The 57671-nt window shown below is 44.2% G+C and carries 52 protein-coding genes and 1 pseudogene (1 of these 53 running past the window's edge); 27 read left to right on the forward strand and 26 right to left on the reverse strand.

Going from position 1 to position 57671, the window contains the following annotated elements:
- Nucleotides 1-127: 127 nt before the first annotated feature.
- On the forward strand, nucleotides 128-265 hold the full coding sequence (locus NBH15_RS29395) for a helix-turn-helix domain-containing protein (protein WP_350472286.1): 138 nt from the start codon (nucleotides 128-130) through the stop codon (nucleotides 263-265).
- Nucleotides 266-329: 64 nt separating this feature from the next.
- Here the strand turns inward: NBH15_RS29395 and NBH15_RS19270 are convergent, their stop codons facing one another.
- From NBH15_RS19270 to NBH15_RS19330, 13 genes are all read right to left on the reverse strand, one after another.
- Complete coding sequence (locus NBH15_RS19270; protein ID WP_250823330.1) at nucleotides 330-860, reverse strand: DUF1097 domain-containing protein; 531 nt, start codon at nucleotides 858-860, stop codon at nucleotides 330-332.
- Between the two features lie 261 nt (nucleotides 861-1121).
- Nucleotides 1122-2660, reverse strand: coding sequence for a ribonuclease Y (rny, locus tag NBH15_RS19275; protein WP_007659029.1), 1539 nt, complete (start codon nucleotides 2658-2660; stop codon nucleotides 1122-1124).
- A gap of 105 nt (nucleotides 2661-2765) precedes the next feature.
- Entirely contained in the window at nucleotides 2766-3062 is a 297-nt protein-coding gene (locus NBH15_RS19280) for a cell division protein ZapA (RefSeq protein WP_007659031.1), read from the reverse strand.
- Nucleotides 3063-3067: 5 nt separating this feature from the next.
- Entirely contained in the window at nucleotides 3068-3361 is a 294-nt protein-coding gene (locus tag NBH15_RS19285) for a coiled-coil domain-containing protein (RefSeq protein ID WP_007659032.1), read from the reverse strand.
- A gap of 148 nt (nucleotides 3362-3509) precedes the next feature.
- Nucleotides 3510-3710: a winged helix-turn-helix domain-containing protein gene (locus tag NBH15_RS19290; RefSeq protein WP_007659033.1), complete on the reverse strand. Its 201-nt coding sequence runs from the start codon at nucleotides 3708-3710 to the stop codon at nucleotides 3510-3512.
- A 129-nt stretch (nucleotides 3711-3839) separates the two neighbouring features.
- Nucleotides 3840-4529: a B3/B4 domain-containing protein gene (locus NBH15_RS19295; RefSeq protein WP_046145087.1), complete on the reverse strand. Its 690-nt coding sequence runs from the start codon at nucleotides 4527-4529 to the stop codon at nucleotides 3840-3842.
- Between the two features lie 6 nt (nucleotides 4530-4535).
- Nucleotides 4536-5360, reverse strand: coding sequence for a peptidoglycan editing factor PgeF (pgeF, locus tag NBH15_RS19300; RefSeq protein WP_046145088.1), 825 nt, complete (start codon nucleotides 5358-5360; stop codon nucleotides 4536-4538).
- A complete protein-coding gene (gene obgE / locus NBH15_RS19305) occupies nucleotides 5305-6462 on the reverse strand; it encodes a GTPase ObgE (protein ID WP_007659037.1) in 1158 nt (385 codons plus the stop codon). The genes pgeF and obgE overlap by 56 nt, the downstream gene beginning before the upstream one ends.
- An 80-nt stretch (nucleotides 6463-6542) precedes the next feature.
- On the reverse strand, nucleotides 6543-7112 hold the full coding sequence (locus tag NBH15_RS19310) for an adenylate kinase (RefSeq protein WP_007659038.1): 570 nt from the start codon (nucleotides 7110-7112) through the stop codon (nucleotides 6543-6545).
- Nucleotides 7113-7176: 64 nt separating this feature from the next.
- Nucleotides 7177-7719, reverse strand: coding sequence for a hypoxanthine phosphoribosyltransferase (gene hpt, locus NBH15_RS19315; RefSeq protein WP_046145089.1), 543 nt, complete (start codon nucleotides 7717-7719; stop codon nucleotides 7177-7179).
- 60 nt (nucleotides 7720-7779) lie between these two features.
- On the reverse strand, nucleotides 7780-8454 hold the full coding sequence (locus NBH15_RS19320) for an ABC transporter ATP-binding protein (RefSeq protein ID WP_007659043.1): 675 nt from the start codon (nucleotides 8452-8454) through the stop codon (nucleotides 7780-7782).
- Nucleotides 8455-8473: 19 nt separating this feature from the next.
- Entirely contained in the window at nucleotides 8474-10882 is a 2409-nt protein-coding gene (locus NBH15_RS19325) for an FtsX-like permease family protein (RefSeq protein WP_250823331.1), read from the reverse strand.
- A gap of 22 nt (nucleotides 10883-10904) precedes the next feature.
- Nucleotides 10905-13292, reverse strand: a complete 2388-nt coding sequence (locus NBH15_RS19330; protein WP_250823332.1) for an ABC transporter permease — start codon at nucleotides 13290-13292, stop codon at nucleotides 10905-10907.
- Nucleotides 13293-13818: 526 nt separating this feature from the next.
- Here NBH15_RS19330 and NBH15_RS19335 point away from each other — a divergent pair.
- From NBH15_RS19335 to bioD, 14 genes are all read left to right on the forward strand, one after another.
- Complete coding sequence (locus tag NBH15_RS19335) at nucleotides 13819-15186, forward strand: sigma-54-dependent transcriptional regulator (protein ID WP_128133526.1); 1368 nt, start codon at nucleotides 13819-13821, stop codon at nucleotides 15184-15186.
- Complete coding sequence (locus NBH15_RS19340) at nucleotides 15183-16505, forward strand: sensor histidine kinase (RefSeq protein ID WP_128133527.1); 1323 nt, start codon at nucleotides 15183-15185, stop codon at nucleotides 16503-16505. The genes NBH15_RS19335 and NBH15_RS19340 overlap by 4 nt, the downstream gene beginning before the upstream one ends.
- A 100-nt stretch (nucleotides 16506-16605) precedes the next feature.
- Nucleotides 16606-18117 carry a bifunctional ADP-dependent NAD(P)H-hydrate dehydratase/NAD(P)H-hydrate epimerase gene (locus NBH15_RS19345; protein WP_007659048.1) on the forward strand — a complete coding sequence of 504 codons (1512 nt, stop codon included), beginning with the start codon at nucleotides 16606-16608 and terminating at the stop codon, nucleotides 18115-18117.
- Between the two features lie 434 nt (nucleotides 18118-18551).
- Nucleotides 18552-20153 carry a tetratricopeptide repeat protein gene (locus NBH15_RS19350; RefSeq protein ID WP_262922517.1) on the forward strand — a complete coding sequence of 534 codons (1602 nt, stop codon included), beginning with the start codon at nucleotides 18552-18554 and terminating at the stop codon, nucleotides 20151-20153.
- Nucleotides 20154-20269: 116 nt separating this feature from the next.
- Nucleotides 20270-20635 carry a DUF3244 domain-containing protein gene (locus tag NBH15_RS19355; protein ID WP_128133529.1) on the forward strand — a complete coding sequence of 122 codons (366 nt, stop codon included), beginning with the start codon at nucleotides 20270-20272 and terminating at the stop codon, nucleotides 20633-20635.
- Between the two features lie 270 nt (nucleotides 20636-20905).
- Nucleotides 20906-21973: a DUF4831 family protein gene (locus NBH15_RS19360; protein WP_128133530.1), complete on the forward strand. Its 1068-nt coding sequence runs from the start codon at nucleotides 20906-20908 to the stop codon at nucleotides 21971-21973.
- A 19-nt stretch (nucleotides 21974-21992) separates the two neighbouring features.
- A complete protein-coding gene (locus NBH15_RS19365) occupies nucleotides 21993-23654 on the forward strand; it encodes a peptide MFS transporter (RefSeq protein ID WP_128133531.1) in 1662 nt (553 codons plus the stop codon).
- 13 nt (nucleotides 23655-23667) lie between these two features.
- Nucleotides 23668-24072: a hypothetical protein gene (locus NBH15_RS19370; RefSeq protein ID WP_128133532.1), complete on the forward strand. Its 405-nt coding sequence runs from the start codon at nucleotides 23668-23670 to the stop codon at nucleotides 24070-24072.
- Nucleotides 24073-24084: 12 nt separating this feature from the next.
- Nucleotides 24085-25065: a biotin synthase BioB gene (gene bioB / locus NBH15_RS19375; protein WP_128133533.1), complete on the forward strand. Its 981-nt coding sequence runs from the start codon at nucleotides 24085-24087 to the stop codon at nucleotides 25063-25065.
- A 13-nt stretch (nucleotides 25066-25078) separates the two neighbouring features.
- Complete coding sequence (bioA, locus tag NBH15_RS19380; RefSeq protein WP_128133534.1) at nucleotides 25079-26356, forward strand: adenosylmethionine--8-amino-7-oxononanoate transaminase; 1278 nt, start codon at nucleotides 25079-25081, stop codon at nucleotides 26354-26356.
- Between the two features lie 185 nt (nucleotides 26357-26541).
- Nucleotides 26542-27681, forward strand: coding sequence for an 8-amino-7-oxononanoate synthase (locus NBH15_RS19385; RefSeq protein WP_128133535.1), 1140 nt, complete (start codon nucleotides 26542-26544; stop codon nucleotides 27679-27681).
- The gene (locus NBH15_RS19390; protein WP_128133536.1) at nucleotides 27678-28337 is read left to right on the forward strand and encodes a DUF452 family protein; all 660 of its coding nucleotides are present in this window, start codon (nucleotides 27678-27680) and stop codon (nucleotides 28335-28337) included. Before NBH15_RS19385 ends, NBH15_RS19390 begins: the two co-directional genes overlap by 4 nt.
- Nucleotides 28313-29074: a malonyl-ACP O-methyltransferase BioC gene (gene bioC, locus NBH15_RS19395; RefSeq protein WP_128133537.1), complete on the forward strand. Its 762-nt coding sequence runs from the start codon at nucleotides 28313-28315 to the stop codon at nucleotides 29072-29074. Before NBH15_RS19390 ends, bioC begins: the two co-directional genes overlap by 25 nt.
- A 3-nt stretch (nucleotides 29075-29077) precedes the next feature.
- Nucleotides 29078-29767: a dethiobiotin synthase gene (gene bioD / locus NBH15_RS19400; RefSeq protein WP_128133538.1), complete on the forward strand. Its 690-nt coding sequence runs from the start codon at nucleotides 29078-29080 to the stop codon at nucleotides 29765-29767.
- 50 nt (nucleotides 29768-29817) lie between these two features.
- On the opposite strand, the gene NBH15_RS19405 is transcribed toward bioD, so the two are convergent.
- The 6 genes from NBH15_RS19405 to NBH15_RS19430 form a co-directional block, all read right to left on the reverse strand.
- Entirely contained in the window at nucleotides 29818-30213 is a 396-nt protein-coding gene (locus NBH15_RS19405) for a YkvA family protein (protein ID WP_244050881.1), read from the reverse strand.
- A 66-nt stretch (nucleotides 30214-30279) separates the two neighbouring features.
- Entirely contained in the window at nucleotides 30280-31452 is a 1173-nt protein-coding gene (gene araJ, locus NBH15_RS19410; protein ID WP_128133540.1) for an MFS transporter AraJ, read from the reverse strand.
- 67 nt (nucleotides 31453-31519) lie between these two features.
- On the reverse strand, nucleotides 31520-32407 hold the full coding sequence (locus NBH15_RS19415; protein ID WP_128133541.1) for an outer membrane beta-barrel protein: 888 nt from the start codon (nucleotides 32405-32407) through the stop codon (nucleotides 31520-31522).
- A 20-nt stretch (nucleotides 32408-32427) separates the two neighbouring features.
- Entirely contained in the window at nucleotides 32428-32901 is a 474-nt protein-coding gene (locus tag NBH15_RS19420; protein ID WP_244050880.1) for a DUF6108 family protein, read from the reverse strand.
- A 12-nt stretch (nucleotides 32902-32913) separates the two neighbouring features.
- Complete coding sequence (locus NBH15_RS19425; protein ID WP_128133542.1) at nucleotides 32914-33441, reverse strand: PG0215 family putative anti-sigma factor; 528 nt, start codon at nucleotides 33439-33441, stop codon at nucleotides 32914-32916.
- The gene (locus NBH15_RS19430; protein WP_007659067.1) at nucleotides 33438-33947 is read right to left on the reverse strand and encodes a GFO_1088 family ECF-type sigma factor; all 510 of its coding nucleotides are present in this window, start codon (nucleotides 33945-33947) and stop codon (nucleotides 33438-33440) included. The genes NBH15_RS19425 and NBH15_RS19430 overlap by 4 nt, the downstream gene beginning before the upstream one ends.
- 97 nt (nucleotides 33948-34044) lie before the next feature.
- On the opposite strand from NBH15_RS19430, the gene NBH15_RS19435 reads away from it, so the two are divergent.
- The 5 genes from NBH15_RS19435 to NBH15_RS19455 all read left to right on the forward strand — a co-directional run bounded on the left by NBH15_RS19435 (nucleotide 34045) and on the right by NBH15_RS19455 (nucleotide 37948).
- Nucleotides 34045-34725 (forward strand): response regulator transcription factor, encoded by a 681-nt coding sequence (locus tag NBH15_RS19435; protein WP_128133543.1) that lies wholly within the window; start codon nucleotides 34045-34047, stop codon nucleotides 34723-34725.
- Between the two features lie 4 nt (nucleotides 34726-34729).
- Nucleotides 34730-35998: a sensor histidine kinase gene (locus NBH15_RS19440; RefSeq protein WP_250823333.1), complete on the forward strand. Its 1269-nt coding sequence runs from the start codon at nucleotides 34730-34732 to the stop codon at nucleotides 35996-35998.
- A 66-nt stretch (nucleotides 35999-36064) separates the two neighbouring features.
- A complete protein-coding gene (locus NBH15_RS19445; RefSeq protein ID WP_128133545.1) occupies nucleotides 36065-36505 on the forward strand; it encodes a PepSY-like domain-containing protein in 441 nt (146 codons plus the stop codon).
- A gap of 24 nt (nucleotides 36506-36529) precedes the next feature.
- Nucleotides 36530-37375, forward strand: a complete 846-nt coding sequence (locus NBH15_RS19450; protein WP_128133546.1) for a PepSY-like domain-containing protein — start codon at nucleotides 36530-36532, stop codon at nucleotides 37373-37375.
- Nucleotides 37376-37498: 123 nt separating this feature from the next.
- The gene (locus NBH15_RS19455) at nucleotides 37499-37948 is read left to right on the forward strand and encodes a PepSY-like domain-containing protein (RefSeq protein WP_128133547.1); all 450 of its coding nucleotides are present in this window, start codon (nucleotides 37499-37501) and stop codon (nucleotides 37946-37948) included.
- Between the two features lie 76 nt (nucleotides 37949-38024).
- On the opposite strand, the gene NBH15_RS19460 is transcribed toward NBH15_RS19455, so the two are convergent.
- The 3 genes from NBH15_RS19460 to truA are packed head-to-tail and all read right to left on the reverse strand — an operon-like array spanning nucleotide 38025 to nucleotide 40322.
- Nucleotides 38025-38657 (reverse strand): DUF3256 family protein, encoded by a 633-nt coding sequence (locus tag NBH15_RS19460; RefSeq protein ID WP_128133548.1) that lies wholly within the window; start codon nucleotides 38655-38657, stop codon nucleotides 38025-38027.
- Between the two features lie 10 nt (nucleotides 38658-38667).
- A complete protein-coding gene (locus NBH15_RS19465; RefSeq protein ID WP_046145102.1) occupies nucleotides 38668-39564 on the reverse strand; it encodes a DMT family transporter in 897 nt (298 codons plus the stop codon).
- 5 nt (nucleotides 39565-39569) lie between these two features.
- Complete coding sequence (truA, locus tag NBH15_RS19470; protein WP_244050879.1) at nucleotides 39570-40322, reverse strand: tRNA pseudouridine(38-40) synthase TruA; 753 nt, start codon at nucleotides 40320-40322, stop codon at nucleotides 39570-39572.
- 122 nt (nucleotides 40323-40444) lie between these two features.
- Between truA and NBH15_RS19475 the strand changes: the two genes are divergently transcribed.
- The 3 genes from NBH15_RS19475 (at nucleotide 40445) to NBH15_RS19485 (ending at nucleotide 45623) form a co-directional block, all read left to right on the forward strand.
- A complete protein-coding gene (locus NBH15_RS19475) occupies nucleotides 40445-42043 on the forward strand; it encodes an aspartate:alanine exchanger family transporter (protein ID WP_128133549.1) in 1599 nt (532 codons plus the stop codon).
- Between the two features lie 116 nt (nucleotides 42044-42159).
- A complete protein-coding gene (locus tag NBH15_RS19480) occupies nucleotides 42160-44277 on the forward strand; it encodes an AAA family ATPase (protein WP_250823336.1) in 2118 nt (705 codons plus the stop codon).
- Nucleotides 44278-44951: 674 nt separating this feature from the next.
- The gene (locus tag NBH15_RS19485) at nucleotides 44952-45623 is read left to right on the forward strand and encodes a YczE/YyaS/YitT family protein (RefSeq protein WP_007659087.1); all 672 of its coding nucleotides are present in this window, start codon (nucleotides 44952-44954) and stop codon (nucleotides 45621-45623) included.
- Nucleotides 45624-45673: 50 nt separating this feature from the next.
- On the opposite strand, the gene NBH15_RS19490 is transcribed toward NBH15_RS19485, so the two are convergent.
- Nucleotides 45674-46294, reverse strand: coding sequence for a DUF4923 family protein (locus NBH15_RS19490; protein ID WP_250823334.1), 621 nt, complete (start codon nucleotides 46292-46294; stop codon nucleotides 45674-45676).
- 114 nt (nucleotides 46295-46408) lie between these two features.
- On the opposite strand from NBH15_RS19490, the gene NBH15_RS19495 reads away from it, so the two are divergent.
- Together NBH15_RS19495 and NBH15_RS19500 are read left to right on the forward strand one after the other, a co-directional pair.
- The gene (locus NBH15_RS19495; RefSeq protein ID WP_250823335.1) at nucleotides 46409-48412 is read left to right on the forward strand and encodes a hypothetical protein; all 2004 of its coding nucleotides are present in this window, start codon (nucleotides 46409-46411) and stop codon (nucleotides 48410-48412) included.
- 11 nt (nucleotides 48413-48423) lie between these two features.
- Nucleotides 48424-49826: pseudogene (locus tag NBH15_RS19500) on the forward strand (MFS transporter).
- A gap of 498 nt (nucleotides 49827-50324) precedes the next feature.
- Here the strand turns inward: NBH15_RS19500 and NBH15_RS19505 are convergent.
- The gene (locus tag NBH15_RS19505) at nucleotides 50325-51548 is read right to left on the reverse strand and encodes a FecR family protein (protein ID WP_128133553.1); all 1224 of its coding nucleotides are present in this window, start codon (nucleotides 51546-51548) and stop codon (nucleotides 50325-50327) included.
- Nucleotides 51549-51629: 81 nt separating this feature from the next.
- On the opposite strand from NBH15_RS19505, the gene NBH15_RS19510 reads away from it, so the two are divergent.
- Complete coding sequence (locus tag NBH15_RS19510; RefSeq protein ID WP_443146949.1) at nucleotides 51630-54803, forward strand: TonB-dependent receptor; 3174 nt, start codon at nucleotides 51630-51632, stop codon at nucleotides 54801-54803.
- A gap of 29 nt (nucleotides 54804-54832) precedes the next feature.
- On the forward strand, nucleotides 54833-56791 hold the full coding sequence (locus NBH15_RS19515) for a RagB/SusD family nutrient uptake outer membrane protein (RefSeq protein ID WP_128133554.1): 1959 nt from the start codon (nucleotides 54833-54835) through the stop codon (nucleotides 56789-56791).
- Between the two features lie 80 nt (nucleotides 56792-56871).
- Here the strand turns inward: NBH15_RS19515 and NBH15_RS19520 are convergent, their stop codons facing one another.
- Together NBH15_RS19520 and NBH15_RS19525 are read right to left on the reverse strand one after the other, a co-directional pair.
- Nucleotides 56872-57414, reverse strand: coding sequence for an RNA polymerase sigma factor (locus NBH15_RS19520; protein ID WP_128133555.1), 543 nt, complete (start codon nucleotides 57412-57414; stop codon nucleotides 56872-56874).
- A gap of 161 nt (nucleotides 57415-57575) precedes the next feature.
- Nucleotides 57576-57671, reverse strand: the 3' portion of a protein-coding gene (locus tag NBH15_RS19525) for a class II fructose-bisphosphate aldolase (protein ID WP_044214855.1). 903 nt of this gene lie beyond the right edge of the window; only the last 96 of its 999 coding nucleotides appear in the window; its start codon lies beyond the right edge, outside the window; the stop codon is at nucleotides 57576-57578.

Consider the following 57671-nt stretch of genomic DNA (forward strand, 5'->3'; position numbering starts at 1 on the left):
GTCACCTTAATTGACCTCAAAGGTATGATTTCAAATCGTCGCGCCTAAAAAGTAGTATCTAATAGACTATATTTCAATTATTTCAAAGAACTATTTATCCACTTTTACGGGACAGTAATGAACCCAAATGTTAACTAATACTGATTTGACGATATTAGCAATATCTGAGCAAACTGGTTTTAACAGCCAACGCTATTTCAGTACAGCTTTTAAAGCTGTTGTTGGTTGCACACCTTCACAATACAGAGATAGTCATAAAACATGATAAAATCACGCCGTATATAAAAAAGTTCACTTCCCCACGTGAAGAGTGAACTTTTTTATTTCAACTATTTTTTCTCATCTTCGCTTACTTTCTTTTCATAAGCGCTACGCAGGCAGATAGTGATATAACCGAATAACAGACCGATCGTACAATAAATCATCTCCATCAGAGCTGCCGTAGCAAAAGTGGCATTCGGCACATAATTCATAAAGGCAAAGAAAGCACCCGCACCAATAAACAACGCCGGTACTAAAGACATCCATTCGCTCCGCTCACAGAAAATAGCACAGAAAGCAATCACTCCTACCGCCACAGGCACGGCAAAGAATCCCAGAGCAGGCGTCATCGCACCGCCTAGAACCATAATAACAATGGAGGCAGCAATACCGATCGCATAAGCAATAAAGGCTTTTATCCCTCCCCTCACCGTACAACCGGCCAGGAAGTAAACCGCCCAAGACTGAAAAGAGATCCAACTAAAACCGACATTTCCTTCGGGAGGCACAGAGGTGTACAATAACTGGTCCAATGCCTGTATCAGGCATGCTAAAACACCAATAATCACGGGAATCAAAACAAACTTTTTTAGTGTCATTGTGGTAAAAGATTTAAATGAGTAATTAGATATAGAATATAGTGATTTTCGTACCTCTCGCGGCAAATATATTAATTTAACTGATAAAACACAATGCTAAAAGACAGACAACAACTTGTTATTGTGCAAAATAGACTATTCACACCATCCTGATATATATTCCCGACAGTCTAATAATTAACAGTTTCAGCCAACAAAAAATGGCCGATCTCTTCAGACCGGCCACCTTAAATTTTAGTTTCAAATATATCCTAAAGGAGTTTATTTCGCATAACTTACAGCACGGGTTTCGCGGATAACCGTGATTTTTACCTGCCCCGGATAAGTCATTTCGTCCTGTATCTTCTTTGCGATTTCGTTTGACAGGTTTTCCGTATCCTTGTCGTCGATCTTATCTGCCCCAACAATAACGCGAAGTTCGCGACCTGCCTGGATAGCATAAGTCTTCACAACACCCGGATAAGAAAGGGCCAATTGTTCCAGATCATTCAAACGTTTGATATAAGCCTCAACGATTTCACGACGGGCACCCGGACGGGCTCCGGAAATAGCGTCACAAACCTGAACGATCGGTGCCAGCAATGTCTGCATCTCAACCTCATCGTGGTGGGCACCGACTGCATTGCAAATATCCGGTTTTTCCTTATATTTCTCGCAAAGCTTCATACCCAGGATTGCGTGCGGCAATTCCGGTTCATCATCAGGCACCTTACCAATATCATGTAACAAACCTGCACGTTTTGCTTTCTTCGGGTTCAATCCTAATTCAGAAGCCATCACGGCACAAAGGTTAGCCGTTTCACGGGCATGTTGCAACAGGTTCTGACCATAAGAAGAACGATATTTCATCTTACCGATCATACGGATCAGTTCGGGATGCAGTCCATGAACACCCAGGTCGATCACCGTACGTTTACCGGTTTCAACCACTTCGTCTTCCACCTGTTTTTTAACTTTCGTCACCACCTCTTCGATACGGGCCGGATGGATACGTCCGTCCTGTACCAACTGGTGCAATGCCAAACGGGCAATCTCACGGCGAACCGGGTCAAAGCCGGAAAGAACGATTGCTTCGGGGGTATCGTCGACAACGATCTCAATACCAGTAGCTGCTTCCAAGGCACGGATGTTACGGCCTTCACGTCCGATGATACGTCCTTTGATCTCATCCGATTCGATATGGAATACGGTAATGGAGTTTTCGATCGCCGTTTCAGTCGCTACACGCTGGATAGACTGGATAACGATCTTCTTTGCTTCTTTATTAGCCGTCATCTTCGCTTCTTCCATGATCTCATTGATATAAGAAGTTGCTTCCGATTTGGCTTCGTCTTTCAACGATTCGATCAGGCGTTCTTTCGCCTCATCGGCAGAAAGTCCGGAAAGGGCTTCCAGCTGCTCGATCTCCCGTTGATGAAGTTTTTCCAGATCCTGTTTTCTTCTATCTACCAATTCCAATTGAGTAGCCAGATTTTCTTTCACCGCATCAATCTCGCAGTTTTTACGCTGCAAATCTTCCTGACGCTGGTTGAGTGTCAGTTCACGTTGTTTCAACTTACCTTCGGCCGACTGGATCTTTGCGTTCCTTGCCGATACTTGTTTTTCCAGATCCGCTTTCAGATGAAGGAATTTTTCCTTTACTTCCAGCAATTTGTTTTTCTTGATCACTTCCGCTTCCTTCTCGGCTTCCCTCAGTACGGAATCGTACCTCGACTTCAGAAGAAAACGCATGCTCAACCACGTCAACAACCCTCCTATCAGGAGAGCTACAATTGATGATATGATTATATACACTGTCATTTTACTTATAATTTAAATTCATATATATATAAAACAAAAAAAGCACTACAATACACGGCAACCGTGCAGAGCAGTGCGGAAACTCTTCTTACAATTATATTATAATTACTTATCCTTCAAATACTGTTCCAACTCACCCGTGAGTTCCTGTATCTTATCTGTAATAGGACTTGTATCGTTTTTATCTTCCAATTGCAAATTAGTCATAGACAATTGAAAAGCAACCATGGCTAACAAATCTTTTACATCCACATCGGACTGAGCAAAATTTTGCCGATACTGATTGATCTTATTACGTATCTGCTTGGCGGCATCCCGCGCCAACTGCTCGTCTTTCCGATCAATCCAAAGACCGTAACTCTTTTCGGCTATATCTAAATGTATAAGAAATTTATCGTCCATCGCTTCTATTCGTTTAATAGTGCAATGCACTTGTCTACTTCCCGCACTAACTTCGATAAACGCATCCTTGCACTTTTCATTTCCCCTTCATTTACGGAAACGACTCTTGCTGTCAGCAGTTTATCGCATTTGGTATTCAACTCTTCAATCGTTTTTATTGCCTGCTTCAGTTCTGCTTCCTTATGGTTCAAAACAGTTGTGAGCTCGTCGATCTTATGGTTTTGCTTATTACATAATTCCATTAAATCACGAACTCTAACCTCAAATACAGCCAACAATCTCTTTTGATCTTCGGTCATTTCACACCAAATTCTAGACAAAAGTAAAATTTAGAATTGAATTAAACAACAAGGCGGTCTGTTTTTTTAAACAGAAAACATCCAAACACACAAAAGGCCGTCCAAATAATATCCGAACAGCCCTCCTAACCTAGTATCGGTTACGCGATTAGATCAACGCAACAAATAATTCACCTTCAATCTCTTCGAAAGACAACTTTCCTTCTTTTGCTAACCAACCAAATGCAGCATACATGTCTTTTTCTGCTTTGATCTTAGTTGCTTTCTTTACTGCCTTAACACTCATTTTTCCGCCTTCGTTTAAAACTGTCCAAACAAGGCCGGCGTTTGTACCAATCAATTCGATCATTTTCTTTTTCGTTTTGTTAATTCGTTAACGGGGGCAAATTTATAGATTAATCGATTAAAACAAAAGGAAATAGATGTTTTTTAGCATAAAAACGGGTGTTTTTGAGGTTTCTAAACATAATTAACGCGTTTATAACATAATTTTCACTCTACTTTCAGGCGTAATCAACTCCATTTCCAAATTAGTTGTTGATACATATCGGGTTAATAGGGACACCCCATAGGTCAACGCCTCTTGCAGGCCATCTTTTCCGGAGTATCCGTTTATAATCATTAACAGCTTTCCCGTATTCATGTCGATCTTGGTTCGTTCTTCATCGCTGGTCGGAGTACCAACGCCTCCCTGATTATCGCGATAGACCGGGAGGCCGGCTATATTCAGTTCGCCACGGCCTATTCCATGATAAATCTCGCCTTCCCGACCGACACCCAGCACCAGATCTCCGTCAATCTTACCGGCATCGAACCCGCCGATAGAATAACCGCTCTGAATAGATAGGAGATTGATTATATCGACCAATGTATCTATTTTATATAAGGGTAATTCTCGGAGGATACGCCGGCGAAGCGCTTCCGCCGAAGGACGGTAACGGTTCGGATCTTTCCCCAGACGCTTATAAGCCTGCCTGGTTGCCTGGATAGGAGGAAATTTGTTTATATCTTCCAGTTTGCAGGTTGTGCGGATATGGGTTTCCACTTCTGTTATTTCTTTCCACAATTGTTCGTCCGAAACGGTGTTTACCACGTCGCATTCCACAACGGCGACATGCAGGTCCGGGCAAGCCTTCGCTATTTCTTCCGAGATAGAAACATGTATCATATAGTATTACTCTTTAATCATTATACCGGACAGGATACGTCCGCTTTTTATTCCCACCCGGCGGGCGGAGAAAAAATCTTCATGATGCTGATAGGTGCAGATTCCAGAAACTTCAATACGCTCCGGCAATAATCCGGATTGCAGCAACTGGATACGGTTTGCCTCCCAGAGGTCGATATGGGCTTTACCGGTCTGAGCGTTTCGTTCCATGATACGATTCATATCCACACGAGTCTCCCTGAAAGCATCGACCACCTCCTCGCCCACCTCGAAAGCCTCCTTACTGATCGACGGGGCGATACCCGCCATCATCAGGGCAGGATCACAGGAATAACGGTCCGCCATACAACGGATGGTTTTAGCAACGATCTGCTTTACCGTTCCCCGCCATCCGGCATGGATAGCCGCCACCACTTTCTTATCCGGCGCATAGACCAGAACCGGGACACAGTCTGCCGTAGAGACAGCGATGCAGATTCCCGGTATATCCGTCACCAGTGCATCTTTTCCGTACATCTCCTGCTGTTGGGCATCAATACAACTTATTTCCGCTTCATGCACCTGACAAGGCGCAAAAATCCTTTCGGGAGAAATTCCCATTGCATCCGAAAGAAGCTGACGGTTCATCCGGACGGAAGCCGGATCGTCACCGCTGAACTCTCCCGGATTCATCGTCGCATAATTACCCTGGCTCACTCCTCCGTGACGAGTCGTTATAAAATGAGAAATGTTGCATTCTCCGCTTAATCCGGAGAATTGCAACATTTCTACTGTATTACTTTTCAGTTTCTTCATCTTCGTCGTCCCACTCGTATTCTTCATACTCTTCATCCGGATCGTCATCGTCGACAGGAAAGACGAAATCATCGTCATCATCATCCAGCGGTATCGAACTGACATCGATGTTCTGGTGGACGATGTTCTCGACTTCGTGGAAGGTTTCCTTATTCAGTTCCTTCCACAACAGGTCTTTCAACTCCGTAATACCCTGCTGGGTAATGGAAGAGATAAACACATGCGGAATGCCTTCGGGTAAATCCTCCGACAGGGCTTCGATCAGCTCGTCATCCAGCATATCACTCTTGGTGATTGCCAGCACACGGCTTTTACCCAACAATTCGGGATTGTATTTTACCAGTTCGTTATGAAGGATCTCGTATTCCTTTTTAATATCGTCGGTATCCGCCGGAATCATAAACAGAAGCAGCGAGTTTCGTTCGATATGGCGAAGGAAACGGAGTCCGAGACCTTTCCCTTCACTGGCTCCTTCAATAATACCGGGAATATCGGCCATCACGAATGAACGATGGTCACGATAACTTACGATACCCAAGTTCGGCTCCAGTGTCGTGAACGGATAGTTCGCAATCTTCGGCTTAGCCGCCGATACGACAGAAAGCAAAGTCGACTTTCCGGCATTCGGAAAACCTACCAACCCCACATCAGCCAGCAACTTCAATTGCAGGATGACTTTGCGTTCCTGAGCCGGTTCGCCCGGTTGAGCATAACGGGGAGCCTGGTTGGTAGATGTCTTGAAATGCCAGTTGCCTTGTCCGCCACGACCACCTTTCAGCAGCATAACTTCCTGTCCGTCTTCGGTCACGTCGCAGATATATTCGCCGGTTTCGGCATCATATACTACAGTTCCGCACGGCACTTCGATCACCCGGTCTTCACCGTCTTTCCCGAAACTGCGCTTGGCACTACCGCCTTCGCCGTTCGTTGCCATGATATGACGTTCGAACTTCAGATGCAGGAGGGTCCAGTAATTCCGATTGCCACGAAGATACACATGGCCTCCTCGCCCTCCGTCGCCTCCGTCGGGGCCTCCTTTCGGAATATATTTCTCACGACGAAAGTGAGAAGACCCTCTTCCGCCCTTTCCTGAGCGGCAATAGATCTTTACGTAATCTACAAAGTTTGATTCAGCCATAAAAAATAATTATTTAATGTGATAATATGCCAATGTGCCAATGAAGAAACCCTTATTGACATATCGGCACATTGTTTAATTTACAAATTATTGATCGCTTCTTTGATACGATCGAAGATTTCTTCGACTGTACCCATTCCGTGGATACCGACGTGTTTGCCTTCTCCCACATAGTAATCTGCCAAAGGTGCTGTCTGTTTGTGATAAACATCCAGTCTCGATTTGATTGTTTCGAGGTTATCGTCCGAACGTCCCGATACTTTGCCGCGTTCCAGCAGACGAGAAATCAGTTCTTCTTCTTCAACCTGCAGGTTCAGCATCACTGAAACATCCGTACCGCGTTTATTCAGCATTTCTTTCAATGCTTTTGCCTGCGGGATAGTACGGGGGAAACCATCGAAGATAACACCTTTTGAACTGGCTTTGCTGTCCAATACTTTGGCAAGCATATCAACGATCAGTTCATCCGGTACAAGCTGACCTTTTTCAATATAATCCTTAGCGATCTTACCAAGTTCGGTTTCACCTTTCATTTCAGCACGCAATACATCACCAGTTGAAATGTGATCCAAACCATACTCTTTAATGATCAACTCACTCTGTGTTCCTTTTCCTGAACCCGGAGCTCCAAAAATAACAACGTTCAACATAATATTGTTCCTTATTTATAAATGTATTTTTCAGTTATCAAACTCACCTGTAAGCTGTCATCTGTCAACTATTAACTGTCACCTTGTAAATATCCCGGTAGGCACGCCCCATTTCATCATAATCCAGCCCGTAACCGACAATAAAGTCGCTTGGTATCTGCAAACCGACATAGTCAGGCTTCAGATCGCATTTCAAGGAATCGGGTTTGAAGAGCATGGTTGCCAGCTTGACATCCGCCGCACCGTCATTTCTCAGCTTATCCATAACAAACTGCATGGTGTAACCGGTATCGATAATGTCTTCCAGCAGGATCAGGGTACGTCCTTTCACATCGGCCTGCACCGGCATAATCTCACGAACAACTCCGGTGCTATTGAGGCCACGATAAGAAGAATAGCGGGCAAACGTAATTTCGTAGTAGGTGTCCATCTGCCGCATCAGTTCTGCGGTAAACATGAACGCCCCGTTCAATATGCCTACGAACAGAGGGTTAGTATCTCCTACATCTGCCTTAATCTGTTTAGCCATCTTCGCAATGGCATCCTTGATCTCCTTCTCCGGGATAAACAGTTCAAATTCTTTATCTTTTAATCGGATCTTGTCCATATACCGTTTATTTTTCGAGGGAGCAAAGGTACAATATTTTCAGTGAAGCACAAAAAGATTTTACTTCCTGCTTTCAGTCAGGATATTTCCGTCCATCATGCGGATTAAACGTCCTGCCATCCGGGCATTTTCTTCCGAGTGTGTCACCATGACGACAGTTGAACCTTCCTTGTTGAGTTCGAGAAGCAGATTCATGACTTCGTTTCCGTTCACCGAATCCAGGTTTCCGGTCGGTTCGTCCGCCAGGATGATCTTGGGATTCGTTACAATAGCACGGGCAATAGCCACGCGCTGTTGCTGTCCGCCGGAAAGCTGCTGCGGATAATGCTCCGTGCGATGGGCAATCTGCATCCGGTCGAGTGCGGCATTTACCCTCGCAACCCGTTCCTTTACCGGGACTCCGGCATATAAAAGAGGCAATTCCACATTCTCAAAGACCGTCAGTTCGTCTATCAGGTTAAAACTCTGAAAGACAAATCCCAGATTACCGTTCCGCAAGTCTGTCCGGTTATTCTCCGTATAACGTGAAACTTCTTCTTCCAGAAACCACAACTCGCCGGAAGTCGGATTATCCAGCAACCCCAACAGGTTCAGCAATGTTGATTTACCGCAACCCGAAGGCCCCATTACTGCAACGAACTCTCCCTGGTTTATTTCCAGATTAATACCGTTCAAGGCTGTAGTCTCAACACTCTCCGTACGAAATACTTTCGTTAAATTTACTGCTTTTATCATGATGCTTATTTTATTATTCTTATTCATATCTCAACGACTCCACCGGATTCCGGGAAGCTGCCCGCCAGGTCTGTGCTACAACTGTCAGGAAGGTTATCAGCAGGATAATCAGTCCCGCCAGCGGAAACAGCCACCAACTGATAGGAGTCTGATAGGCAAAATTACTCAGCCAGCGAACCATCAGAAGATAACCGACCGGACAGGCTATCACAAAGGCGATTCCCACCCAAATCATATATTCCCGGCAAAACATACGGACAATGCGGTCGGAATGCGCACCGTTCACTTTCCGGATACCTATTTCCTTCGTCCGCTGTGCGGTAGCCAGGGCAACCAGTCCCAGTACGCCCATCATGGCGACAACGATTGCCAGGACGGTAAAGATCAGAAACATCCGGCTCAACTGCTGTTCATGGGCATAATTCAGGTTCAACGCATCGGAAAAGAAACGGTAGGAAAATACATTGTCCGGGCGCATCTCTTCATATTTCTCTTTCAGGAACTTCAATGTCCCCGCCTTATTCTCGGGTGATATCTTTATATACATTGTATTCAATAATTGACGGGAATAATAGATGTAAGCCGGTTTGACCTCCTCACGCAACGACTGGAAATGAAAATCCTTCACCACACCGACAATCCGCGCAGTCTCCCCGAACCATCCTTTATTCTGAACGACCATGCCTACCGGGTCTTTCACCTGCATCATCTTCCAGGCGGTTTCATTAATGACTACCGGCGACTCCTTCTGATAAGTGCCATCCATATAGGCATTCTTGTCGGCACCGAAAGATTCGCCTTTCAGCAAGGTCACTCCCAATGTCTTCATAAAATTGCCGTCCCCCACAACACCGACCATTTTCAGCGAATCGACCTGTCCGTTTTCACCCATCCAACTGAAAACGGCTTCTTCCGTCTTATGTCCCCGAAGGTAATTCGACAAGTCCACGCCTCCCGCCACATTCCCGACATTCGGATTTTTCATTACTTCCTGCCTGTAATCGTCTATTCCCTGGTTGCCGTAGTAGGCCATCAGTTCGAATACATCACAATCCACGACGACCATATCTTCCTTATCCAGTCCGAGGTCTGCATTTTGCAGGTAATGAAGCTGACGGAAGACTACCGAAGTAGAAAAAAGCATCGTAATGGCAATGACAAACTGCACACACACCAAGCCTTTGATAAGCGTCCCTTTCCGGCCGGTTGCCTTTCCACCTTTAAAGGCCAGCAAAGGGTTGAACGACGACATATAGAAAGCAGGGAACGCCCCCGCCAGACTCCCGACTCCTATTATACCGAACAGGGTAAATAACATAGTCTGCCAGTTAAACAACAAAACAATATCTTTCCCGACAAACCGGTTGAAGAAAGGCAACAACAATTCCGTCAGTGCCAACGCCAGGACCAGCGAAAGGAAAGCCTGGACCAAGCTCTCGGACAGGAATTGCGTAATCAACATCTTACGTTTCGCCCCTGTCACCTTCCGGACACCGATCTCCTTATAACGCAGTGATGCACGGGCAGTCGACAAAGTGGTAAAGTTGAATGCTCCCATAAAAATAATCAACAGGGCCAACGCCATAAACAACCAGATTTGCGACATATTTCCGTAATTATCGACCGACGGGTCTTTAAATGAGGTATGTAAATGAATATCTTTCAATGGCTGGAACTCCAACGACCTCCCGTCTTCCCGCTGATTTATCCAGGTACGGCCCATAGCCTTCCGGTCAGCTTCCGATAATACGGAGCCTTTCCTCAACTGGATATATACATTCGTTCCTTCCGCAAAATCCCAGCTCAGCGGCTCAAAATAGGCCTGTTCACCCAGCAACACTTCAAACCGGATATGGCTTTTACGGGGCACCTTCAGGACTGCCGCCACTTTATAACGGTGAACTTGCCCCAGAAACTGGCAGGTGACATCTTTGCCGACAGCCGGAGAATCTCCGAACAATTTCTTTGCCGTAGACTCCGCCAGCACGATCTGCTGCGGGTCTTTCTTCATCAGGGCCGGATCGCCCGCTATCACCGGGAAACTGAACATATCAAAGAAGGCCGTATCCACAAATGTATACTTCGCTTCGATCAGATTTGCTCCCGAATGAAGGTTCAGCATACCGAAGTTGAGCACAAAGGTTGCATTCTCCATCTGTGGGAACTCCTCCCGTAATGCTTTACTCAACGGGGCCACCGTGTAAGCTGATTCTTTCATTTCCCCACCGTCTTTCCGGTCTACGGCAATCACCCGGTAGACAGAGTCGCGGTTCCTGTGGAAATCTTCAAATGTCAACTCATCCACGATCCACAGATAGATAAGGAAAGCGGCTGTCATTCCCAGCACGAAACCCAACATATTAATAGAGGAAAACAGAAAGCTCCGTTTTATCAACCGGATGGCTACTTTTATATAATGCTTAATCATATCGTTTTTATTTATTGTTATTTTATTCATATCGTAATGATTGTACCGGGTTCCTGGATGCGGCACGCCAGGTCTGCGCTATAACGGTCGACAACGTTATCAGCAAGATAATACCGCCCGAGAGCGGGAAAAGCCACCAACTGATCGTTGTCTGATAAGCAAAGCCACTCAGCCATCTCAGCATGAACAGGTAGCCGAGTGGACAGGCGACCACAAAGGCAATGCCTACCCAAATCGCATATTCCCGGCAAAACATACGGACAATACGGTCGGAATGCGCACCGTTCACTTTCCGGACACCGATCTCCTTCGTTCGCTGTACCGTTGAAAGAGTCACCAGACCGAACACGCCCATCATCGCCACGATAATAGCCAACACGGTAAAGATCAGAAACATCTGGCTTTGTTGCCGTTCGCGGGCATAATTCTCATTCAGGACATCCGTCAGGAAACGGTAATTAAAGAGCATATCCGGCCGTGCCTCCTCATATTTCTCTTTCAGGAACTTCAGAGTCTCCGCCTGTTTCTCTGCCGAGATCCGGACATACATATAATTAAACAACTGAACCGTATAATAGAAGAATGCAGGTTTTATCTTCTCCCGCAACGGCTGGAAGTTAAAGTCTTTCACAACACCAACGACCCTGGAATTACGAATGCCGATGCCACCGCCAGTCAGCAGCATGCCGACCGGATTCTCTACTTTCAGCATCTTCCATGCCGTTTCATTGATAACGATCGGCGATTCCTGTGCATAAGAGCCATCCCAGTAATGGTCGGGATTCGCACCAAACGTTTCTCCTTTCAGCAATGTCAGCCCCAATGCAGGAATAAAGTCGCTGTCTCCGACCATTCCTACCATCTTCACCGAGTCTGTTTTCCCGTTTTCATCTTCCCACCTGAACATATTTTCTTCAAAGCTATATCCTTGCAGGTAGTTGGTTATCTTCACACCCAACGCCACACTCTTCACATACGGATTTTTAAGTATCTCCTGCTTGAAACCGTCTGCTCCCCGGCGCCAGTCCAAAACATCGACCTCAATCAGATGTTCCTTATTCAATCCCAGATCGGCATTCTGCAAATAATGGAGTTGCTTGAATATGATAGTCGTACAAATAATCATGGTTATCGCGATTACGAACTGTAGGCAGACCAGCCCTTTGACCAATCTCCCCTTCTTACCAGTCGCCTGCCCTCCCTTGAAAGCCAGCAGCGGACTGAACGACGACATATAGAATGCTGAAAAAGAACCTGCCAGGCAACCGACTCCGACAATACCGAACAGCACAAACAACAAGGTCTGCCAATTGAATTGCAAAGTAATATCCTTCTCAACAAACATATTAAAAAACGGCAACAGCAATTCCGTCAGCGCCAGCGCCAACAGCAACGAGATAAAAGCCTGCACCAGACTTTCCGACAGGAACTGTATGATCAGCTTCTTCCTTTTCGCCCCGTTCACCTTCCGGACGCCTATCTCCTTTGAACGCAAAGAAGCACGGGCAGTCGATAAAGTCATAAAATTAAATGCCCCCATAAAGATGATCAGGGCAGCCAACGCCGCAAAAAGGTAAATCTGCTGCATATTCCCGTGATTATACACATCGTTGGGTTCCTTAAATGCTGTGCGCAGATGGATATCTTTCAACGGTTGGAAGGCCAGGGGCTTTCCCCATTGCGAATGCTTCACCCAGATGTCGCGCATGGCCAGCCGGTCGGCATCCGTCAAAGAGGTTCCTTTCTTTAGTTGGATAAAAACGTGCATCCTCTCCGAGAATCCCCAAAGTTCATCTTTTATTTCGTCCCACAAATAAGAATCCCAACTTGCCAGTACCTCAAACTGTATATGACTCTTGCGGGGCACTTTCAATACCGCCGCTACCTTATAATATTTTTTATTGAATTTACAGGTGACCTCTTTTTCTATAGCCGATGTTTTACCGAACAGCTTCTTCGCAATCGCCTCTGAGAGCACGACCATCTGAGGGTCTTTCTTCAGCAGGGACGGATCGCCTGCCACAACCGGAAAACTGAATACATCAAAGAATGTCGTATCGACATATCCATAGTTAGCCTCAACACCTACATCCCCGGCGTAAATATCATATTTACCACCATACTTTATAAAAGTCGCATTCTCCACCTTCGAAAAATCCTTCCGGAACACTCCGCTAAGCGGGGTTACCGTAGAGGGAACCTGCCCCTTTGCAGACTGCTCTTCACGAATCACCCGGTAAATATAATCCCCGTTCTTATTAAAATCTTCAAATGTCAGCTCATCCACTATCCAGAGATAGATCAGGAAAGCGGCTGTCATCCCCAACACAAATCCCAGCATATTGATGGACGAAAACAAAAAGCTCCGCTTTATCTGCCGGATGGCTACTTTCACATAATGTTTAAACATGGTCATTTCTTTTATCAATTCATACTATTATTCATTTCAACTTCGCAAATACACATTTCCCCAGCCCCCTACCTGTTCATTCCCCCCTTATATTCCCAAAAGAGTTTCTTAGCGAAGAAACAACTGTTTCACCCAATAGAAACAAGTGTTTCATTATGATGAAACAATAGCTTACACCTTTGAAAAAAGATGAAACTTCCCTGTCTGAACTTGCAAAACCTACTGTTCTGTTATTGCCATAAAGCAGGCTTCCAGACATAAGGTTATTTCATTCTTTTATAAACATGCAACATTCATGCCATTCTATTAAGCAACTATTAATCAACAAATCTGATAGACGAAAACAATAACAACCGTACGATATCGTACAATTTCCTATACGATTCCGTACGGTGTTTCACCGATAGTCAACTCCGATATATAAGAAAAGCCAACTCTTTTCATTACCAATAATTGGTACATTCTTGACCGGCTATCCGGAAATTTTACCTAAGTTTGGAACTTCTAATCAATACATAAAGAACGAATGGCAGTACGACAAGGAAAAATATTAGTTATCGACGACAATGAAGACATTCTCTTTACGCTGAAAATGCTGCTCCGCCCTTTGGCTGAAAGTGTTACGACCTGCACGAACCCTAAAGAGATCAACCGGCTCGTATCGACTACCAAATACAATGTCGTCCTGCTCGATATGAATTTCACGGCAGATGCCGTCAGCGGAAAAGAAGGCTTTTACTGGCTGGAACGCATCCGCGAAATATCTCCCGAGACTGTCGTCATCCTGATCACTGCCTATTCGGATACGGAAAAGGCCGTCCGCGCCATCAAAGCGGGAGCCACCGATTTCATCCCTAAGCCCTGGCAGAACGAGAAGATGCTGGCAACCATCTCGTCGGCACTCGAACTCAGCCTGCGGCGCGGAGAAGTGCAGACGCTGAAAGAACAAAAGTCCGTCCTCACCACGACAGAGCCGGAGCTGAAAGTGATCGGCGAATCTCCCGCCATGGAAAAGATATTCAAGACGGTAGAAAAGTTGAAGAACGCGGATGCCAACATTCTTTTGCAGGGCGAGAACGGGACGGGAAAAGACCTGATCGCTTATACGCTCCATAAACAATCGTCACGCAACCAGGAGGCTTTCGTGCCTATCGACCTGGGAAGCATCCCGCACAACCTGTTTGAAAGCGAACTGTTCGGTTACGAAAAAGGGGCTTTTACGGATGCAAATAAAAGCAAGTCGGGACGTTTCGAGATCGCATCCGGCGGCACGCTCTTTCTGAACGAGATCGGAAACCTGCCGCTTATGCTCCAATCCAAACTGCTTACGGTGATCGAACAGCAGAAGATAAACCGCCTGGGATCGACCAAAGAGACTTCCATCAATGTCCGGTTGATCTGCGCAACCAATACCGACCTCCATGCCGCTGTGCAGGACGGCAGTTTCCGGCAGGACCTGCTTTACCGCATCAATACGATCGAGATTTTCATTCCTCCCTTGCGGGAAAGGGGAAACGACATCTCTCTCCTGGCGGATCATTTCCTGAAACGGTACAGCCACAAATATAAGAAAGAGATAGAAGGCTTCTCACGGGAGGCGCGCCAGCTTCTGAAACAATACAACTGGCCGGGCAACGTCCGCGAACTGCAACATGTCATTGAACGGGCCGTCATCCTTTCCGACCAGAAAAAGTTGCAGTACGACGACTTCATGCTCCGTACCCCCGTTTCGAGCTACCGCGAAAAGGAAGAAAAGTTCAATTTGGAAGAGCTGGAAAAGAAAACCATACAGGAGGCTTTGCATCATTGCTCCGGAAACCTGACACAGGCTGCCGATCTCTTAGGTATTACGCGTACATCTTTATATAGGCGACTGGAAAAATACGGCTTATGAAAAAATACTCGAAAAAAGCTATCGGGCTGATCCTTTTAATAGTAATCACCAGCCTGGTTCTTGCCTTTTTGGTGGCGGGGAAGTTTTATATCTCTGCTTTCGTCGCCGGCATGATTCTCCTGATAGAAGCCTGGTACCTGCTCCGGCAGATGGAACGGAGCGACCGGTTATTCCGGCATTTTGTCTGGTCGGTACGCTATTCCGACTTCCTTTCCTCGGGCACAACACACCAGGAACCGTCGGATGCCCTCCCGCAAGAACTGACCGAAGCGGTGGAAGAGGCTTTGCAATTCTATAAGAAACATCTTCAGCAGAAGGAAAGCCAACTGCAATATTTCCAGGCGCTGGCCAATCATATCGACCTCTCCGTCTTCGTTTATTCTCCCGAAACCGGACAGGTCGAATGGATGAACCAGGCAGCCAAAATACAAACCGGACTGAACTTTGCCGAAACGATAGACGACCTGGCAGCTTACCATCCGGAACTTCCTGCCCGGCTGCGCATCCTGCATCCCGGTGAACTGTCTATCCTGCAAGTCCGCCGCCAGGAAGATTACTCGCAACTGATCCTGTCATCCATGTCGTTCGTGGTATTGAACAAGCCGCTTACCGTCGTCAGCATGAAAAATATCCGCTCGGTACTGGAAAATAAAGAGACGGAAGCCTGGCAGAAACTCATCCGGGTTCTCACGCACGAAATCATGAATTCCATGACACCGATCGTATCCCTCTCCGAGTTATTGAAAAGCAAACAGACTTCGGCTCCTATCACGGACGAGGAACGCGAAGAGATACACCAGGCTGTCGACACCATCTTCCGGAGAAGCAGCGGCCTGGTCCGCTTCGTTGAGAACTATAGAAAAGTGACCGGCATTCCTACCCCCGTCCCCGAAATCATACCTGTCGACAGCCTACTCGACAATGTCTCCCTGTTATTCAAGGAGGAAACGGATAGCATAAAAGTCCTGCCTTCGGCATCGCATTTACAGGTCATCGCCGACAAAGCTCTGATCGAACAGATACTGATCAATCTGATAAAAAATGCGCTGGATGCGACACAAGAATGTGAGAATCCCCGGATAGAACTATCGGCAGGGATCAATGCGGAAGGAAAAAACTATATCCAGGTCAGCGATAACGGGACAGGCATTCCGGCAGACGTTCAGGAGCGCATCTTCATACCGTTCTTTACGACCAAGCCTGTCGGTTCCGGCATCGGACTCAGTATTTCCCGGCAGATCATGTATATGCACAAAGGCAGCCTGACCGTTATCTCGGAAGCCGGGAAAGGAAGCCGTTTCCTGCTTACTTTCGCCTGATTGGCGAAAATGCTTCCTTCCCTTTTTAAAAAAGGGGGAACAACATAGCAAAGTTTGTTATACATTTGTATGCTGAATAAACTTCTGATATCCTACAGTTATGATAAAGATATTTCCAACAGACAAAGTAAAAGAACTCGATCAATACACAATCCAGAACGAACCGATCAGTTCTATCGACTTAGTAGAACGCGCCTCAACGGTCTTCGTGCACGAATTTTGCCGCCGTTACTCCAAGCAAACCCGTATCATCGTATTTGCCGGACAGGGAAACAATGGTGCCGATGCACTCGCTATCGCACGGCTATTGAAAGACGAATGTTACAGGGTTGAAACTTATCTGTTCAACCCGACCGAGCATCTTTCTTTTGATTGTGAGATGAACAAACAACGGATACTCGGATTGGAGAAGGTTGAATTTACCGAAGTGGTAGCCGATTTCGTTCCTCCGGTACTGACCGACCGCGATGTCGTGATCGACGGTTTGTTCGGTTCCGGCCTGAACCGTCCGCTGACCGGTGGCTTTGCTGCAATGGTAAAATATATCAACCAGTCGGATGCAACGATCGTATCTATTGATATACCCTCCGGACTGTTCGGGGAAAATAACCAGACGAATGATCCGGATTCTATCGTAAGGGCAAGCCTGACGCTGACATTCGGATTCCCGAAACTGGCTTTCTTCTTTCCCGAAAATGCTCAGTATGTCGGTGAGTGGAAAGTGTTGGACATCGGTATTCACCCGGATATCGTCGATAACACGTCTACTCCCTATATGATGGTGACGGAAGACGATATCTCCGAAGTATTCCAGCCCCGCGATAAATTCTCCCATAAAGGGACTTTCGGTCACGCATTGCTCATTGCCGGAAGCAAAGGAAAGATGGGAGCCGCCCTGCTTGCCGCCCGCTCATGCCTGAGAAGCGGCACGGGATTACTGACCGTGCATATCCCGCAACGTGGCGAAGTCATTATGCAGGCAGCTTTTCCGGAAGCCATGATCAGCTTCGATCCGCATGCCGACTATTTCACGACCGTGCCTGAAATATCCATCTATTCCGCTATCGGTGTAGGACCTGGATTAGGACAACATCTCGAATCAGCCGCCGCCCTGGAACGTCTGTTGCAGACAACCGACAAGCCGGTCGTGCTGGATGCCGATGCATTAAACCTGATCGCTTCCAATAAAGATTTACTGAACCGTATTCCTCCGCGCAGCATCCTTACACCGCATCCGAAGGAATTCGACCGCATCGCCGGAGAAAGCAACAGCATGTTCGAGCGCCTGAAGAAAGCACAGTCTTTTGCTATCGAACATAAACTGTGTGTTGTACTTAAAGGCACTTATACGGCAACCTGCACGGCAAGCGGCAACGTATATTTCAACAGTTGTGGCAATCCGGGTATGGCGACAGCCGGCAGCGGCGATGTCCTGACCGGCATTATTCTCGGACTACTGGCTCAAGGGGCAGAACCCGAAACGGCTGCTGTTTCAGGAGTTTTCCTTCATGGCACGGCTGGCGACCTGGCAGCTGTTTACCGTTCAGAAGAAAGTATGATTGCCGGAGACATCACCGATATGCTCGGAAAAGCATTCAAGCAAATCAAATAAACAGATAAAGTTATTTTCCATTTATATAGGTGGAGGTGCGTCAAAATACACTAAATGGCACACAGATGACGCAGATTAAACAGATGAACACAGGTTATTTATTGATTTTCAATTTATTTATCTGTGCTCATCTGCCCGATCTGCGTCATCTGCGTGCTATAGTATGACATTTGAACTCTCACTTTTTTTATACAACCAGACTCTGCTTAATATTCAATACGCTTATCCACCTTCCCGAATAACTTCCAAAATATAACATTCATTATCAACTTCTGTTTCAAAAAAAAGCGATATATTCGGCCACCAAATATACGCAAATGACAAGTAAACCCCGAAATATTATTTTATACTTTCTGCTAATCTGTATCCTGTGCTTTTCTTCCTGTTCTAAGAGGAGTTCTGCCTCATCAGAACTATTGCAGGCAGAAAAATTGATGGAAACACTTCCCGACAGTGCGCTGGCCATTCTCAACAAGATACCATCACCCGAAACATTATCAAACAGGGAATATGCCTCTTATTGCCTGTTGTTTACGCAGGCTTTGGATAAAAACTATATTACAATTACTTCCGACTCATTGATAAAAAAGGCCGTCACTTATTATGAAAACCATAATGATATTGCCTCACTGGCGTTATCATATTATTATATGGGAAGAACCTATTTCGATATGCAGGATGCCTTACAAGCACAACAAGCCTATTTGAAAGCATTGGAATTAGGTGAAAGCCTGAACTCCACGGACCTGCTTATAAAAATAAACAATAGCCTCGGAACGCTTTATTCTTATCAGGATATTTACGAAACAGCGTTACCACTTTACAAAAAAACACTATCTCTTTTGGAAGGGAGTAACGACTCAACCAGAATATCTTTTGCATTACGCAATACCGCCCGTGTTTTTACTCAAACACAACAATTGGACAGTGCTATATATTATTATCGGCAAGCTATAGAAATAGCCACTCCCAAAAGTATATCATCTTTATATAATGATCTCGGAAACTTATATCTAAAAACCGGTCAATATGAAGAAGCACATGATTGTATACAAAAATCTATACAGACCTGCTTAGTTCCCAATCCACGGTATCATCTATACCTAACATATGGAGAATATCTGTTGAAAACAGCACAATACGATTCTGCTCAGTATTACCTGAAGCAAAGTTTACAGAGTCCCAACATTTATACTCAAGCTGGCAGTTTAAATTTTCTAGCCCAAATAGAAAGACAGAAGTCCGACTTGATACACTATTTTAAATACTGGGATCATTACGAACAACTGAGAGATTCAATTAGGATCAACTCTCATTATGAAAATATACGCATGGTACAAAGCATGTTCAACTACCAACACATAGCAGATGAGAAACTAAAGTATGAACAAGAGGCAGCCAGACAAATGATCATAATATATCAAATACTGATCATCACCGCCTTTCTATTTCTCACGGGTTTCTTCTTTTTCAAAAAAGAACAGAAGAAGAAGAAAAAGCTACTCGACCTAAAAGAGCAACAATACAAACAAAGCCAACAACACATAGAAGATAACAAACAACAGATTAAATATCTGGAAAACGCACTCTCCAACGGACAGGAAACGCTGAGTGATGTAAAAAAACAACTGTTCGAAACCCAAAAGCTAATGCTGGAAATGGAGAACAGACAAATCTCTTTAAAACAAAATACATTAGAGATATTAGAACATGATCTCAAAAAGTCTGCTTTATATATCAAAATACATAAGACCGAAACCGGACTTACGGAAAGCGAATGGTCAGAACTGGGTTTACTGATCGATGCGACTTACTCCGATTTCTCAAAACGTATTTTTGACTTATCTCCATATGTCTCCACAGAAGAATTACGTGTCTGTTATCTGGTCAAAATTGGCATTCCCGTTAAAAAGATCGCATCATTGATGAGATTAACAAGCTCCGGAGTCACACAATGCCGGAAAAGACTGTATAAAAAATTGACACATGAGCCTGAAAGCACCGAAAAATTCGACCAGTTTATAGCTGATTTATAATAACTTATCAATTGTCAACATTTTGTCAACAAAAATATAATCTATATTCCAATATGGGTTATACATTTGTAAGGCATTTTCAATTTTATCAACCGACAATTAAATTAATTAAGATTATGAGACAGTTCATCACAGCTTTATTTTTAGTAATATGTGGAGCATTCTGTGCTCAAAACATGTATGCAGATAATATTCCGACTAAAGGCAAATGGGGCCCCGAAGACATTAAATCTATCTTTCCGGCACGTCCTACAGCTTCAATAGAAGGACAAGATCTGACTATCGAATTTACCAGTCCGCTTAGCAACCTGACTATTCAGGTAAAAGATAATACAGGTATGGTAGTCTATGAAGAATGCGTATCAGCCTCTGGTCCACAAGTATATACTATTCCATTAAATCTTGAGAATGGTGAATATACGCTGGAATTAGTGCATAGATACGGATATCTTACCGGCTCTTTCATTATAGAAACAGAATAAGCATTAAACGCGCTAAATTTATGTTTATATACAACTCATGAGGACGATTTAACCGACCCCTCTATATCTCGATCTCCTTTTCCACTCATGAGTTGTTCTCCCTTAACCAAAACATTAACTATGATTTTTTTATCCCTCCCCAACTAAAGTACCATAATCATACTGCTCATCTACATTACAAAAGTCTAAAAGAAGGTTCTAAGGTTGGTTTCTAACAAAATATTTCATAGTTTTGTACAATCATAATTGAGATAAATAATTTGTTTAGATATGAAAAATCTGATCACAATAGCATGTCTTTTGTTTAGCATACCGCTCATGGCACAAACCAAAGTGGTAAAGAAAAACGCTGTTAAAGCGAATAATTTCGGTATTACCTACTCATTGCCAAAAACACAACTGATCGTTGATGCAGAAGTTACAAAGGTTACCTGCAAAGCCGGACCTTACTACAAGTATGCAGAAAAATACTTAGGAGTGAAAGATGCGATAACGGAAGATAAGGTATACTATGAGTTAGGAAAACTATCGTTGGTAAACAAAGGAATACCCGACCCGGACAACACTTATATCGTTGAATTTAAAAGTGGTACAGTTGCCCCTTACGCTTATCTGACGGAAGACGGCCTCCTGTGTTCCATCAATGCAGAATATACACCGGAAGAATCAGAACTTGAGACAATAAAGAAAAATGGCCAGGGACCGGCAAAAGTGACGGATGCCTCCGTCTTCTCGGAAGAGTTGCTGATGGCAGGCTCTACAGCCAGACAGGCAGAAGTTGCTGCCAAACAAATCTACCGTATCCGTGAAAGCCGTTTGAATATCCTGACCGGAGATGCAGATAATCTTCCACCCGACGGTGAAGCGATGAAGCTGGTTATCCAACAGTTAGAAGAACAGGAAAAGGCGCTGACCAACCTGTTCACCGGTATCCTTACCAAAGAAACTTCTCATTACGAAGTGAGCATTACCCCTTACGATAATCTGGAAAAAGAAGTTTTATTCCGCTTCTCCAATCTGATGGGTATCGTCGATGCAGACGACCTCGGAGGTGTCCCGGTCTATATGAATTTAAAAGCGACCGAACGTGCTCCGGTGCTTGACCCGAAAGAAGCTGAAAAGAAGGAAAAATCATTGAAAGGCATTATTTATAATGTACCCGGCAAAGCTAGTATTGAAATCAGCATGAACAAGAAAACACTATATAAAGGAGACGCACAAATTACACAATTCGGTTCACGCGAAGGGCTTGCTCCTGTTATGTTCGAAGATAAAAAAGCTCCGGTGAAAGTCTATTTCTATCCGGAGACCGGCGCCATAAAACAAATAATTCAATAATAATCTAATTTTAATTTCTATGTTTGAAGGACAACCTAAAGGTTTATACGCGTTAGCCTTAGCGAATACCGGCGAGCGTTTCGGGTATTACACGATGCTCGCAATTTTTACTTTATTCTTACAAGCTAAGTTCGGCTTCACAGCCGCCGAGACATCGACCATCTTCGGTTCTTTCTTAGCAGCAGTGTATTTTATGCCACTCATCGGAGGTATCCTTGCCGATAAATTCGGTTACGGTAAAATGGTAACAACAGGTATTGTTGTCATGTTTATCGGATATGTACTGTTATCTATTCCTACCCCTTCCTCAACCGGAAAAATATTGATGTTCGGTGCTTTAGCCCTGATCGCCTGTGGTACAGGTTTGTTCAAGGGGAATTTGCAGGTAATGGTAGGTAATCTGTATGATGCTCCTGAGTATAAAGCTAAACGCGATACTGCTTTCAGTATCTTCTATATGGCTATCAACATCGGTGCCATGTATGCACCTACGGCTGCTACACTGATCACAAATAAGATGTTGAGTAAAGCCGGATTCACTTATGTACCGCAACTACCTTCACTGGCCCATCAATTCCTGAACGGAACGATTACCGAAGAAGGGGCAACAACCCTGAGCGGCTTACAGGCAGCCCAGAACTTTGTTGGTGATACAGCAACTTTCTGTACAACTTATATTGACAAACTATCAGAGGCTTACAACTATGGTTTTGCTATTGCCTGTATCTCTCTGATCGTATCCATGTTGATCTATGTAGTGTTCCGTCCGACATTCAAGCATGCCGATTACAACTCTAAACAGGCTAAACCGGCTAATGTACAGGAAGAAGAACTGACACCGGAACAGACAAAAGCACGTATCCAGGCATTGTTGCTGGTATTTGCCGTGGTTATTTTCTTCTGGATGGCCTTCCACCAGAATGGTTTGACACTGACATTCTTTGCGCGTGACTATACTGCACAAGCCGTGACGGGATTGGATCGTTTAGGATTCAATATCGTGAACCTTACTTTCCTGCTGGTTATTGTTTATGCAGGATTCTCTTTGTTCCAGTCAAAAACAGGCAAAGCAAAAGGAATCTCAGGGCTTGTCCTTGTCATCATGCTTGGCTTACTGGGATGGAGTTACAGTTCTATGGATCCGACAGTTGGTATCCTGCCGCAGATATTCCAGCAGTTCAACCCGTTCTTTGTAATCGTGTTGACTCCGGTATCGCTGGCTGTATTCGGATATCTGGCAAAGAAAAAGAAAGAGCCGTCTGCACCGCGTAAGATCGGTATCGGTATGGTGATTGCAGCCTGCGGTTTCCTTATCATGGCGTTGGGTTCTTTAGGATTGCCTACTCCGGCAGCTGTTGAAGCAAACGGTATCTCTGCCGATGTTCTGGTTTCGCCGAACTGGCTGATATCGACTTATCTGGTATTGACTTTCGCTGAGTTATTGCTTTCACCGATGGGTATCTCCTTCGTATCGAAAGTAGCACCTCCTAAATATAAAGGTATGATGATGGGAGGATGGTTCGTAGCTACGGCTATCGGTAACTATCTGGTGGCTATCATCGGTTATCTGTGGGGCGGAATGCAGTTGTGGATGGTATGGAGCGTATTGATTGTATGCTGTCTGCTGTCGGCACTGTTCATCTTCTCTATCATGAAGCGTCTGGAAAAAGTAGCTAAATAATAAAAGCTAACAGATGAAGTTGCAGCAGACATATCTCAAACAAAAGACTTTCCGGTTCAAAAGATGGAGCCGGAAGGGGTATGCTGCATTCTTCAGTCTGGGCAGGGCTGTTACAATCGGGCAACTTTCTTCCAATGTGGCAGAAAGATTCCAGGTTAAAAACGGTTCCAATCATTCGTCTGTATTATTGACCGGACAAATCGGCCCGGAAGAAGCAAAGAAAGAGACTGAACTTTTGCAGGAGCAACCGTGTGCGGAAGCTATATCGTGGCTTTCACAGATGTTACTTCTTCTATTCTCTTTACAGACGGTAAAACAGACATCGGCAGCGGGTTCGTTCGCCTACATTATTATATGTATATATCCTAAAGCGGGAAGTTTCAGTTATGCTGAGACTTTCCGCTTTTCTATTTCATAAAAGACAACCAATATGATTGAAACACTTAAACAGATTGTTATTGAAGGGGGAATCATCAATGAGGAACAGGCCGTCGCCTTATCCCAATCTCCCGATAAAGAGGCTTTATATAAGGCCGCCCATCAGATCACACGTCACTTCATGGGAGATAAATTCGATACCTGCTCCATCATCAATGCCAAAAGTGGGAATTGCAGCGAGAACTGTAAATGGTGTGCACAGTCCGGACATTATAACACAGTCGTCGCCCTGTATCCCTTACTACCGGCCGAAGAATGTGTTCATCAGGCACTACACAATCGCCAACAGGGAATCGAACGTTTCGGATTGGTTACCAGCGGCAAACGTCTATCGGACGGAGAGATCAGGAAGTTGACAGAAACCGTCCGCTATATCAAACAAGCAAGCGACATCAAATGCTGTGCTTCCCTTGGTCTTTTGAATAAAGAACAGTTAAAAGAGCTGCGTGAAAGCGGTGTCGAAAACTATCATTGCAATATCGAAACTGCTCCCTCCCACTTCCGTACCCTATGTACTACTCATACAATCGAGCAGAAACTCGAAACAATCCGTATGGCACGCGAAGAAGGTTTCCGCATCTGTTCCGGCGGTATCATCGGCATGGGGGAAACAATGGAACAACGTATAGAGATGGCCCTGTTACTCCAAAAAGAGCAAGTACATTCCATCCCTTTAAACCTGTTACAACCGATACCGGGAACTCCGCTTGCCGGTACTCCCCAATTATCGGAAGAAGAGTTTCTTACGACTATTGCTCTATTCCGTTTTATCAATCCGGAGGCTTACCTCCGTTTCTCGGGAGGACGTTCACTGTTGAGTAAAGAGACACAACGGAAAGCCTTATATATAGGTATAAACGCAGCTATTATCGGCGACCTGCTGACAACCATCGGCAGTCGGGTAGAGGAAGACAAAATACTCTTTACCGAGGCCGGCTATTCATTAACAGAAGAAACCGACTGGGTCGGATAACACATACAGATTTATGACAACAGAAGAATTACTGCAATACGACAGGGAGCATGTATGGCATCCCTATACCTCGACAATCGACCCGCTTCCTGTCTATCCGGTAGCCGGTGCAGAAGGAGTGAATATCATTCTGGCAGACGGCAGACGCCTGGTAGACGGAATGTCGTCCTGGTGGGCAGCCGTTCACGGATATAATCATCCGGTCCTGAACGCTGCCGCTAAAAAGCAATTGGATAAGATGAGTCATATCATGTTCGGTGGTATTACACATGAACCGGCCGTCGAGCTGGCCCAAAAACTACTGGCAATCCTTCCTCCGGAGATGGAAAAGATATTCTTTGCCGACAGCGGTTCGGTAGCCGTCGAGGTAGCGATGAAGATGGCTATCCAATACTGGCAATCCGAAGGGAAAACCGGGAAGCATGCATTTGCCACAATCCGCAGCGGATACCATGGAGACACCTGGCATGCGATGTCTGTCTGCGACCCTGTCACAGGCATGCACGGGATATTTGCCGGCAGCCTTCCCGTTCAATACTTTATTCCTCAACCTTCCGTAAAGTTCAATGAAGAATGGAACGAAGATGCCATGGCTCCATTAAAAGATTTGCTGGAACAACATGCCGATGATATCGCCGCCCTGATACTGGAACCTATCGTACAGGGAGCCGGAGGAATGTATTTCTACTCACCGACTTTTCTGATTCGTGCCAAAGAGTTATGCGAACAATACAATGTATTGCTGATCTTTGATGAAATAGCGACCGGATTCGGCCGTACCGGAAAACTCTTTGCCTGGGAACATGCAGGTGTCGTACCGGATATCATGTGTATCGGCAAAGCCCTGACCGGAGGATATCTGACACTCTCGGCCACGCTGACTACGACACGGGTGGCTACTACCATCTGCTCCGGTAAGGCCGGTTGCTTTATGCATGGCCCGACCTTTATGGGAAACCCGCTGGCCTGTGCTATCGCCTCCGCTTCCGTCTCCCTGCTTCTGGAAAGCGGATGGAAAGAGAAGGTCAGCGCCATCGAAGCACAACTTCGTAAAGAACTGGCGCCGGCAGAATCTTTTGAGAATGTAAAGGAAGTACGGGTACTCGGAGCCATCGGAGTGATTGAAATGAAAGAACCGGTCAATATGGCAATCCTGCAACGTCGCTTTGTGGAGGCTGGCATTTGGGTCCGCCCATTCGGCAGGTTGGTTTATTTGATGCCGCCGTTTATTATCCGACCGGAAGAGCTTACGGTTCTAACTTCGGGGGTATTGAAGTGTATTAAAGAATAAGTAATGAAGTAATTTTAGAAAAAGGTGAGCTATCCCGTTCCCGTGCTTGACACGGGATCGCAAAGGCACAGACCGTTTCCTATAATATCTTTTGATACCTCCAGTTCTCTTGCGGCCCCGTGTCAAACACGGGGACAGGATAGTTCACTTTTGATAAAAACTGAAACATTCATTTTCAATAAACAATGAAAGATTACACTCTGATATTAAAACAATTAAATGAAGCGGGGAACCTGCGTAGCTTGCCGGATATCGTTCATACCGGCAACCGGATAGAAAGAGACGGGCAGGTCATGCTTAACCTCTCTTCCAACGATTACCTGGGATTGGCGTCCCGCACTGATTTAAGGGAGGCTTTCTTTGAAGAATGGAAGGAAAAAGATTATCCTCTCTCCTCCTCCTCCTCCCGCCTGCTGACCGGGAATTTTACGGTATATACGGAATTGGAACAGTTGATGGCCGAACGTTTCAACCGGGAAGCTGCTTTGCTTTTCAACAGCGGTTATCATGCCAATACCGGAATACTGCCGGCTTTGGCCAATAAGCAAACCCTCATCCTTGCCGACAAACTGGTACATGCCAGCATCATCGACGGGATACTGCTCAGTGGCGCCCCTTTCCAACGATACCGCCATAATGATTACAATCAGTTGGAAACATTATTAAAAAAGAATGCCAATCAGTACGAACAGTTATTTATCGTAACAGAAAGTATCTTTAGCATGGATGGCGACGTTGCGGACCTCCGCCGCCTGGTAGAACTGAAGAAAAGTTATCCGAATGTCTGCCTCTATGTCGACGAAGCTCATGCAATCGGTGTCCGCGGCAAAAACGGTCTCGGAATAGCCGAAGAACAGGATTGCATCCGCGATATAGACCTGCTGGTCGGTACTTTTGGTAAAGCACTTGCTTCTATGGGTGCTTATGTAGTTTGTAGCCGGACCATCCGGGAATATTTGGTCAACTGCATGCGTCCACTGATATTCAGTACCGCCCTGCCTCCTGCACAGATAGCCTGGACACGTTTCATCTTCGAACGACTTCTGGAATTTTCCTCCCTGCGTGAAGAACTCACCCTGACAAGCCATCTGCTTTCCGATGCCCTCGAAGGCAAAGGAGGAGAAATCAGCGAAAGCCATATCATCCCTTATATAATCGGAGAAAATAACAATTGTATCAGCAAAGCCGAAGAGTTACAATGCAAAGGCTTCTATTGTCTCCCCGTCCGTCCGCCCACGGTTCCGAAAGGAACGGCACGGATACGCTTCTCATTGACAGCGGATATAACCACTGCGCAACTCACCCAACTGATAAAAGAAATATGAAAATAGAAAAACAAATCAATAGCTCCTATTCCCGCCTGCTCCTCTTCTTTGCTGGCTGGTCCGCTTCGCCCGAATCATTTACCGGACTGAAAGCAGAGAATGGAACGGATATCATGCTCTGTTATGATTACAGGGACATGACATTCCATGAAGACCTAAGCAGCTATAAGGAAATCCATCTGATTGCCTGGTCTATGGGAGTGCGTATGGCAGAACTGGCTTTAGCCGGGAAACACGCACTAACAACAGCAACCGCCATCAACGGCACGCCCCGGCCGATAGACGACAACTTCGGTATCCCGGAAAACATCTTCCGGGGAACACTCGACCACCTGACAGCCGAAGGTATGAAACGTTTCAACCGCCGAATGTGCGGCAGCCGGGATATACTCGCACAATACGAGAAATTTCCTGCCCGCCCGCTGGAAGAGGTTAAAGACGAGCTACAACATATTTACAATCTTTGTAACGGCCAATCAATGACAAATGCAGACGACACGACATCTATACAATGGACACGTGCCATTATAAGCTCGGACGATCATATCTTTCCGGCTGCCAATCAACGCAACTACTGGAACGGACGTTGTCCGATAACAGAAATCACAGCACCTCATTATCCTTTTTATTTATGGAAACAGTGGAACGAATTATAACCCGCTTCAGCCGCGCGCTGGATAGTTACGACCTGCATGCCGATGCACAGCAACAAATCTGCCGGAAACTCACCGGTATATTATCGCGTTACACCGGCATCCATTTTCAGCGTGCCCTTGAAATTGGTTGCGGAACGGGCGGTTTCACCCGTCTTTTGAAAGAAAGTTGCGTAATCGACGAATGGTATCTGAACGATATCTGTGACGGTTGTCGGGAGAAAGTAGCCTCTCTGTTCCCCGGACAGTCACCACTCTTTATCGCCGGAAATGCGGAAGAGATCAACTTTCCCGGCCGCTTCGACCTGATCGCATCCGCTTCCGCCTTTCAATGGATGAAGGAACCTGTACAATTCCTTCATAAACTGGCCGGAATGCTTTCGCCCAACGGAACTTTACTGTTCAATACCTTTGCTCCCGGCAATTTAGCGGAGATCAGGCAATTGACCAGCAAAGGTTTAACATATCCTTCAGGCGAACTGCTGACGGAATGGTTGGAGGAAGATTTTCATCTGATTCACTTAAGAGAAGAAGAAATAATCCTCACTTTCGATACACCGCTCGATGTGCTCCGCCATTTAAAGCATACAGGGGTAACCGCTACCGGCGACGGCACCTGGACACGCGGCAAACAAACAGATTTCTGCCGGGATTATCAGGAACTGTTCCATACAAATAACAATCAGGTAACACTCACTTACCGCCCGCTCTATGTGCTGGCAGTAAAAAAACAAGCATAAAAAATGAAAGGAAAAGTCTTATTTATTTCAGGCATCGACACCAATATCGGCAAAACCTACGCCACCGGTATCCTCGCCCGCGCCCTGGCCGAAAAGGGCAAAACGGTTATCACCCAGAAGATGATACAAACAGGTTGTACGGAAGTATCGGAAGATATTGAAATGCACCGGCAGTTACAGAATATCCCCTTCACCGAAGAGGATAAGGCCGGCCTCACCTGTCCTTACATCTTCACGTATCCCTGTTCCCCGCACATGGCTGCCGAACGCGACGGACGCACCATCGACCTCGCGACCATCACCGAAGCGACACGTAAGTTACAGGAGAAATATGAATATGTCCTTCTCGAAGGTGCCGGCGGACTGATGGTTCCGAACGATTTCAACTCGCTCACCATCGATTACGTAAAAGAACAAAATTATCCGGTCCTGCTTGTCACCTCCGGAAAACTGGGAAGTATCAACCATACCCTGCTCAGTCTTTTTGCCTGCAAACAATATGGAGTAGAAGTAAAAGCGCTGGTCTATAATCTGTATCCGGAAATAGACAAATTGATTGCCGATAATACGATGGAGTATCTCACCCAGTATCTTGAAAAGGAGTTTCCAGGGACGGAACTGATTACATTAACTGAACAAAAACAAGGAATAGCTTCAAATATCAACATTGAGTTCTTTATCTCACGAAGCTGAGTTCTTTATCTCACGAAGCTGAGATGAAAGACTCAGCTTTATGAAAGAAGCTACAGGTTATCCGTTCCCGTAATCTCCGATACCCGGGCATTGGCACGTGCCTTGATTTCAGGAGTGATACTATCTTTCACCAACTTCAGAACCAATGTCATTACGGCAATATCATCCGTAAAACCGATAACAGGCAGGATACCGTCCGGAATCAAATCAATCGGCAGGATAAAATAACCGAGGGCACCGACAATATAGGCTTTATGCTGGAGAGAAACTTTATCGTCCTGCAACATATAATAAAGTGTAAACACCGGTAATAACACAGTAGCTCCCACCTTTTTGGCTACCCGTTCAACCTTTTTCCAAAAACGGTTATCCGAATAATAGGTTCCGTATTTCTGCACTTCGTGTACCTCTTCAAAAGGGACATCTTCAATTCTATTTGTACTCATACTCGTTGTTTTTACCAATCGGAGCAGTTCACAGACTGCCCCTTCCTACCAACAAAGATACTAATTTTATCCAGCCATGCAAACCTTCATCTTCCGCTGTTCATACTTCCGGCTAAACCAGCTAAGCAACAGGAACCCGGCAAAAGCTGAAGCGGCACCCGGAAGGGCAGCATACTGATAACTATATCCCGCCTCGATAGGCAATCCTCCGCAATAAGCCCCCAGCGCATTCCCCATATTGAACGCAATCTGAACGCTGGCAGCTCCAAGCATCTCACCGCCCTTTGCATTTTGAATAAGCAGGAGTTGTTGCGGTGCCGATACGGCAAACAGGCAAGCAGTACCTATACACATCAGGATAACGGACAGCCAGGGATTAACAGCACAAACGAAAATAAACACCAGCGTCAGGCACATTACCCCTTGTGTAACAGCCGCCACACGTCCCGGCGTATACATATCGGAAAGACGACCACCCAACAGATTACCGATACACATCCCTAATCCGGCCAATACCATAATAATAGTCATATCGGCTGCCGGAAAACCAGAAACCTGTGTAAGCATCGGTGTTATATAGCTGTATAAACAAAAGAAACCGCCATTACCGAACATCGTAGCAAAAATCAACAACCACGGCGCCCGGTTCCGGAGAAAACGGAACTGTCCCTTAAAACCGTTATCCGGCAAAGCGGCAACATACGGCACCCACCGCCAGATAAACCAAAAGACAACGACTCCCCAACAAGCCGCACTGAAGAAGGTGGCTCTCCAGGAAATAGCATGGCTGATATAAGTCCCGAGCGGAACAGCCAGCAGATTAGCCACCGTCATTCCCGAAATCATAATTGCCACAGCTTCCGACTTCTTCCCCTCCGCAGCCAGCCGTTCTGCCACAATCGACCCGACACCAAAGAAAGCGCCGTGAGGCAGGCCGGAAATAAAACGCATAGCCATCATCGTCCAGTAGTTAGGCGACAACGACACAAACAGGTTTCCAACGATAAAAATCGTAACCAGAACAAGAAGGATTTGCTTCAATGGCCGCGTACGGGCCAACAGTACCAACAAAGGAGCACCGGCACAAACACCCAGCGCATAAGCCGAAATAAGATGCCCGGCCTCCGGAATCGAAATGGCCAGATCACGAGCCACATCGGGCAATATCCCCATCATTACAAACTCGGACAAACCGAGCCCCAGCGTTCCAAACGCCAGGGCGATAAGACTTTTCTTCATAACCGATAACCTAAACTTTTCGGCCGCAAAGTTAATATATCAAACAGAGATATTGGTTAAAATTATGTTATAAGTGTAACTGCAACCCGAAAGAAACCGGATGAAGGGCCGGTCCTTTTTTACTCTCAAACATTTCAATAGGCGAATACTTGAAGTAGGCCCCTATGCAGCCGACACCCGCTTGAAAAAGAAGGTCCATCGTAACAGGACGAAGGTTCATGCCACCATCCATTTTCTGTTTCCGGGTCTTTCCGCGCTCGTCATCGTAAACGACTTTGGAAGAAGAGGTTGTCTTGATAACCCCAACTACACCGCCGGAAACGAAGAAACGGGGTTTATGTCTTTTCTTCGGTGTCTGCCATTCGAGCAATACAGGGATGGTAAGGCTGGTCATATTCAGTTTACTCTTTTTATAAACAACACCTTCGGGAGCAGGAACCAGCTGGGTAACGCCATCCACCTCCTGAAAATGAGCGTTTTCATCTATACGGTAACGATTCCAGCGCAGGCCGGCACCGGTCACCAGCGCCCAGTTATACCGGGAGAATGGAAAGCTGAACTCCATAAAATTCAGATTATATTCCAGCGATTTCCCTTTGCGCAGCGAAACATCGTCTCCATCGAAACTGTTGAAGCCCATACCGAAGCCGGCCCAGTGGGCGGAAAAGTCCCTGTCCCAGGTGGGAACAGGTATATTCAACGTCTTGATATGTTTGCGGCGTTCGTAACTTTGCCCGTCACGGTAGTGCCCCTCAAAAACCATTTCATCATCAACCGCTTCACCATTTTCATCCAGTTCATATACCCGCACCTTCATCCGGTCACCATTATCTTTGACTTCTATACGTTTCTTTTCCAATGTGATAACCGTATCGGCCGGCATCGGTTCTACTTCTGCTGCCAGCAAACCCATCACGGGGAGACAGGCTGCCATAATCAGTATTAATCTTTTCATCTTCATATAGTTTTATTCGTTTATAAATCTTTTTTAGTGAACAGGATAGTAATCAAATCGTCACTATCCAGATCTCCTTCGATATAGACCAGGGTTATCACGCCTTTTGCATTGACTTTGAAAAGGACAAAACGGTTTATATCAGCCTCCTTACCCGGCAACTGGTAATAAGCGGAAATCACGCCGCCATCGTCGGTCACTTCCTTAATCTTACGGGCGCCTTTCTGGTCTGCCTCCAGACACTGACGGGTGAAACGCAAGGCTTCCGGATCATTCTTGATCGTAATGCTCTTATAGCGGGTCATGCCGTATGTCTCGAGCATTTCGTTGGAAAGTTCCACCATCGTTACATTCTTTTTACGGCCGTAACGCTGGAAAACATCCTGTATCTTCAGGTCTTTCTGCAAAACCTCAGCATCTGTTGCCCCTACTCCGGCAGGAAACAGCATAAGGGCTGCCAACCATACTAATAATGTGTATTTGATCTGTTTCATCGCAACAAGTTTTTATTCGTCATCACTAAAAATGGAACCAAGTTCCTTTAATTGGTTATCTATGATCCGGCGGTCAGCCTCATCTTTATCTTCTTCGGGGAAATATTCGTCCGCAGGAGTGGCCACCTCATGCAACGCTTCAAAAGCCGAAGAGCGAACCTTATGGATATCGGTATAACACCGCCCATTTATCACTACATAATTATCTGAACAAAAACAGGGATCGGCCGGATAAAGCAACTGACTGATTCCCAAAAACACCAGCACACAAGCAGCAACTGCCGACAGAACATAAACCACCGATTTGCGATTCAACCGGAAACGCTTTTCCGGAAGTGCTTCGGGAGCGATCTCCGACCATATCTCTTCTGCCATATCCCTTTCAGTCGCAATCTCCTCATCGAAATAAGCAAACAAAGGTTTGTAGGCAGACAGGTTTTCCGGAACATTGTCTGAAGCGAAGAAACGACGGAGCTTCTGCTCTTCTTCCGCCGAAGTTTCTCCTTCAAAATACCGATTCAATAATTCATCTATATTCATAATTGCTCCTGTTTGTTTAATAATAAAAACTGTTCCCGTATCTTCTTCCTGGCTCTCGAGAGGTTGGAACGGATAGCTTCGACCTGAGAACCGGTTATCTCGGCTATCTCGGCTATCTCATAACCTTCCACATCTTTCATCCGAATGATGGTTTGCTGTACAGCAGGCAATTGGCTGATCAGTTGCCGGATACGGGCGGCGGCATCCTGTTGCTCCAACTGTTCGGCCGGCGAACGGTATCCCGAATCCAGCGACAGCGTCTCTATATCGGGACCTTCCGGCCGGCGGGCACGCAGTTTATCCAGAGCTAGATTCTTGGTAACCTGCATCGCCAGTGCTTCCACGCTATTGTAGCCGTCCAATTTCTCACGGATATACCACAGCTTCAAAAAAGCCTCCTGCACGATATCCTCGGCATCGGCCTTTTCCTGCATCAGTCTCAGGGAAAAGTTGATCAGCTTATCCCGGAGTGGTAAGACGGTTATTTTAAACGTTTCAAGTTCCATTCTGTTATTATGACGACAAAGGAAGGAAAACATAACACGAAAATTCCAGTTTTTTGCCAGAATTATTGCATAACTTTGTAAATAAATAAGATAGCCCATGAAAATTCTGATTGTAGAAGATGAAGATTCTTTGCGTGAAGTAATGATCCGTTCGCTTGAAAAGGAGCGCTATGTCGTGGAAAGTGCGGCCAACTATCAGGATGCTTTGCTGAAGATCAACGATTATGATTACGATTGTATCGTGCTGGATATCATGTTGCCGGGCGGTAGCGGCCTCCACTTGCTGGAAGAATTGAAGAAGATGCGGAAAAAAGATAGTGTTATCATCGTCTCTGCCAAAGACTCGATCGAAGATAAAGTGACCGGTCTCGATCTCGGTGCCGACGACTATCTGACCAAGCCTTTCCACCTGGCCGAGCTGAATGCCCGTATCAAATGCATCATCCGCCGGAAACAACAGGATGGCGAAATGCATATCAACCTGGCAAACATTACTGTCTACCCGGATCGCCATGCCGTATATATTAATGAAGAAGAACTGGTGTTGAACCGCAAAGAATTCGACCTGCTTTACTATTTCGTCACCAACCCCGACCGCCTGATTAGCAAAGGGGCACTCGCTGAATCTATCTGGGGAGATTATATCGACCAGGCAGACAGCTTCGACTTTATTTACAGCCAGGTAAAAAACCTGCGCAAGAAACTGAAGTCCGCTGGGGCGACAGCCGAAATTAAAGCGGTCTACGGTTTCGGCTACAAAATGGTAAACGAAGAATAATACAATGAAACTGATCCACTATATATTCCGCAATCTGTCGATTCCGTTACTGATCATCCTGACGGCCTGGGCCTGCTGTTTCTATTTCGTCATCATGCACGAGATAGACGACGAGACCAACGACAGCCTGGAAAATTATAAGGAAATCATTATCAAGAGTGTCCTTGCCGACAGCACATTACTGCGTGACCATGTCGACATCATGACCAAATATTATATCCGTGAAGTCCCGGAGTCGGAAGCTGAACTGGATAAAGACGAGTTCTTCGACTCCACCACCTATATCGAAATCGAAATGGAGTACGAACCGGTCCGCGTATTACGTACCTGGTTCATGACTTCCGACCGGAAATATTACGAGTTGACTATCGAAACTTCAACCCTCGAGAAAGAAGATATGGCCGAAGCAATCTTCTGGAGTATCATTATATTATATGTCAGCCTGCTCTGTTGTATCCTGCTGGTATCGCACTTTGTATTCAAATCCAGCTTCCGCCCTCTTTATACGCTCGTTAAATGGCTGAAAGAATACCGCCCCGGAAAACAACCGGCCCCATTGGTAAACGAAACCAAAGTGGAAGAATTCAAAATCCTGAATACGGCCATACAAACAACCATGGAACGAAATACGGAAATGTATAACCAACAGAAGCAGTTCGTCGAAAATGCTTCCCACGAACTGCAAACACCGCTGGCTATCTGCATGAACAAACTGGAACTTCTCAGCGAAAACCCGGATTGTACGGAAGAACAGCTTTCCGAAATAGCTGGAATCAATCATACGCTCCGTGGAATTATAAAGATGAACAAATCCTTGCTACTCCTTTCACGTATCGACAACAAACAGTTTCCCGACACTTCTGAGATAGAGTTCAATAAGCTGATCGACAGACTCCTGCCGGATTTTAAAGAGATGTATGAATACAAAAATATACAGGTATCCTATACGGAAACCTGTTTATTAACATATACGATGAACGAATCGCTGGCTACTACCCTGGTCAGCAATTTATTAAAGAACGCGTTTATACATAATATAGAAAACGGAACAATCGCCATTACAATAACCAGCCGTACATTAACTGTTGCCAACAGTTGTGACAGCCCGAAACTGAATGAAGCGACTTTGTTCAACCGTTTTGAAAAACAAACGCATAAGAAAGATTCAACCGGACTGGGATTAGCGATCATTAAATCGATTGCTTCCATTTACGGGATAAATATAAAATATGAATATAATGGGCTGCATCAGTTCATTTTAACATTCAAATAATCATTTTTCCCAAATCTTTCCCAAATGTCACCTTTTCTTTGCAGTATAAATTAAAAGAAGAAAGTCATGAAAAAGTTCGGATTAATTCTGGTCAGCCTGTTATTATCAACAATGGCCATTTTCGCAGACAACGAGAAGATTACAAGAGACAAATCGGTATTGCCTTCTGTATGCCGCAACTTCCTGTCAGACTATTTCGGACAGACAGATATCTCGCATATAAAAATAGAAAGCAACCTGCTGGGAACAAAAGGATATGACGTGATCCTCACCAACGGGATTAATGTGGAATTTGACAAGTCCGGCGAATGGAAAGAGATCGAAGCGCGCCATGCCTCTATCCCTTTAGAAATCCTGCCTGCCAGAATAGCAGATTATATAAGGAAGAATTTTGCCGATAGCAAGGTTATCTCTGTCGACAAAGACACACGCGAATATGAAGTCAAGTTAAACAATGACCTTGAACTCAAATTCGACCGTAACGGTAACTTTAAGAAATTCGATTAACAAAACAACAAAAAGAAAATAAGTATGAAAGTAAAACTATCTATTTTAGCATTAGCATTGTGCGGTCTGTTTGCATTTACAAGTTGTGATGATGATGACAACTATCAGCCCGACCAAACCGTCACTAAAGCATTCGATGAAAAATACCCGGGTGTCGGTAAAGTAGAATGGGAAACCAAAAGTGGTTATGAGGTAGCCGATTTCCATCTGAGCGGAAATGATGCCGAAGCCTGGTTTGACAATAAAGGTAACTGGGTAATGACAAAGACAGAAATCAATTTCGGTCTGCTTCCTGAAGCTATCCGTTTGAGTTTGAGAGCTAATGAATATAAAGATTGGAAATATACAGAGTACGATAAACTCGAACGTTCAAATGCCGCCACAGTGTATGTCATTGAAGCGGAACAGGGCGAAAAAGAAGTCGACCTGTATTATACGGAAGACGGTGTGCTCATCAAAGTAGTCAATGACTCCGATGACGATCACAACAACTTCCAGCCTGTTATTATTCCCCAGGCGATTACAGACTCAATCAACAAAATGTATGCAGGTGCAACCATTCTGGAGTTCGACCAGGAAAAGAATGGTTTTGAAGTGGATATCCTCCATAATAATATCTACAAGGATGTTTATTTCAATACTGAAAACCAATGGATTTCTACAGAATGGGACATTACAAAAGATCAGGTTCCGGCAATCGTCATGAATGCTTTACAGGCTTCCGAATACAAGAATTATACAATTGATGATATTGATCTTATCGAAAAACCGGAAGGTACTTTCTATGTATTCGACCTGGAACAAGGAAATAATGATGTTGAAGTAACATTCGATTCCGAAGGCAATATTAAGAGTACCCAAAAAGATTAACTCTGTAAAAACGAACTTTGCATAGAGCGAATTTGTTTCTTACGAGAATAAACTACACGGATACGATGGCTGGACCTCCATTGTATTCGTGTTTTCTTTTATAAACAATTAAAATTAAACGTCATGAAAGAAAAACTATCTGTTTTAGCCATTCTCGTATGCTGCATTTCGCTGCTTGCCGGTTGTAATAACCATCAAAAGAAAGTAAACCAGACTGTCGAAGTCCCTCAGGTTTTCCGGAACTTTATCTCGACCAAATATCCGCAGGCAACCATCCTGAAACTCGATAAAGAAAAGAGCGGCACGGAAATCGATATAAAAGACAAAGGCATCCATAAAGAAGTATCATTCAATGAAAAAAACGAATGGGTTAGCACCCAATGGGATACCCGTCTTGAAGACGTCCCGGTCGTTGTGACGGACGAACTTGCCAGTTCCGCCTATAACCAATACAAAGTACTGGAAGTAGATGCAATCGAAAAACCAGCCGGTATGTTTTATATATTTGAACTGAAACAGGATAATAATACGGTAAAACTTACATTCGATTCGGAAGGACAGCTCATTGAATAAATCATCACACAGTGAAACAAAAAAATCAGCCGAGGTTTAGCTTTATCCAACCTTGGCTGATCTCTTTTTATTTGTCCTATTTAAAATGAAACTTCTCCCAGGTATACACTTTCGGAGCTTCTTTTATAAAGAGAGTTACTATCTTACGGTCTTCCTGGCTCAGATACTGAGGAGTTGTGTATGTTGCCGTTAATGTCAGATTTTCGGGACTCAAACTATATTGTATCAAATCCATATCCAAACGGGAAACAGCATCCAGAAAAGCCGTACTGTTTTTATCTGCATCTTCTTTGATAAACCAATCCGCCTCGACGGGAGTGAACAGGTCGGAAGCAGCCAAAGGTTCCCATTCCGTTGTAAAAAACTCAATCCGGCTGTCAGGTACCGGACCATTTACCGTTTTCACCATACAGATCACATTTGTATTATTCACCAACGGGAGCAATTTCATTTCTACAGTACTTCTGTCGGTAACCTGTAACAACAAATAATCGGAAGTAAGATTCTTCAACGCAGAAAAGCCATTCATCGTATTCTTCAAACGGGCCTCTTTACCCGATTTGTACAGATCGACCAGGTCCTTACGCCAGGCATCTTCCAGTTGCGGAATATTCTTATCCGGCATTGAAACAAATAATGCATCTATTTCCTGGGCTTCCACACCCCATGCAAAAACACAAATCAATATAGAAAAAATAAGTCGTTTCATATTCTATTGTCTATTTTGTCCCCAAATATAGGAATATCATTCCTAACAACACAAGGAATAAGTCCACAGCCTTGCTCTTTAAGTTTTTTTCATGGAAGAAGATCGCTCCGGCTACAAAAGTAACCAGTACATTGCTACGGCGTACCATGGATACGATCGAGATCATTGAATCTGGGAAACTCAAGGCATAAAAGTAAATCCAGTCGGCAATGATCAGGAATACGGAGATAAATACGATATTCCAGTGCCACACAAAAGGCGTACTCTTCTTACGCTGCGGATACCATAGTAACAACAGGATCGGCAACATGATCAGACACTGATAGACATTGAACCAGACCTGCACCGTCATCACATCCATACTTCCCATCAGATGCTTATCGTACAAGCCGCTCATCGCACCGGTTATTATGGAAATAATCGTGAAGAATATCCATTTGTTATGGGTAAAGTTTATCCCTTCTTTCTTTCCCGAAGAGGAAAGCATATAAAATGAAGCGATGGAAAGCAAAACCCCGATCCACTGATACAAATTCAGACGTTCCCCAAAAATGACCATCGCTCCGACCAAAGTAAGAACAGGCTGTGTGGCCTTGATCGGTCCCGTGATGGTAAGCGGCAGATGCTTCAATGCAAAATAACCGGATATCCAGGAAGACAACACGATCACCGCTTTGATAAATACAGCCACATGCGCCTCAAAAGAGACACGGGGAACATAAAACATAGTATCGTCCAGCACATTCGTACAGAACGATAAAAATATAAACGGAACGAAGATAAGGCTGCTTATCAACGTATTCAGAAACAATACCGGAATTACGGCATTCCCGTTCAGGGAAATCTTTTTATTTACTTCATAACATCCCAACAGGAATGCTGAGGCAAATGCTAGCGCTAACCACATGATGATTAAATATTAAAAATATTTTCAGGATATGTTACATCCACAAGAAAAAGTGCATGCCCCGGAACAGAAGTTCCGGCCTTGCATCTGTCTTTGGCCTCTATTACTTTACGAAAACCCTCTATCGTCAACTTTCCGCGTCCCACCTCCAATAAGGTTCCGACGATCGCCCTCACCATGTTACGCAGGAAACGGTCCGCCTGGACAGTGAATACCCAAACATCGCCTTCCTGTTCCCATCCCGCCTTATAAATACGGCAGTTATTCGTCTTTACATCCGTATGCAATTTGCTGAAACTGGTGAAGTCGATATAATCAAACAAGACCTTACATGCCTCATTCATCGCTTCAAAGTCCAGCTGACCGCTCATTCTATAAACCAGATCATAATTGAACGGATCTTTCCGGGTAGTTATATAATATTTATAGGTACGGGAAGTGGCGTCAAAACGGGCATGCGCTTCCGGCCTGACCGGTACGATCCGGTAAACGGCAATATCTTTCGGAAGTAAACGGTTCAACTTCTCCGCCAGGAAAGGCAGGTCGGCAACCGGTTCGCCCCAATCAAAATGGGCAACCATCAGCCGGGCATGAACACCTGCATCCGTACGTCCTGCACCGACAACCGGAACCGGCTGGCGCAGCAGTGTAGCCAGGGCCTCTTCCAGACATTGTTGTACAGTCACACCATTGGGTTGTACCTGCCAACCACTGAAATTCTTACCGTTATAACCTAAATAAATAAAGTATCGATTCACGTGCGGGATAATCTTCTTAATAATTCGCTGCAAAGGTAACAGAAATCTCGCCAGGAGATTGCCCATACATCCAAAAAAGTGTACTTTTGCGCTCTCAAATCTTCACAATAAAACTATTTGACATGTTTGCAACACTGCTTCAGTCTTCCTATTTTGCTCTTTTCCTGATCGTTGCATTAGGATTCATTTTGGGCAGAATACAGATTAAAGGTCTTTCTCTTGACGTTTCAGCCGTCATTTTCATTGCACTTTTGTTCGGTCATTTCGGAGTGATCATACCTAAGGAACTGGGTAACTTCGGTTTAGTGTTATTCATCTTTACCATCGGTATACAGGCCGGTCCGGGATTTTTCGATTCTTTCCGGTCGAAAGGGAAAACACTGATTATCCTCACCTTGTTAATCGTTGGTTCCGCCTGCCTGACAGGTTTGATATTCAAATATGCTTTAGGAATCGATACACCAAGCATAGTCGGACTGATAGCCGGGGCACTGACCAGTACACCGGGTTTGGCGGTTGCAATCGACACGACCCAGTCTTCCTCCGCTTCCATCGCCTATGGTATTGCTTATCCGTTCGGTGTGATCGGCGTGATCCTGTTTGTCAAGTTATTACCCAAAATACTTCGTATAGACCTGAATGCAGAAGCACAGGCTCTGGAAGCAAAAAGAAAAGGTAAATATCCCCCATTGCATACAGCTGCTTTCCGTATTATTAACAGTAATATTTGCGGCAAAACACTAGCACAACTGCAATTGCGCAGCATGACAGGAGCCGTCGTCTCCCGTATCAAGCATAACGAAAAAACATCTATTCCCACAGCACAAAGTGTTCTGAAAGAAGGAGATTTGATCAAAGCCGTCGGTAATGACAAATCACTGGAACAACTGGAAATATTGGTAGGCGAACGCATCAAAGGGGATCTCCCTTTCAACAGTACACAAGAACTTCAGTCTATGCTTATTACTAATAAAAACGTAATAAATAAGACATTAGGATATTTAAACCTGCAAGGAACTTTCAACTGCACGGTAACCCGCGTCCGCCGAAGCGGTATCGACCTTCCTCCCGAACCGGATCTGGCACTAAAATTCGGTGACAAACTGATGATTGCCGGAGAAAAAGAGGACTTAAAAGAACTTGGACAGCTACTCGGAAATGATGAGAAAAAACTTTCGGATACCGATTTCTTCCCGATTGCCGCCGGTATCGTACTGGGCGTATTGTTCGGAAAACTGAATCTGTCGTTCTCCGATTCATTCTCGTTCTCTCCGGGACTAACGGGAGGTATCCTGATGGTGGCACTTGTTTTAAGCGCAATCGGAAAAACGGGCCCGATCGTATGGTCCATGTCAGGTTCAGCCAACCAGTTACTGCGTCAGTTAGGGTTGTTATTATTCCTGGCGGAAGTCGGGACATCAGCCGGCGTTAACCTGGTATCCACTTTTCAGGAAAGCGGATGGACGCTGTTCGGTGTCGGCATGGCAATCACGATGGTCCCGATGCTTATCGCTTTAGGATTCGGTTACTGGGTCTTTAAAATCAATATCCTTGACCTGATCGGCACCATCGCCGGAGGTATGACCAGTACGCCCGGACTTGCCGCAGCCGACTCTATGACAGACAGTTCCGCACCGAGCATTGCATATGCTACTGTTTATCCGATTGCCATGGTTTTCCTGATCCTGTTTATCCAGCTGATCGCAAACCTGATTGTCTGATAAAAAAGGAACAATAAAAAAAATGCGCTTGTTAGCTTGATTTTTAGCTTATAAGCGCATTTTTCACGTTTTTTTATTATATATTTGCAGATACCATAAACAATAGATCTATGATGATGCAAATGAACCAACAATTTGACCTTGCCTTCAACTTCTTACAGAATACAGGTACTCACCTTTTTCTGACAGGTAAAGCCGGAACAGGAAAAACAACGTTTCTGAAAAGACTTAAAGAAGTTTTCCCAAAACGTATGATCGTTGTTGCTCCCACAGGTGTAGCCGCCATCAACGCAGGAGGTGTTACAATCCATTCATTCTTCCAGTTACCGTTTGGTCCTTATCTCCCCTCGGCAAGCAGGGAGGCAGACCAGGCAAAAAATTTCACGAATAAATTCAGCCGGGATAAGATTAATATCATCCGAAGCATGGATTTACTGGTGATAGATGAAGTCAGTATGGTACGAGCCGACCTGCTGGATGCGATCAGCGACGTACTTTGCCGCTATAAAGACCGGACAAAACCTTTCGGTGGTGTACAACTATTACTGATCGGCGATCTGCAACAGCTGGCACCTGTTGCTAAAGACGACGAATGGAACTTATTGAAAGAACATTATCCGTCCACCTTTTTCTTCGACAGCAAAGCGCTTTCGGAAAGCAATTACTACTGCATCGAACTTACCAAGGTGTATCGCCAAAATGACAGTACATTCATCTCCCTGCTGAATAACATCAGGGAAAACAGATTCGATGAAGAAACATTAAACAGTCTTAACCAGCGATATATACCCGATTTCGCCCCGGACGACCAACAAGGATATATCACACTTACAACACATAATTATCAGGCACAGCAACTCAACAACCGGAAGTTAGCCGAATTGCCCGGTAAGTCATACACCTTCAATGCCGAAATAAACAACGACTTCCCTGAATACTCTTATCCAACCGATAATCAACTGGAACTGAAAAACGGAGCCCAGGTTATGTTCGTCAAAAATGACTCTTCCGGCGAACACCGGTACTACAACGGTAAAATCGGTAAAATCGTTTTTATCAACCCGAACAAAATAACGGTTGTCGGAGAAGACGGCAATGAAATACAGGTAGAAAGAGAAACCTGGACGAATGTCAAATATACGATCAATCCGGACACCAAAGAAATAACAGAGACGGTTGCCGGTACTTTTAGCCAGTATCCGCTGAAAACAGCTTGGGCGATCACGATCCATAAAAGCCAGGGCTTGACTTTCGAACATGCCATCATCGATGCCTCGGCAGCCTTTTCACACGGCCAGGTCTATGTGGCACTCAGTCGCTGCAAAACCCTGGAGGGATTGGTTTTAAGCAGTCCGATCACCCGCAACGCGATGATCAAGGATATGAGGATACAGGAATTTACCAGTTCCGTCACCGACAAACAACCGGGGAAAGAACAGTTGGAACAGGCGCAACAGCAATATTACCTGGAACTGGTTATCGAACTTTTCAATTTCGCCTCCATCCAGCAACGCCTGCAATATGTCGCTTATACGGTATATGCCCATTTACAGAAATTATATCCGGAACTCAACACGCAATATGCCAACACCCGTGATGCCTTCCGTTCCGTAATAACAGAAGTAGGCGGACGCTTCCAACAGCAACTGACGCGCATGATCTCCGGAAACCCCGATTACCAACAGGACGAAGCCATCCAGGAACGTGTTCGGAAAGGAGTAGCCTATTTCATCGAACGTATCGACAGCCTGTGTACATCTCTCGAGGAAAACTCCGCTGTCGAAATAGATAACAAGGAAAGCCGAAAAGCGGTGAACAATGCGATCAGCAAATTTACGGAAGAACTCCATTTAAAGCAGGAGACGCTGAAAGCATGCGTAGACGGTTTTTCTGTCGTCCGCTATCTATCCGCCAAAGCAAAAGCGTCCATCGAACCGCCCGCATCCGCTAAAAAACGTTCCGAACGTTCTTCGCAGCCAGCCAAAGTGACTGTTTCGAGCGACGTTCTTCATCCCGAACTCTATAACAGCATTAAGCGGTGGCGCTATGAGCTGGCAACAGAAAAAGGGTTGCCTCCTTATACAATCCTTCAACAGAAAGCATTGCTTGGTATTGTCAATACTCTACCTTCCAATTCACGCGAATTGCTTGCAATCCCCGGAATAGGGAAAAAGGTAATCGAAAACTATGGTAGTGTACTGCTGGAACTTGTTGAAGAATATAAGAAGCAATAGAACAGAATCACTATTTTGCACCGACTATCATAATGGCTATTTTTTGAGCTTATTTTATCACTTTAGATACAAATAAGCTCAAAATAAAAACAGACACATCTCACAGGAAAGAGCTTCCAGATAGATTGATATTACATTTTTTAACACGAAGTAAAGGTTTATCATTTTGATAACTTCATCTAAAACAAATTTCAATCTCGTTTAAAACGAGTTTTTTCTCGTTTTAAACAGATCCCTGGTTTATTTAAGATGAGTTTTTTTGTTAATAAAGCACAAAAACACGCTAAAAAACAGTTCAGAAACAATACTTTTTATGCTAAACAGCATATTTTACACTCTAAAAGACAACGTCATACGAACAAAATAAAATTATCAAAAACATCAGCATAACAGAAAATAAAAAGACAAATATTTACAACCGCGAGGTTTCAACATCTGTTTAACACAAAACCTCGACTTATAATAGCTATTTTCCTAACCTAACCCATCCAGGAATCGTCTACACAAAGGCCAGGCTGACCCAGGATTCAAATAGTGCCTCCATTCCCCCGTTAAATTATCATTTTGATAATAATTTATTCACCATAACATCCGGTTTTGAAAAATAAATCGGATATTTGCATATCTTTTTCTAACTATCAAAAAGAAAGAGATCAGACAAATAGAGATTTGATATGGATATAAAAGAACTATTAAAAAAGTATTCAGTATTTATTTTAGGATTATATTTTTTAGCTGTAGGCATTGTATTGATCGTTCGCTCTGCATTAGGAACCACTCCTATCTCCAGTGTAAATTACGTGTTAAGCCTTAATACTCCTTTATCATTAGGAACATGGACATTCATTGTAAACGTACTGCTGATCCTGGGACAGTTCTGGTTGATCCGGAAAGACAGAAGTCGTCAGGACACGATAGAAATACTTCTTCAGATACCTTTTTCCTGCATATTCTCCGCTTTCATTGATTTCAACATGGCTTTAACAAGCAATCTGCATCCGTCCGGTTACGGCATGTCGATGGCCTTATTGCTCACAGGATGCCTCATACAATCCATCGGCGTAGTGCTCGAAATCAAACCGAAGGTAGCTATGATGAGTGCAGAAGCATTTGTAAAATATGCATCCCGATGTTATAATAAGGAATTCGGAAAGTTCAAGGTGTATTTCGATGTTACCCTGGTCACTTTAGCCGTACTCATCTCCCTCATGTTCACCCAAGGCATTGAAGGGATACGCGAAGGTTCACTTATTGCCGCCTGTATAACAGGCTATATTGTAAGTTTCCTGAACCAGAAGATCATGACCAGAAAAACACTCTACAAAATATTGCCGGGACTGAAATAAAAATGGATAGTCCGAAAAGACCACCCACTTTCAAAATATACTACTTTCTTCTATTTCTTCAATTCAAACCCCAGCATCATCCCGTCATACTCGCTGGCCAGTTTATTGACCAGTTTCAAAGTGGAATTGTCAGATATCGATGATAATTTGGTCAGAAAATCCAGTAACTTATCCGCATTGAACAGCAAAGACAGCTCATCTCCGGAAATCACGACGTGGGCTGTTAAAGTTGTCACTTTCAGTTTTCCGCCCAATGCATATTTCAGTTCAACCGTTTTCTCATCCTGATTAACAGAGAAAGTACCTTTCAATGTCTTTTTCTTTAATGCATTGGTAAACGTACTGTCACTATTGAACACATAGTTGAACATGCCTTCCACAATACCGACCTTGGCACAATACGTTTTCAGCTTTTTCTCCAATTCACCAGCAGCCACGCTCCCGGCTACATTCTTCAATGCATTATCGCCTTCCAGCTGAACGGCTGGATTGGTATACGTCCACGTTCCCTGCAAGTTCTCTACTGTCAGTTTCTTTCCGCCAGTTACAGAAGTAACCGCATCCTTTACTGTAGATGAATTCAATAAGTCTTTCAACGATTGTCCGTAAGCCTGGCCGGATACGAACAGCAGGATGCATATAGCAGCCATTAATCCCCACACTTTTTTCATACCTCTTGTTTTACTCTTTTTAAAAAACATACAAAGATACAAATATTATCCCTACATTTGTTTCACGCTTTTATTTACACTACAAAAGATCTTGAACTTAACAACATAAGTCTTATGAGAAATCTAACTAAACGCATTTGTATTATGCTTATTTGCTCATTAGCGTATCTGAACGGACAAGCATCCATCGATCCGTCCGTCATACAATCGACCATCAGCACGTTAACCTCCAGGGACAACAGTAACAAACAGAGTATAGAAAAAGGAGTCAGCCAGGTTGCACGTCTTTGGCTGGAAACAGACGGCGACGAAAAAGCCTTCCGCTCTTTTTGTGAAGACAATTATATTGCCGATCCGGATGAAAAGTATCAGGTATTCCTCAAGATCAGCGACTATCTCGAAGGTATCAGCGGTCATTTCAATGAGATGTCGCTGCGCTTACAGAAAAATTTGCAGCTGGATAACGGTCCGTTGCACCCCATCGATGAGAAGTTCGGTTCATACAGTCCTTCAAGCCATTTAAGCGATGACTTATACAATAATAAAATAGCTTTTATCATCGCACTAAACTTCCCCCACCTTACCCTGGAAGAAAAAGAAGCATTGGGCACCGACCGCAAAGCCTGGGCCTATGCACGTCTGGGCGACATGTTCACGGAACGGATCCCTGCTGCATTGTTGCAGGCAGCTTCCAACGCAGAAAGCGATGCCGACATTTATATCTCCCAGTATAACATTTACATGGGTCATGTAATGAACAAAAAAGGTCAGCATCTGTTCCCTAAAGACATGATCCTGCTGTCACACTGGAACCTGCGTGATGAAATCAAGGCAAACTACAACAAGGGGAAAGAGGGACTCGACAAGCAACGCACCGTTTACGAAGTGATGAAACGGATCATTTCACAGGATATTCCTGTCGAAGTAATCAACTCAGGGACGTATGAATGGAATCCATATACAAACATGGTACAACAGGAGAACAAGGAAGTAAAAACGACTCCCGAATCGACTGTCCGTTATCAGAAGATGCTGAACAATTTTAAGGCCATGCAAGACATTGACAAATACACAGGTAATACCTATATCGACCGTAAATTCAACGACGATATGGAAGTAGCTTTGCAGGATGTTGAAAAACTGTTCGATGAATTTCTGTCCGCTACCGAATTGAAAGAAATCGGCAAAACGATCTCCAAACGTCTGGGACGCAAACTGGAAGCCTACGATATCTGGTACGACGGTATCAAAGCCCGCAGTAATCTCGACGAGACCAAGCTGGATGCACAAACGCAAGCCCTTTACCCGGATGCGGCAGCTTTGGACAAGAAGTTACCGGACATTCTTATGAAGCTGGGATTCAGTGCCGAACGGGCCAACTATCTGGCCGACAAGATCACAGTCGATGCCGCCCGTGGTTCAGGGCATGCCTGGGGAGCATCCATGAAAGGACAGCAGTCACGTCTCCGCACACGTATTCCGGCAGCAGGAATGAATTATAAGGGATACAACATAGCTATCCATGAATTCGGTCACAATGTAGAGCAGACTTTATCGCTTTATGATGTAGACTATTATATGTTGAGCGGCGTACCCAACACTGCATTTACCGAAGCGCTGGCTTTTGTTTTCCAGAAACGTGATCTCGAAATATTGGATATCACCGATCCGAATCCGGAAAAACAGGCGATGGAAATATTGGATAAAGTATGGAGCATGTATGAAATTTGCGGTGTTTCCATGTTGGATATTTCCGTATGGAAATGGATGTATGCCCATCCGGACGCAACGGCCGAACAGCTGAAAGAAGCGACGATCGCATTATCGAAAGAGATATGGAACAAATATTATGCGCCTGTTTTCGGAGTAAAGGACGAGACGGTACTGGCTGTTTATTCGCACATGATCAGCTATCCATTGTATTTGTCGGCTTATGCTTTCGGACAAATCATAGAATTCCAGCTTGACCAGTATCTGGAAGGCAAGAACTTCGCGAACGAAGTAGAACGGATTTTCCGTCAGGGACGTTTAACCCCTAACCAATGGATGATACTGGCTACAGGAAGTCCGCTGACCGTCGAACCTATGCTGGAAGCTGTAAGACAAGTTATTAAGTAAACAAGACATAAATGATATTACAAAATCGCGCCATAACTGTAAGTGAGAACGACGGACTACCGTTACCTAAACGTTACTGGGCTATACTGGCCACAGCTTTAGGTGTCGGAATGTCCGTCATAGACGGAACAATTGCAAATGTCGCTTTGCCGACAATAGCCCGCGACCTGGGTACTTCACCGTCTGTCACGATCTGGGTTGTCAACGCTTACCAGCTGGCAATCACCATTTCGCTTCTTTCCTTCGCTTCATTGGGAGACATTTACGGTTACCGGAGGATTTACTTATCAGGAATTTTACTATTCAGCATCACGTCAGCCATCTGCGCCCTTGCCGATTCGTTCTGGATGTTGACAACCGCACGTATCTTACAAGGATTCGGAGCTGCCGCCATCACAAGTGTTAACACGGCATTGCTCCGAATCATTTATCCCAAACGTTTCCTGGGCCGCGGCATGGGGATCAATGCCCTGGTCGTCGCCGTCTCGATTGCCGCCGGACCGACCATTGCATCCATCATCCTGTCTTTAGGTTCGTGGCACTGGCTTTTTGCCATCAATATCCCGATCGGCATTGCAGCCTTGGTGATCGGTCTGATGCATTTGCCAGCCAATCCGGTTAAAGTCACCGGCCGCCGTTTCGACAAGCTCAGTTGCCTGATGAACGCTCTTACATTCGGATTACTGATTTTCTCGCTGGAAGGTATTGCCCATAAAGAGAACACAACTTTGATCATAGCAGGTATAGCCATATTGTTTATGATCGGTTATTTCTTTGTACGCCGCCAACTGCGCCAACAGTTTCCGTTACTTCCGGTCGACCTGATGCGCATCCCGATCTTCTCCATGTCGATCGGCACGTCAATATGTTCTTTCACCGGACAAATGCTGGCAATGATTTCCCTCCCCTTTTTCCTTCAGGGAGCATTGGGACGAAGCGACGTAACGACCGGCCTGCTTCTTACTCCCTGGCCGTTGGCAACGATGATCATGGCCCCTCTTGCCGGACGATTAGTCGAACGGATTCATGCCGGTATACTGGGAGGTATCGGTATGACAATATTTGCTGCCGGTCTTTTCCTTTTGGCCGTTTTACCCGACAACCCGACAAATACGGATATTATATGGCGCCTGTTTATCTGTGGAGCCGGATTCGGTTTATTCCAGACACCCAATAACAGCACGATCATCTCCTCTGCCCCTTCCAACCGAAGCGGAGGCGCAAGCGGTATGCTGGGAACAGCCCGTTTATTAGGACAGACACTGGGAGCAACACTAGTCGCTATGATATTCAATCTGTTCCGAACAACAGTACGCAAGCATGTTTGTATCTGGCAACAGGATTTGCCGTGGTAGCCGCAATAATCAGTAGTTTAAGGATTTCACAGCCGAGGCCGTTGAAAGGATTTAAATAAAAATTCAGTTATATAACACAAATCTTTTCATCTCACAGAACGAATTATTAACTAATATTTTTATTGGGAAACAGCATGAATACAATAAAATAGGGAAAAATAGCCCGCCAAACAGGGACTTTATTTTTCAAGACATAAGGCTCTTTATCATCAATTTGAAAAATTAACTTAGTTCTAGACGAACTAAGTCAGAATAAAAAAATACATACTCACTATTTTTTTCTACAGACGCAAAAACATCACTGATAGCCACATTTGATAAATCGAGTGACAAACGTGTAGATTGTGCATAGGACAATTCAGCCAAAAGAGATGAATTTACTGTAAAAAGCAAACACAACACTACACAAACTGCGTGTATTTTTCTTTTAATTTTTAGATATTCCATAATAATATAATAAGTTTTCCTTGATATTAATATTTTACTTGTTAACAACACAATGGTCTATTGTTTTATACAATACTAGGTTACGGCATGTTTTATCTATTCATAGGCATTCATTTTTTATTATTGATACTATTTACTTCAATCAAATTCCCCTTACGATGAAATGAAACTGATAACGTTTTCTGGAGTGTTTGAAGAACTTGGTCCATATTATCAAACAACACCAGCTTACCAGAGCATTTCACTTGTTCTATATCCGGTGGATAGCTAAATTGAACACGGTAATAACGTGAGATACTACGTAGTACCTCACCTAAATTTTTCTCCCGGAACTGGAGAACACCATCTATCCATGAGATATAATCGTATACATTCACCTGGCTAACAGACATCTGCCCATTTTCCAAGACTAAGAGATCATTTGGTTTGATAATTTGTTTTCCGCTTTTATATCCTTCAACCGCAACACTTCCTTCTTTCAGTACAACAGATTGGAAATTTTCATCCTTATATGCAACTATGCCAAAAGATGTTCCTAAAACTCTGATTTCCATCTGGTTCGTTTTTACATAAAATGGACGCAATGCATCTTTGGTAACTTCAAGATAAACTTCCCCTTCCACATAAATCATTCTTTTTTCTTTTTCAAATATTTCAGGGAATTGAAGCACTGTGCCTGAATTTACCCATACTTTCGTACCATCAGGCAAAATCAATGAAGAATGACGTCCTTTCGGTACGCTTAACACATTCATATGATTACCTTTTTCCTTTGCTTCACCAGTACACTTCCTCTCTGTAGCCTCTAGATTATTAATGTCTTTATCCGTCACCTTGATTTTCCCTTGTTGATCGACTAAAATTGTCGCATTATCAGAAACCTTCATTTTTTCCTGTGCCAAATGAAGTTCTACTTCTGTCTGATTAACATCTAACTGGATATCATCCACCAAAGACAGAATATCTCTTTCCTGAAATAAATTTTCTTTAGTAATCAAAAATAATGAGCCCAATGTACATATAATAAGAATACAAGCTGCTGCATATTGCCATGTCAGACGCATTCGCTTTGGTTTTCTGAATTTTCTTAAATCATTTATAATATTTTCTTTAAGAGATTCTTTTTCAATTGGCGACAGTTTTCTATTATTCAATTTCAACGAACGAACCATTTGCCTGGCCTTCTCTATATTTTCTTTCTCTTCCGGATACAGTGTCAGATAATCATCAATCCACACCGATTCCGACTCTTCCGTAGGAAACAGACACCAGAGAATAAAGGAATCGTCATGTATTAACTGGTCAACAGTTTTTATATGCTGTTTTTTATTCATTTTGCTTTTTCATTTTAAACAAGACATTAATTTCCCCAATTTGGCCCCATTTTATATGTTAAATTCATTTAATACCAATATATATCTATTGACTTAGTTCGTCTAGAACTACGTAAAAATGTAAGTATTAACATCCAATCTCAAACGATAGATCAAATTTTATCTGAAATTCTGAAAAACACCGGTCTTACCTACGTTCTCAATGACAGACAGGTAATGATCATGCGAAAAGGAGAAACAGAACAACAGCAAAAAAGTATCTCTATCAACGGAACAATCAGAGATGCACAGCAAGTTCCATTACCAGGTGTCAATGTTATTATTAAAGGTACAACAAAGGGTACAACTACCGATATTAACGGTAATTACTTCATTGAAGTTCCTCATAAAAACACGGTACTTGTTTTCAGCTATATCGGTTTCGAATCACAAGAAATTAAAGTCGGAGACCAGATCAATATAAACGTAAATATGTCTGAAGAATCAAACAACCTGGATGAAGTTGTAGTAGTTGGTTACGGTTCCCAGAAAAAAGTATCCGTAGTAGGCTCTATCACGACCATCGAACCTGCTCAATTGCAACAAGGAACAACCCGCGCCGTTTCCAATAATCTGGCAGGCCAACTGGCCGGAGTGATCGCCGTTCAACGTAGTGGCGAACCTGGTTCTGACGGTTCCGACTTCTGGATTCGCGGTATATCTTCATTCAAAGGGACAGGTATCAAACCATTGGTTTTGGTAGATGGAATAGAACGTACGCTCGATGATCTTTCCGCTGCAGAAATCGAATCATTCTCTGTATTGAAAGATGCTGCTGCCAGTGCTGTCTATGGTGTACGAGGAGCAAATGGGGTTATCATTGTAAAGACCAAAAGAGGGCAACTGGGCAAACCCAAAGTAAATTTTCACTTCGAACAAGGTTTCACACAACCTACCCAGCTCCCGGAATATATCGGATCGGCTGATTATCTTTCATTAATGGATGAACTATATATGGACGCAGGGAATCCTAATCCTCTTTACGGAGAAGAAAAAATCAACAACTACCGTAATAATGTCGATCCGGAGCTTTATCCTAATGTAAACTGGTTGGATGCCGTTTCAAAAGACATGGCATCCAATACACGAGGTGATCTAACTATTACAGGTGGTAGCGATATTCTTCGCTATGCATTAGTTGCGTCCTACTATGGGGAACGTGGTATTTTTGTCACCGATAAAAGCAAAGACTGGGATTCGTCGACCCGCCTGAACAAATACAATATCCGTTCAAATGTTGATATTAACGTCACAAAAACAACCGTTGTCGGCATAAGTATAGGGGGATATTTACAGGAACAAAACGGAATGGCAGTCAGTGGACAGGACATTTGGAATTATGCATTTGATACACCTCCTTTCTACCATCCGATCCAGTATTCCGGTGGACGCGATGTCCGTGTAACAGAGCGCCATAACCCCTGGGCGGAAGCCACACAGCATGGTTACCAGACAACAACCAACTCAAAAGTCGAATCCTTATTTTCTATCGAACAGGACCTGAAATTTATTACTCCCGGTTTGAAAATAAAAGGACTCTTTTCTTTCGACCGTTACTCCAGTTCATGGGTGAAACGCTCCAAAACTCCGACTTACTATAATCCGGCAACAGGCAGAGATCCGGAAACAGGAGAACTGATCCTGACTGTCAGTACGGACGGACAAGAATTTTTGGATACAAAAAGCGAGTCTGCATGGGGAAATAAAGCCACTTATCTAGAAGGGAATATAGCTTACGACCGCACATTCAATAAGAAACACGCAGTCAGTGCCATGTTCCTCTATAATCAACGGGATTATCAGGATGGCAATATTGTTCCGTTCCGCCGCATGGGTATAGCAGGACGTGCCTCCTATACATTTGACAACCGTTACATCGCCGAATTCAATTTCGGTTATAATGGTTCGGAGAATTTCACAAAAGGACATCGTTACGGATTCTTCCCTTCTGTCGCCGTCGGCTATATGCTTTCGGAAGAAAAATTCATGGAACAATTCAAAGAGACTTTCTCTAAAATCAAATTCCGCGCATCATGGGGATTGACCGGTAACGACCAATTGGACGGACGCCGCTTCGCTTTCCTACCAACAATAGACACGGACGGATCATATAAATGGGGTGTAAACAACGATTACAACCGTTCCTCCCGCTTTGAGGGAGAATTTGGTGTGACAGATTTGAAATGGGAAACCGTAGAAAAACTAAATATCGGTATAGAATTAGGTCTTTGGAATGCTCTGGAATTACAGGCAGACTGGTTCAAGGAACAGCGCCGTGATATTTTCATGCAACGTAATAATATCCCGACATCTGCAGGTTTCCGTAAAACACCATGGGCTAACTACGGTAAAGTGAACAACACTGGTATAGATCTTTCATTAACTTACAATAAACAGTTCAATAAAGACCTGCACGTGGGTTTTCGCGGAACTTTCACTTATGCACACAACGAAATTATTGAAATGGATGAAGCGATGGGAGTTATCGGAACAAATCGTCAACGTACCGGAAGAGCTGTCAATGAATTATTTGGCCTCGTTGCCGAAAGATTATTCACAGAAGATGATTTCACTACAAATGAAAAAGGTGACCTGGTTTTAAAAGAAGGTATACCGGCACAAACTTTCAGCGCTATCCGTCCGGGAGATATTAAATATATGGACATCGACGGTGATGGCGTTATCACTAATAAGGATGAGAAGGCAATGGGCGGAACCGTCAATCCAGAAATTGTCTATGGCTTCGGAGCAACAGCTCGTTATAAAAATGTAGACTTCAATATCTTCTTTCAGGGGAACGGGCGGACTTATCGTTTTATCGGAGGAGTTGTTTCCAATTTCTTACCAGGAGCTTCCCAGGGATCTATGGGTAACATCCTGACCAACTACAACGATCGTTGGACCCAGGAAAACCCGAAACAGGATGCCTTCTACCCGCGTTTAAGTTACGGAACAAACGCCAACAACAGCCAAAATTCGACCTGGTGGTTGCGTAACATGAGCATGCTCCGGATGAAAGATATAGAAATCGGTTACACATTTCCCAAACACTGGATTAATTCGGTTGGCCTTGCCAATATCCGCCTCTATGCCAAAGGTTCCAACCTCTTCACTTTCTCCTCCTTCGATCTTTGGGACCCGGAGTTGGACACGGCGAACGGAGCTAAATACCCGATCATGAAATCTTTCTCTTTCGGACTGGATATTAATTTCTAACAGAGTAATAAATATAAAACATATAGAAAATGAAACTACTCAAATATATTGGCTTATCATTTTTAGGCTTATCCCTTAATAGTTGTACGGATTATCTGGATAATGCACCGGATGATACACTAACAATGGAAATGGTATTTAACGATAAAACCAGAACCGAAGACTGGCTCTCCGGGGTTTATAACAGGGTTCCTGACCCTTACTGGAGTCTGTTGAGAGATTATGGTTATGACAGTATGGGAGATGACCTCGATCCTTCCCAACGTTGGTATCAGTGGTGGGGTAATACACTGAATTTCGTAATTGGACAATGGTTTACAAGTTCCTCCTGGGACGGAGCAGTATGGAGTCAATGCCCTGTACGTATCCGTTCTGCCTACCAATTTATTGAAAATGCTCATGCACTTCCGGATCAGGGAGTTACAGAAGAAAAGATAGAAAGAATGAAAGATGAATGCCGCTTTCTGATTGCCTATTATTACTGGATGATGATTGAAGCATACGGCAGTGTTCCTTTCTTCGACGGATTGGCAGAAGTCAATGATCCCAATTTAATGCGCGGGCAGATACCTTTCGACGAAATGGTTGACTGGATTGACGGACAATTAGTCAGCCTATCAAAAAAACTGCCGACTTCCTGGCTAAGCGAATCAACACAGTTCTATGGACGTGCCACTTCCATTATGTGTCTCGCAGTCCGTGCCCGTATGTTATTGTTTGCAGCCAGCCCGCTGGTCAACGGCAATGAATGGTATAATGGATTAAAAAACTATGACGGTAAAGACCGTTTTAGCCAGACTTATGACGCCTCCAAATGGAACCGCGCGGCAGATGCCTGCAAGGAATTGATAGAGGCAGCCCATGCTGCCGGTCACGACTTGGTACGCGAATACAATGCAGACGGGAGCATTGATCCTTTCATGTCCTGCTATAACGTGCTATTCCTGCGTGGAGATGTGAATCCGGAAGCATTATTCGTTCGTTCAGACAGCAACTTCAGTGAATTTGAAAAACATGCTACTCCACGCGGAGCATCCGGTAACGGAGGATTAGGTATTTATCAGACATTAGTCGATGCCTTCTCCATGAAAGATGGTTCATTACCCATTACCGGTTATAAAAGTAACTACGGTTCGCCGGTTATCAATGAAAAGTCAGGTTATACAGAGCGTGGTTTCTCCAGCCAGCCTGATATCCGCAAAACCAAATACAACCTGTATCGCAATTGCCCGGGAGCAACAGTCGATTCTGTAGGTACAGACGGCAATACTTACAATCAGGTTGCAGCTATTGGCACATATAATATGTATATCAACCGGGAACCTCGTTTCTATCTGACCGTTATGTGGAACCGGCAATGGTACCATCAAGCCAACCGCGAAGTACAAATGATGTCTAACGAACAAGATGGTGGCCCCACACACGATGCACCTCAAAATGGTTATCTGAATCGTAAAAAAGTTTCTTTGGAACAAAACCAACGTGATAATATACATCCATATCGCCCAGGAATACTTTATCGTTTAGGGGAAGCTTACCTAAATTATGCCGAAGCATTGAATGAGTGTGATCCGGGTAACGCGGACATTTTAAAATACCTGAACCTGATTCGTGAACGTGCAGGCGTTCCGCAATATGGAACCGGAATTGACAGCAATGGTTTCAACAAGATTCCTTTAAACGGCCAGGAAGAAGTCAGACAGGCTATTTATCATGAACGCCGTGTAGAATTGTGTTGTGAAAATGGTATCCGCTATTTTGATCTGCGCCGATGGAAAAAAGCGGAAGAAGTCTTGGACCAGCCAATGTATGGCATGAATTTCAGCGGAACAGAATTCTCTGACGACCCGAATAACCCCAAAGCATTCTTCGTCCGTACACAATACATCAAACGGGTTTATGAACGTAAATTCTATTGGTATCCAATTTATCAGGAAGAGATAGATAAGGACCCGACACTTATTCAGGCACCATTCTGGGACAAATAAAGACCAATAAATAGATTAATACTACAGATGAGTTTTTAATTCGGAAGGGTAATTCCATCTGGGGTTACCCTTTTCATTTTTTACGATTCAACCAGAAAAATAAAGACTAGCCATAAAGGAGCTACTCCTCCTTGCATACGCTCCAATGCACGATAAATAATTTTACGTACACTTTTAGGCGTTATATGAAGAATTTCCGCTACTTCCTGATAACTCAGTTCCTGCATAAAATGCAAGTAAACAACCTCACGCTGTTTATTGGTCAATAAACGGAATAAATTATCCAGTTGTTCTTCATAAGCCAACCGTTCCTCCTCATCTTCCAGTAATGCAAGTGCATCGACCTTAATCTGGAACTCATATTCCATATTGTCATCAAGACTTAATAAATTGAAATTCTTTTGTTTAGAGGATATAATTCTGTTTTTAAGAGAACGGAGTAAATAAAACTTGGGATTATCCGGCATTTCTATTTTATTTACCGATTCGTATAAATGTAAAAAAACATCATGTATGACATCCAGCACATATTCTTTCTCCATACCGAATGCCATTCCATACGAAAACAATTCATCAACATATTGTTCATACCACTTATCGAACTCTCTTATTTTCTGCTCCATTTATACTTTGCCAGTTATCATGAGAAAGCTTAAAATTCAATTACAAACTTACAAATAATAAAATATTTAATTTTATATTTATACAATAAAAAAGGAGAAAAAACAAAAAGCCACCCCGCAAACACGGGATGGCTTCCTTATATATTTAATCCGTTATCTGATTAAAGTTTATTGTCTGAACCAAGTACATTAAGAATTTTGTGCTTGTACAGTTTTTCCATGTTATCGCGAGCCGGGCCCAGATATTTACGTGGGTC

The organism is Parabacteroides caeci, from assembly GCF_023656795.1.
Lineage (GTDB): Bacteria > Bacteroidota > Bacteroidia > Bacteroidales > Tannerellaceae > Parabacteroides > Parabacteroides segnis.

Excerpts from the sequence above, each read along its gene's own strand:
- NBH15_RS29395 (WP_350472286.1), top strand. The coding sequence starts at position 128 with ATGTTAACTAATACTGATTTGACGATATTAGCAATATCTGAGCAAACT.
- NBH15_RS19270 (WP_250823330.1), bottom strand. The coding sequence starts at position 860 with ATGACACTAAAAAAGTTTGTTTTGATTCCCGTGATTATTGGTGTTTTA.
- rny (WP_007659029.1), bottom strand. The coding sequence starts at position 2,660 with ATGACAGTGTATATAATCATATCATCAATTGTAGCTCTCCTGATAGGA.
- NBH15_RS19280 (WP_007659031.1), bottom strand. The coding sequence starts at position 3,062 with ATGGACGATAAATTTCTTATACATTTAGATATAGCCGAAAAGAGTTAC.
- NBH15_RS19285 (WP_007659032.1), bottom strand. The coding sequence starts at position 3,361 with ATGACCGAAGATCAAAAGAGATTGTTGGCTGTATTTGAGGTTAGAGTT.
- NBH15_RS19290 (WP_007659033.1), bottom strand. The coding sequence starts at position 3,710 with ATGATCGAATTGATTGGTACAAACGCCGGCCTTGTTTGGACAGTTTTA.
- NBH15_RS19295 (WP_046145087.1), bottom strand. The coding sequence starts at position 4,529 with ATGATACATGTTTCTATCTCGGAAGAAATAGCGAAGGCTTGCCCGGAC.
- pgeF (WP_046145088.1), bottom strand. The coding sequence starts at position 5,360 with ATGAAGAGTATGAAGAATACGAGTGGGACGACGAAGATGAAGAAACTG.
- obgE (WP_007659037.1), bottom strand. The coding sequence starts at position 6,462 with ATGGCTGAATCAAACTTTGTAGATTACGTAAAGATCTATTGCCGCTCA.
- NBH15_RS19310 (WP_007659038.1), bottom strand. The coding sequence starts at position 7,112 with ATGTTGAACGTTGTTATTTTTGGAGCTCCGGGTTCAGGAAAAGGAACA.
- hpt (WP_046145089.1), bottom strand. The coding sequence starts at position 7,719 with ATGGACAAGATCCGATTAAAAGATAAAGAATTTGAACTGTTTATCCCG.
- NBH15_RS19320 (WP_007659043.1), bottom strand. The coding sequence starts at position 8,454 with ATGATAAAAGCAGTAAATTTAACGAAAGTATTTCGTACGGAGAGTGTT.
- NBH15_RS19325 (WP_250823331.1), bottom strand. The coding sequence starts at position 10,882 with ATGATTAAGCATTATATAAAAGTAGCCATCCGGTTGATAAAACGGAGC.
- NBH15_RS19330 (WP_250823332.1), bottom strand. The coding sequence starts at position 13,292 with ATGTTTAAACATTATGTGAAAGTAGCCATCCGGCAGATAAAGCGGAGC.
- NBH15_RS19335 (WP_128133526.1), top strand. The coding sequence starts at position 13,819 with ATGGCAGTACGACAAGGAAAAATATTAGTTATCGACGACAATGAAGAC.
- NBH15_RS19340 (WP_128133527.1), top strand. The coding sequence starts at position 15,183 with ATGAAAAAATACTCGAAAAAAGCTATCGGGCTGATCCTTTTAATAGTA.
- NBH15_RS19345 (WP_007659048.1), top strand. The coding sequence starts at position 16,606 with ATGATAAAGATATTTCCAACAGACAAAGTAAAAGAACTCGATCAATAC.
- NBH15_RS19350 (WP_262922517.1), top strand. The coding sequence starts at position 18,552 with ATGGAAACACTTCCCGACAGTGCGCTGGCCATTCTCAACAAGATACCA.
- NBH15_RS19355 (WP_128133529.1), top strand. The coding sequence starts at position 20,270 with ATGAGACAGTTCATCACAGCTTTATTTTTAGTAATATGTGGAGCATTC.
- NBH15_RS19360 (WP_128133530.1), top strand. The coding sequence starts at position 20,906 with ATGAAAAATCTGATCACAATAGCATGTCTTTTGTTTAGCATACCGCTC.
- NBH15_RS19365 (WP_128133531.1), top strand. The coding sequence starts at position 21,993 with ATGTTTGAAGGACAACCTAAAGGTTTATACGCGTTAGCCTTAGCGAAT.
- NBH15_RS19370 (WP_128133532.1), top strand. The coding sequence starts at position 23,668 with ATGAAGTTGCAGCAGACATATCTCAAACAAAAGACTTTCCGGTTCAAA.
- bioB (WP_128133533.1), top strand. The coding sequence starts at position 24,085 with ATGATTGAAACACTTAAACAGATTGTTATTGAAGGGGGAATCATCAAT.
- bioA (WP_128133534.1), top strand. The coding sequence starts at position 25,079 with ATGACAACAGAAGAATTACTGCAATACGACAGGGAGCATGTATGGCAT.
- NBH15_RS19385 (WP_128133535.1), top strand. The coding sequence starts at position 26,542 with ATGAAAGATTACACTCTGATATTAAAACAATTAAATGAAGCGGGGAAC.
- NBH15_RS19390 (WP_128133536.1), top strand. The coding sequence starts at position 27,678 with ATGAAAATAGAAAAACAAATCAATAGCTCCTATTCCCGCCTGCTCCTC.
- bioC (WP_128133537.1), top strand. The coding sequence starts at position 28,313 with ATGGAAACAGTGGAACGAATTATAACCCGCTTCAGCCGCGCGCTGGAT.
- bioD (WP_128133538.1), top strand. The coding sequence starts at position 29,078 with ATGAAAGGAAAAGTCTTATTTATTTCAGGCATCGACACCAATATCGGC.
- NBH15_RS19405 (WP_244050881.1), bottom strand. The coding sequence starts at position 30,213 with ATGAGTACAAATAGAATTGAAGATGTCCCTTTTGAAGAGGTACACGAA.
- araJ (WP_128133540.1), bottom strand. The coding sequence starts at position 31,452 with ATGAAGAAAAGTCTTATCGCCCTGGCGTTTGGAACGCTGGGGCTCGGT.
- NBH15_RS19415 (WP_128133541.1), bottom strand. The coding sequence starts at position 32,407 with ATGAAAAGATTAATACTGATTATGGCAGCCTGTCTCCCCGTGATGGGT.
- NBH15_RS19420 (WP_244050880.1), bottom strand. The coding sequence starts at position 32,901 with ATGAAACAGATCAAATACACATTATTAGTATGGTTGGCAGCCCTTATG.
- NBH15_RS19425 (WP_128133542.1), bottom strand. The coding sequence starts at position 33,441 with ATGAATATAGATGAATTATTGAATCGGTATTTTGAAGGAGAAACTTCG.
- NBH15_RS19430 (WP_007659067.1), bottom strand. The coding sequence starts at position 33,947 with ATGGAACTTGAAACGTTTAAAATAACCGTCTTACCACTCCGGGATAAG.
- NBH15_RS19435 (WP_128133543.1), top strand. The coding sequence starts at position 34,045 with ATGAAAATTCTGATTGTAGAAGATGAAGATTCTTTGCGTGAAGTAATG.
- NBH15_RS19440 (WP_250823333.1), top strand. The coding sequence starts at position 34,730 with ATGAAACTGATCCACTATATATTCCGCAATCTGTCGATTCCGTTACTG.
- NBH15_RS19445 (WP_128133545.1), top strand. The coding sequence starts at position 36,065 with ATGAAAAAGTTCGGATTAATTCTGGTCAGCCTGTTATTATCAACAATG.
- NBH15_RS19450 (WP_128133546.1), top strand. The coding sequence starts at position 36,530 with ATGAAAGTAAAACTATCTATTTTAGCATTAGCATTGTGCGGTCTGTTT.
- NBH15_RS19455 (WP_128133547.1), top strand. The coding sequence starts at position 37,499 with ATGAAAGAAAAACTATCTGTTTTAGCCATTCTCGTATGCTGCATTTCG.
- NBH15_RS19460 (WP_128133548.1), bottom strand. The coding sequence starts at position 38,657 with ATGAAACGACTTATTTTTTCTATATTGATTTGTGTTTTTGCATGGGGT.
- NBH15_RS19465 (WP_046145102.1), bottom strand. The coding sequence starts at position 39,564 with ATGTGGTTAGCGCTAGCATTTGCCTCAGCATTCCTGTTGGGATGTTAT.
- NBH15_RS19475 (WP_128133549.1), top strand. The coding sequence starts at position 40,445 with ATGTTTGCAACACTGCTTCAGTCTTCCTATTTTGCTCTTTTCCTGATC.
- NBH15_RS19480 (WP_250823336.1), top strand. The coding sequence starts at position 42,160 with ATGCAAATGAACCAACAATTTGACCTTGCCTTCAACTTCTTACAGAAT.
- NBH15_RS19485 (WP_007659087.1), top strand. The coding sequence starts at position 44,952 with ATGGATATAAAAGAACTATTAAAAAAGTATTCAGTATTTATTTTAGGA.
- NBH15_RS19490 (WP_250823334.1), bottom strand. The coding sequence starts at position 46,294 with ATGAAAAAAGTGTGGGGATTAATGGCTGCTATATGCATCCTGCTGTTC.
- NBH15_RS19495 (WP_250823335.1), top strand. The coding sequence starts at position 46,409 with ATGAGAAATCTAACTAAACGCATTTGTATTATGCTTATTTGCTCATTA.
- NBH15_RS19505 (WP_128133553.1), bottom strand. The coding sequence starts at position 51,548 with ATGAATAAAAAACAGCATATAAAAACTGTTGACCAGTTAATACATGAC.
- NBH15_RS19515 (WP_128133554.1), top strand. The coding sequence starts at position 54,833 with ATGAAACTACTCAAATATATTGGCTTATCATTTTTAGGCTTATCCCTT.
- NBH15_RS19520 (WP_128133555.1), bottom strand. The coding sequence starts at position 57,414 with ATGGAGCAGAAAATAAGAGAGTTCGATAAGTGGTATGAACAATATGTT.